At 72.3% G+C, this 56,352-nt stretch carries 53 protein-coding genes and 3 pseudogenes (2 of these 56 running past the window's edge); 28 read left to right on the forward strand and 28 right to left on the reverse strand.

Going from position 1 to position 56,352, the window contains the following annotated elements; translation table 11 throughout:
- Together ACIQZO_RS28415 and ACIQZO_RS28420 are read right to left on the reverse strand one after the other, a co-directional pair.
- Positions 1-750, reverse strand: partial view of an amidohydrolase gene (locus tag ACIQZO_RS28415; protein WP_403631445.1) — the 5' portion only. Its footprint begins 828 nt before the window's first position; 750 of the gene's 1,578 nt are visible here — the first part of the coding sequence; its start codon is at positions 748-750; its stop codon lies beyond the left edge, outside the window.
- Positions 751-762: 12 nt separating this feature from the next.
- Positions 763-2,097, reverse strand: a complete 1,335-nt coding sequence (locus ACIQZO_RS28420; protein WP_403631446.1) for a lysine N(6)-hydroxylase/L-ornithine N(5)-oxygenase family protein — start codon at positions 2,095-2,097, stop codon at positions 763-765.
- A gap of 253 nt (positions 2,098-2,350) precedes the next feature.
- Between ACIQZO_RS28420 and ACIQZO_RS28425 the strand changes: the two genes are divergently transcribed.
- The 3 genes from ACIQZO_RS28425 (at position 2,351) to ACIQZO_RS28435 (ending at position 4,225) form a co-directional block, all read left to right on the forward strand.
- The gene (locus tag ACIQZO_RS28425; RefSeq protein ID WP_403631447.1) at positions 2,351-3,307 is read left to right on the forward strand and encodes a methionyl-tRNA formyltransferase; all 957 of its coding nucleotides are present in this window, start codon (positions 2,351-2,353) and stop codon (positions 3,305-3,307) included.
- Positions 3,308-3,468: 161 nt separating this feature from the next.
- Positions 3,469-3,615, forward strand: a complete 147-nt coding sequence (locus ACIQZO_RS28430; RefSeq protein ID WP_403631448.1) for a hypothetical protein — start codon at positions 3,469-3,471, stop codon at positions 3,613-3,615.
- 97 nt (positions 3,616-3,712) lie between these two features.
- On the forward strand, positions 3,713-4,225 hold the full coding sequence (locus tag ACIQZO_RS28435; RefSeq protein WP_403631449.1) for a hypothetical protein: 513 nt from the start codon (positions 3,713-3,715) through the stop codon (positions 4,223-4,225).
- Here ACIQZO_RS28435 and ACIQZO_RS28440 read toward each other — a convergent pair.
- Positions 4,222-4,416 carry a hypothetical protein gene (locus ACIQZO_RS28440; RefSeq protein WP_403631450.1) on the reverse strand — a complete coding sequence of 65 codons (195 nt, stop codon included), beginning with the start codon at positions 4,414-4,416 and terminating at the stop codon, positions 4,222-4,224. The genes ACIQZO_RS28435 and ACIQZO_RS28440 overlap by 4 nt on opposite strands.
- Before the next feature lie 235 nt (positions 4,417-4,651).
- On the opposite strand from ACIQZO_RS28440, the gene ACIQZO_RS28445 reads away from it, so the two are divergent.
- Positions 4,652-5,188 carry a hypothetical protein gene (locus ACIQZO_RS28445; RefSeq protein WP_403631451.1) on the forward strand — a complete coding sequence of 179 codons (537 nt, stop codon included), beginning with the start codon at positions 4,652-4,654 and terminating at the stop codon, positions 5,186-5,188.
- A 49-nt stretch (positions 5,189-5,237) separates the two neighbouring features.
- Here ACIQZO_RS28445 and ACIQZO_RS28450 read toward each other — a convergent pair whose 3' ends face one another.
- Positions 5,238-5,654: a DUF5959 family protein gene (locus ACIQZO_RS28450; protein WP_403631452.1), complete on the reverse strand. Its 417-nt coding sequence runs from the start codon at positions 5,652-5,654 to the stop codon at positions 5,238-5,240.
- Positions 5,655-6,007: 353 nt separating this feature from the next.
- Between ACIQZO_RS28450 and ACIQZO_RS28455 the strand changes: the two genes are divergently transcribed.
- Positions 6,008-6,691 (forward strand): hypothetical protein, encoded by a 684-nt coding sequence (locus tag ACIQZO_RS28455; RefSeq protein WP_403631453.1) that lies wholly within the window; start codon positions 6,008-6,010, stop codon positions 6,689-6,691.
- 88 nt (positions 6,692-6,779) lie between these two features.
- Here ACIQZO_RS28455 and ACIQZO_RS28460 read toward each other — a convergent pair whose 3' ends face one another.
- The 5 genes from ACIQZO_RS28460 to nadE form a co-directional block, all read right to left on the reverse strand.
- Positions 6,780-6,929: a hypothetical protein gene (locus ACIQZO_RS28460; RefSeq protein WP_403631454.1), complete on the reverse strand. Its 150-nt coding sequence runs from the start codon at positions 6,927-6,929 to the stop codon at positions 6,780-6,782.
- 87 nt (positions 6,930-7,016) lie between these two features.
- Positions 7,017-8,285, reverse strand: coding sequence for a YhgE/Pip domain-containing protein (locus tag ACIQZO_RS28465; RefSeq protein ID WP_403631455.1), 1,269 nt, complete (start codon positions 8,283-8,285; stop codon positions 7,017-7,019).
- Positions 8,286-8,480: 195 nt separating this feature from the next.
- Positions 8,481-9,242, reverse strand: coding sequence for a GNAT family N-acetyltransferase (locus tag ACIQZO_RS28470; RefSeq protein WP_403631456.1), 762 nt, complete (start codon positions 9,240-9,242; stop codon positions 8,481-8,483).
- A 59-nt stretch (positions 9,243-9,301) separates the two neighbouring features.
- Positions 9,302-10,531 (reverse strand): PP2C family protein-serine/threonine phosphatase, encoded by a 1,230-nt coding sequence (locus ACIQZO_RS28475; protein ID WP_403631545.1) that lies wholly within the window; start codon positions 10,529-10,531, stop codon positions 9,302-9,304.
- Between the two features lie 198 nt (positions 10,532-10,729).
- Entirely contained in the window at positions 10,730-11,560 is an 831-nt protein-coding gene (nadE, locus tag ACIQZO_RS28480) for an ammonia-dependent NAD(+) synthetase (protein WP_403631457.1), read from the reverse strand.
- A 192-nt stretch (positions 11,561-11,752) separates the two neighbouring features.
- On the opposite strand from nadE, the gene ACIQZO_RS28485 reads away from it, so the two are divergent.
- Entirely contained in the window at positions 11,753-16,549 is a 4,797-nt protein-coding gene (locus ACIQZO_RS28485; RefSeq protein WP_403631458.1) for a hypothetical protein, read from the forward strand.
- Positions 16,550-16,782: 233 nt separating this feature from the next.
- On the opposite strand, the gene ACIQZO_RS28490 is transcribed toward ACIQZO_RS28485, so the two are convergent.
- Complete coding sequence (locus tag ACIQZO_RS28490; RefSeq protein WP_403631459.1) at positions 16,783-17,346, reverse strand: hypothetical protein; 564 nt, start codon at positions 17,344-17,346, stop codon at positions 16,783-16,785.
- Positions 17,347-17,687: 341 nt separating this feature from the next.
- A complete protein-coding gene (locus tag ACIQZO_RS28495) occupies positions 17,688-18,284 on the reverse strand; it encodes a hypothetical protein (protein WP_403631460.1) in 597 nt (198 codons plus the stop codon).
- Between the two features lie 191 nt (positions 18,285-18,475).
- On the opposite strand from ACIQZO_RS28495, the gene ACIQZO_RS28500 reads away from it, so the two are divergent.
- Positions 18,476-18,754, forward strand: a complete 279-nt coding sequence (locus ACIQZO_RS28500) for a DUF6959 family protein (protein ID WP_403631461.1) — start codon at positions 18,476-18,478, stop codon at positions 18,752-18,754.
- Positions 18,755-19,294: 540 nt separating this feature from the next.
- On the opposite strand, the gene ACIQZO_RS28505 is transcribed toward ACIQZO_RS28500, so the two are convergent.
- Positions 19,295-19,939: an NADPH-dependent F420 reductase gene (locus ACIQZO_RS28505; RefSeq protein ID WP_403631462.1), complete on the reverse strand. Its 645-nt coding sequence runs from the start codon at positions 19,937-19,939 to the stop codon at positions 19,295-19,297.
- A 50-nt stretch (positions 19,940-19,989) separates the two neighbouring features.
- Positions 19,990-20,802: an inositol monophosphatase family protein gene (locus ACIQZO_RS28510; protein WP_403631463.1), complete on the reverse strand. Its 813-nt coding sequence runs from the start codon at positions 20,800-20,802 to the stop codon at positions 19,990-19,992.
- Between the two features lie 125 nt (positions 20,803-20,927).
- Between ACIQZO_RS28510 and ACIQZO_RS28515 the strand changes: the two genes are divergently transcribed.
- Positions 20,928-21,881, forward strand: coding sequence for a LysR family transcriptional regulator (locus ACIQZO_RS28515; protein WP_403631464.1), 954 nt, complete (start codon positions 20,928-20,930; stop codon positions 21,879-21,881).
- A gap of 106 nt (positions 21,882-21,987) precedes the next feature.
- Complete coding sequence (locus tag ACIQZO_RS28520) at positions 21,988-22,725, forward strand: SAM-dependent methyltransferase (RefSeq protein WP_403631465.1); 738 nt, start codon at positions 21,988-21,990, stop codon at positions 22,723-22,725.
- 60 nt (positions 22,726-22,785) lie between these two features.
- On the opposite strand, the gene ACIQZO_RS28525 is transcribed toward ACIQZO_RS28520, so the two are convergent.
- The 8 genes from ACIQZO_RS28525 to ACIQZO_RS28560 all read right to left on the reverse strand — a co-directional run bounded on the left by ACIQZO_RS28525 (position 22,786) and on the right by ACIQZO_RS28560 (position 29,826).
- On the reverse strand, positions 22,786-24,198 hold the full coding sequence (locus tag ACIQZO_RS28525; RefSeq protein WP_403631466.1) for a sensor histidine kinase: 1,413 nt from the start codon (positions 24,196-24,198) through the stop codon (positions 22,786-22,788).
- Positions 24,195-24,929 carry a response regulator transcription factor gene (locus tag ACIQZO_RS28530; protein WP_403631467.1) on the reverse strand — a complete coding sequence of 245 codons (735 nt, stop codon included), beginning with the start codon at positions 24,927-24,929 and terminating at the stop codon, positions 24,195-24,197. The genes ACIQZO_RS28525 and ACIQZO_RS28530 overlap by 4 nt, the downstream gene beginning before the upstream one ends.
- A gap of 34 nt (positions 24,930-24,963) precedes the next feature.
- Positions 24,964-25,524 carry a hypothetical protein gene (locus ACIQZO_RS28535; protein WP_403631468.1) on the reverse strand — a complete coding sequence of 187 codons (561 nt, stop codon included), beginning with the start codon at positions 25,522-25,524 and terminating at the stop codon, positions 24,964-24,966.
- 100 nt (positions 25,525-25,624) lie between these two features.
- Complete coding sequence (locus ACIQZO_RS28540) at positions 25,625-26,401, reverse strand: cytochrome c biogenesis CcdA family protein (RefSeq protein WP_403631469.1); 777 nt, start codon at positions 26,399-26,401, stop codon at positions 25,625-25,627.
- Positions 26,398-27,033, reverse strand: a complete 636-nt coding sequence (locus tag ACIQZO_RS28545; protein ID WP_403631470.1) for a TlpA family protein disulfide reductase — start codon at positions 27,031-27,033, stop codon at positions 26,398-26,400. Before ACIQZO_RS28545 ends, ACIQZO_RS28540 begins: the two co-directional genes overlap by 4 nt.
- A complete protein-coding gene (locus ACIQZO_RS28550) occupies positions 27,030-27,785 on the reverse strand; it encodes a thioredoxin family protein (protein ID WP_403631471.1) in 756 nt (251 codons plus the stop codon). Before ACIQZO_RS28550 ends, ACIQZO_RS28545 begins: the two co-directional genes overlap by 4 nt.
- Positions 27,786-28,126: 341 nt before the next feature.
- Positions 28,127-28,693, reverse strand: coding sequence for a hypothetical protein (locus ACIQZO_RS28555; protein ID WP_403631472.1), 567 nt, complete (start codon positions 28,691-28,693; stop codon positions 28,127-28,129).
- Positions 28,694-28,947: 254 nt separating this feature from the next.
- Positions 28,948-29,826, reverse strand: a complete 879-nt coding sequence (locus ACIQZO_RS28560; RefSeq protein ID WP_403631473.1) for a CAP domain-containing protein — start codon at positions 29,824-29,826, stop codon at positions 28,948-28,950.
- A gap of 425 nt (positions 29,827-30,251) precedes the next feature.
- On the opposite strand from ACIQZO_RS28560, the gene ACIQZO_RS28565 reads away from it, so the two are divergent.
- Entirely contained in the window at positions 30,252-30,974 is a 723-nt protein-coding gene (locus ACIQZO_RS28565) for a hypothetical protein (protein ID WP_403631474.1), read from the forward strand.
- Positions 30,975-31,018: 44 nt separating this feature from the next.
- On the opposite strand, the gene ACIQZO_RS28570 is transcribed toward ACIQZO_RS28565, so the two are convergent.
- Positions 31,019-31,714, reverse strand: a complete 696-nt coding sequence (locus ACIQZO_RS28570; RefSeq protein ID WP_403631475.1) for a GNAT family N-acetyltransferase — start codon at positions 31,712-31,714, stop codon at positions 31,019-31,021.
- Positions 31,715-31,933: 219 nt separating this feature from the next.
- Between ACIQZO_RS28570 and ACIQZO_RS28575 the strand changes: the two are divergent.
- From ACIQZO_RS28575 to ACIQZO_RS28585, 3 genes and pseudogenes are all read left to right on the forward strand, one after another.
- A pseudogene (locus ACIQZO_RS28575) lies at positions 31,934-32,002 on the forward strand (NADP oxidoreductase); the annotation flags it as partial.
- Between the two features lie 75 nt (positions 32,003-32,077).
- Positions 32,078-32,416 carry a PadR family transcriptional regulator gene (locus ACIQZO_RS28580; protein ID WP_189969875.1) on the forward strand — a complete coding sequence of 113 codons (339 nt, stop codon included), beginning with the start codon at positions 32,078-32,080 and terminating at the stop codon, positions 32,414-32,416.
- A complete protein-coding gene (locus tag ACIQZO_RS28585) occupies positions 32,413-33,306 on the forward strand; it encodes a hypothetical protein (RefSeq protein WP_403631476.1) in 894 nt (297 codons plus the stop codon). Before ACIQZO_RS28580 ends, ACIQZO_RS28585 begins: the two co-directional genes overlap by 4 nt.
- Positions 33,307-33,324: 18 nt before the next feature.
- Here ACIQZO_RS28585 and ACIQZO_RS28590 read toward each other — a convergent pair whose 3' ends face one another.
- Together ACIQZO_RS28590 and ACIQZO_RS28595 are read right to left on the reverse strand one after the other, a co-directional pair.
- Positions 33,325-34,119 carry a class I SAM-dependent methyltransferase gene (locus ACIQZO_RS28590; RefSeq protein WP_403631477.1) on the reverse strand — a complete coding sequence of 265 codons (795 nt, stop codon included), beginning with the start codon at positions 34,117-34,119 and terminating at the stop codon, positions 33,325-33,327.
- Positions 34,120-34,443: 324 nt separating this feature from the next.
- Positions 34,444-35,283: a dienelactone hydrolase family protein gene (locus tag ACIQZO_RS28595; RefSeq protein WP_403631478.1), complete on the reverse strand. Its 840-nt coding sequence runs from the start codon at positions 35,281-35,283 to the stop codon at positions 34,444-34,446.
- A 259-nt stretch (positions 35,284-35,542) separates the two neighbouring features.
- Here ACIQZO_RS28595 and ACIQZO_RS28600 point away from each other — a divergent pair, with 259 nt between their 5' ends.
- Complete coding sequence (locus ACIQZO_RS28600) at positions 35,543-37,444, forward strand: alkyl/aryl-sulfatase (protein ID WP_403631479.1); 1,902 nt, start codon at positions 35,543-35,545, stop codon at positions 37,442-37,444.
- A 52-nt stretch (positions 37,445-37,496) separates the two neighbouring features.
- Positions 37,497-38,156 carry an HAD family hydrolase gene (locus ACIQZO_RS28605; RefSeq protein WP_403631480.1) on the forward strand — a complete coding sequence of 220 codons (660 nt, stop codon included), beginning with the start codon at positions 37,497-37,499 and terminating at the stop codon, positions 38,154-38,156.
- A gap of 111 nt (positions 38,157-38,267) precedes the next feature.
- Here the strand turns inward: ACIQZO_RS28605 and ACIQZO_RS28610 are convergent, their stop codons facing one another.
- On the reverse strand, positions 38,268-39,098 hold the full coding sequence (locus ACIQZO_RS28610; RefSeq protein ID WP_403631546.1) for an IclR family transcriptional regulator C-terminal domain-containing protein: 831 nt from the start codon (positions 39,096-39,098) through the stop codon (positions 38,268-38,270).
- Between the two features lie 878 nt (positions 39,099-39,976).
- A complete protein-coding gene (locus tag ACIQZO_RS28615; protein WP_403631481.1) occupies positions 39,977-40,555 on the reverse strand; it encodes an RNA polymerase sigma factor in 579 nt (192 codons plus the stop codon).
- A 681-nt stretch (positions 40,556-41,236) separates the two neighbouring features.
- Here ACIQZO_RS28615 and ACIQZO_RS28620 point away from each other — a divergent pair.
- Positions 41,237-43,162 carry a hypothetical protein gene (locus tag ACIQZO_RS28620; protein WP_403631482.1) on the forward strand — a complete coding sequence of 642 codons (1,926 nt, stop codon included), beginning with the start codon at positions 41,237-41,239 and terminating at the stop codon, positions 43,160-43,162.
- Positions 43,163-43,180: 18 nt separating this feature from the next.
- Here ACIQZO_RS28620 and ACIQZO_RS28625 read toward each other — a convergent pair whose 3' ends face one another.
- Positions 43,181-43,831, reverse strand: a complete 651-nt coding sequence (locus ACIQZO_RS28625) for a hypothetical protein (protein ID WP_403631483.1) — start codon at positions 43,829-43,831, stop codon at positions 43,181-43,183.
- Between the two features lie 135 nt (positions 43,832-43,966).
- Here ACIQZO_RS28625 and ACIQZO_RS28630 point away from each other — a divergent pair, with 135 nt between their 5' ends.
- From ACIQZO_RS28630 to ACIQZO_RS28685, 12 genes and pseudogenes are all read left to right on the forward strand, one after another.
- Positions 43,967-44,644, forward strand: a complete 678-nt coding sequence (locus ACIQZO_RS28630) for a response regulator transcription factor (RefSeq protein ID WP_403631484.1) — start codon at positions 43,967-43,969, stop codon at positions 44,642-44,644.
- 85 nt (positions 44,645-44,729) lie between these two features.
- Entirely contained in the window at positions 44,730-46,115 is a 1,386-nt protein-coding gene (locus tag ACIQZO_RS28635) for a sensor histidine kinase (RefSeq protein ID WP_403631547.1), read from the forward strand.
- Positions 46,116-46,562: 447 nt separating this feature from the next.
- Positions 46,563-48,638: an elongation factor G gene (fusA, locus tag ACIQZO_RS28640; protein WP_403631485.1), complete on the forward strand. Its 2,076-nt coding sequence runs from the start codon at positions 46,563-46,565 to the stop codon at positions 48,636-48,638.
- Positions 48,639-49,062: 424 nt separating this feature from the next.
- Positions 49,063-49,620 carry a DUF3291 domain-containing protein gene (locus ACIQZO_RS28645; RefSeq protein WP_403631486.1) on the forward strand — a complete coding sequence of 186 codons (558 nt, stop codon included), beginning with the start codon at positions 49,063-49,065 and terminating at the stop codon, positions 49,618-49,620.
- 143 nt (positions 49,621-49,763) lie between these two features.
- Positions 49,764-50,306, forward strand: a complete 543-nt coding sequence (locus ACIQZO_RS28650; protein ID WP_403631487.1) for an FABP family protein — start codon at positions 49,764-49,766, stop codon at positions 50,304-50,306.
- A 150-nt stretch (positions 50,307-50,456) separates the two neighbouring features.
- Positions 50,457-51,266, forward strand: coding sequence for a polysaccharide deacetylase family protein (locus ACIQZO_RS28655; RefSeq protein ID WP_403631488.1), 810 nt, complete (start codon positions 50,457-50,459; stop codon positions 51,264-51,266).
- A gap of 103 nt (positions 51,267-51,369) precedes the next feature.
- Positions 51,370-52,077, forward strand: a complete 708-nt coding sequence (locus tag ACIQZO_RS28660; RefSeq protein ID WP_403631489.1) for a DsbA family protein — start codon at positions 51,370-51,372, stop codon at positions 52,075-52,077.
- A 144-nt stretch (positions 52,078-52,221) separates the two neighbouring features.
- Positions 52,222-52,472 (forward strand): annotated as a pseudogene (locus ACIQZO_RS28665) (sigma factor); the annotation flags it as partial.
- 31 nt (positions 52,473-52,503) lie between these two features.
- Positions 52,504-52,731, forward strand: coding sequence for a hypothetical protein (locus ACIQZO_RS28670; RefSeq protein WP_403631556.1), 228 nt, complete (start codon positions 52,504-52,506; stop codon positions 52,729-52,731).
- A gap of 114 nt (positions 52,732-52,845) precedes the next feature.
- A pseudogene (locus ACIQZO_RS28675) lies at positions 52,846-53,192 on the forward strand (hypothetical protein); the annotation flags it as partial.
- 289 nt (positions 53,193-53,481) lie between these two features.
- A complete protein-coding gene (locus ACIQZO_RS28680; RefSeq protein ID WP_403631490.1) occupies positions 53,482-55,539 on the forward strand; it encodes an RICIN domain-containing protein in 2,058 nt (685 codons plus the stop codon).
- 116 nt (positions 55,540-55,655) lie between these two features.
- Positions 55,656-56,285: a hypothetical protein gene (locus ACIQZO_RS28685; RefSeq protein WP_403631491.1), complete on the forward strand. Its 630-nt coding sequence runs from the start codon at positions 55,656-55,658 to the stop codon at positions 56,283-56,285.
- Between the two features lie 55 nt (positions 56,286-56,340).
- On the opposite strand, the gene ACIQZO_RS28690 is transcribed toward ACIQZO_RS28685, so the two are convergent.
- Positions 56,341-56,352: the final stretch of a RimK family alpha-L-glutamate ligase gene (locus tag ACIQZO_RS28690; RefSeq protein ID WP_403631492.1), read on the reverse strand. 873 nt of this gene lie beyond the right edge of the window; 12 of the gene's 885 nt are visible here — the last part of the coding sequence; the start codon falls outside the window, past its right edge; it ends in the stop codon at positions 56,341-56,343.

Genomic DNA, 56,352 nt, shown 5'->3' on the forward strand with positions numbered 1-56,352 from the left:
GGCGTGGGCGGCCACGGGTCTCAGGGTGTCGGCGGCCGCCATGAGCTGGACCCGCAGCGGCAGGCGCCCCTGGTCGCGCAGGAGTTGGTAGGCGCCGAGCTCGACCGGGCTGTGGCCGAGCAGCCCGCCGCCGATGCCCGCCTCGGCGCAGGCGGTGACGCCCTCTGTGAGGCAGGCGCGGCCGGCGCGCTCGATCGCGTCGGCGATCTCCTCCTGTGCGTAGGGAAGGCGCAGTCGGCGGGCAGTGGTCATGGCGCTCTCCGCGAGGAAGCCCTCGCCGTGGGCGAGTTCGCCGGGGAGCAGGTCGAGGACGGCGCCGTTGACCACGCAGCCGTGTCCCGAGTCGTGCAGCATGAACACCTTGCGGCCGTCGCTGACCTTGTCCAGTTCGGCGGCGGTGAGGTGCCGGCCCAGGGCCCGCTGGTCGTAGCCCGCGATGTCCACCCATGCGCCCCGCGGCCTGCGGGCGACCGCCTCCGCGACGACGGCGAGTACGTCGTCGACGCGCTCGCAGGGCGCGACGCTGGGGGTGGCCGCCTTCAGCCCGGTCCAGGCCAGGTGCACATGGGAGTCGATGAACCCGGGCAGCACGGTGGCGCCCTGGAGGTCGACCACCTCGCGGGCCGGCAGCGAGGTGACGGCCTCGTCCAGGCCCACGATCCGGCCGCGCCAGATGCCCAGGTCGTGGGCGACGGGGTGGTCGGGGTCCATGGTGAGGAAGGTGGCGTTCGTCAGCCTGGTGCAGAGCATGGGGGCAGTTCCTCAGGGGGTGGGCGCCGCGCGCGAGGCCGGTACCGGTACGCGGCCGTGGGTGACGATGGACTGGAGGATCTCGCCGACCCTGACGGCGGTGTTCGACAGCAGGGAGGACGTGATGCCGTGCGTGTGCTCCGTTCCTCCCTGGAGGTAGACGCCGCAGCGCAGTTCGGGCTCGCTCCGCACACGGTAGTCGCGGGCGACGCGGACCCGGCCGAGGTCGTCGCGCAGGCAGTACTTCTCGACGTCCCCGAGCAGTCCGAGGCCGTCCGCCGAGCGGTATCCGGTCGCGTAGACCAGCGCGTCGGCCTCCAGGGCCTCCTTCTCCCCCGTGACCAGTGATTCGACGGTGACGAGGACGTTGCCCGGGGTCTCGGTGACGTCCGCGAGCCGCGACACCTTCAGGAAGCGCAGCCGCTCGGTACCGAGGACCTTCTCCTGGTACTCCTGCCGGTAGAGGTCGTCGATCAGGTCGATGTCCACCACGGAGTAGTTGGTGTTGGCGTGGTAGTCGATCAGTTTGCGCTTGATCTCCTCGGGCGCGGTGAAGTAGTCGTCGACGGCGGCGGGGTCGAAGATGCGGTTGGCGAAGCCGCTGTCGTCGGCGGGGCTGTAGCCGTAGCGGGAGAAGACGGCGCACACCTCGGCCCGGGGGAAGGTGCGGTGGAGAAAGGCCACGTTCTCGGCAGCGCTCTGGCCGGCTCCGACGACGATGAAGCGCGAGGGGTCCGCGCCGCCCAGCTCCGCGACGCGCATGAGGAGTTCCGAGGTGTGCCAGACCCGTTCGGTGCGGTCCACCCCCTCCGGCATCTGCGGTCGCAGGCCGGTGCCGATGACGAGGTTGCGGGCCCGGTGGACCACCAGTTCGGTGCCGGAACGGGCGGTCACGTCCAGGTACTCGATCACGCCGTCGCGCACGACGGGACGTACGGCGACGACCTCGCAGCCGTAGGAGACCATGTCGTCGACCTTGGCGGCGGCCCACTCGAAGTAGTCGTGGAACTCCACGCGCAGTGGGAAGAGGTTCTTGTGGTTGACGAAGTCGATCAGGCGGCCGCGGCTCTGGAGGTAGCAGAGGAAGCTGTATTCGCTCGCCGGGTTGCGCAGTGTCACCAGGTCCTTGAGGAAGGACACCTGCATCGTGGCGTCGTCGATCAGCATGCCGCGGTGCCAGCCGAAGCGCGGCTGCTGCTCGAAGAAGTGGGCGGTGACCGCCTCCTGAGGTCCGACACCGGCGTTGTGCTCGCTGAGTGCGATCGCCATGGCCACGTTGGAGGGGCCGAAGCCGATGCCGATGAGGTCGTGGATCAGTGGCGCATCATCGGGAAGATCCTGTGACATGTCACTCCCAGTCGTGCGGGGGCAGCCGATTGCTATGCGTGGGGGAACCGGGGGCAGGGCACGCCGAAGAAGCCGAGCCCGAGAGAAACTTAGGGAAGGCTAACCTGATGCACTGGAGCTGTCGATGGGCAAATCAGATCGAGTCACCATCGATTTGCAGCTGAACTCGCTTCAAAATAAGCGACGTTGCAGAGTTAGGTAAGGCTTGCTTTACTCATTCTGCAATCTGTCGCCGCTCCAAGGAGGAACCCCCATGCGGGTCGTCATGTTCGGCTATCAGACGTGGGGGCACCGCACCCTGCAGGCCCTGCTGGATTCCGAACACGATGTCGTTCTGGTCGTCACGCACCCCAAGAGCGAGCACGCGTACGAGAAGATCTGGAGCGACTCGGCCGCCGACCTCGCGGACGCCCACGGCGTCCCGGTGCTGATCCGCAACCGCCCCGACGACGAGGAGCTGTTCACCCGTCTGACGGAGGCGGAACCGGACATCATCGTGGCGAACAACTGGCGCACCTGGATCCCCCCGCACATCTTCAACCTCCCCCGCCACGGCACTCTCAACGTTCACGACTCCCTTCTGCCCAAGTACGCCGGCTTCTCTCCGCTCATCTGGGCGCTGATCAACGGCGAGCCCGAAGTGGGCGTCACCGCCCATCTGATGAACGACGAGCTCGACGCGGGCGACATCGTGGTCCAGCGCGCCGTAGCGGTCGGCCCGGCCGACACCGCAACCGATCTGTTCCACAAGACGGTCGACCTGATCGCGCCGGTCACGGTAGGCGCCCTGGACCGGATCGCGGCGGGCGAGACCGAATTCACCGTCCAGGACCGCTCGCAGGCCAGCTTCTTCCACAAGCGCTCGGCGGAGGACATCCGCATCGACTGGAACTGGCCGGCCGAGGACCTCCAGAGGCTGGTCCGCGCCCAATCGGCCCCTTACCCGGCCGCCTTCACCTTCCACCGCGGCAAGCGACTGGAGGTACTGGCCGCCGTCGTCTCCGAGGGCCGCTACGGCGGCACGCCCGGCCGGGTGTTCTACCGCGAGGGCGAGGGCGTCGTGATCGTGGCCGGTGCCGATGCCCGCACCGGACGCAACCACGGCCTCGCCATCACCCGGGTGCGCACCGGGGACGGCGAGGAGATGCCCGCCACCGACTACTTCACCACCATGGGCGGATACCTCACCAGCCGGCCGCCGAGCCGCTGAGCCGCGGCGTCGACCCTGGCGCCGGGGAAGCCCGGCGCCGGGGCGGCGACCTGCACACGAACTGGGACCTCGGCGGGGAGGACATCCTGCTGCTGACGTCCGCGGAATCCGACCTGAACAGCGACTGCCTCGCGGACGAACGGTCCTCGGACTACGGCACGTTGATCGAGGACGCGGAGTGGGGCGTCGACGACATGATCTGCGTCCGCGTCTCCACGGATCTGCTCCTCGTGCTGGAGGTCGCCACCATCGAGGACGGCCAGGACGACTATCTGGAGGCCGTCGCCAAGGTGTGGAAGGGCGAGTGAGCGGCCGAACGAACCAACGGCCGAGCGGCACCATGATCATCGCCGGTAGGGTGGGAGGGACCGCCCCTTACGCCTTCCGACGAAGCGATCCGTACCTGTGAATGACAGAGACCGAGCACCCATCGACGACACGCGCTTCGGCGCGATCACGGTCCGCCAGGACGGCCAGGACCGCATCGAGGTCCACGGCGAGGCGGTCCCCCGCGTGACCCTGGAACGCGACCCGGCGGCCGAGGCGGACCCCCAGATCGCCATCGGCACCCGCGACCGGTCGCACCTCACGATGCGGGTCGACGGCGCGGAGGTCGACCTGCTCCCCGCGAAGGGCCGGCTGGCCAGGCACTCGTACCGGGTGGACGTGGAGTACGACGGGGCGTCCTACCGCCTGGTCCCGGACTCCGTCCCCAGCAGCCGACTGACCCGCGACGGCACGCACCTCGGCGACTTCTCCTCCGACGGCGACGAGACGGTCATCGCCGAATGGCGGGAGGACCGCGAACTCCGCCCGGCGGACGCCGCGATCGGCTACGCCCTGGCCTCGGCCTTCGGTACGGGCGCCCAGCCCATGTGGATGATGATCGCCGACGGTGTGAGCAGCGCACTCCCTTAGGAGTCGGTCTCCCCCGGCCTGATCACGGGACCGGCGGGGTCCGGGACTGCGGCCCGGCCGAGGATTGCGTCCAGTTCGCCGGACCGATCCAGATGCCATCGCAGCGCCGCGGGCCCGCCGTCGTGGCGGCGGGTCAGACGGGCGTGGATGACGGGCAGTTCGGCGCGCCGTCGGCACACCGTGAGATCCACGCCGACGGTGCCGTTGATCAGGAGGGCGCGGCGCCCCGGATACTGTCCGCGGGCATCCCGGCATCGTACGTCGAGGCCCGCGGACCCCGGATGCGCGCCCTTGTCCGGACCGGCCGAAGGGAAGCCTCAGCCGTGCCGCGGCAGATCCCCCTCACGATTCGGCTGACCGCCCCGCCCTCGGATGGCTACTGTACGGATACGGAGTATTGCCCCCGGTCACCCGAGGAGGAATCCTGTGCCATCGCCCTGCGACTCCAAATACGCGCCCGCCGGCGATGTGGGCGCGGCACTCATGATGATCGACTCCCGGCTCAAGTCCATCTACTCGGGCAAGTCCGGGACCGACCCCGAACAGCAGCAGTTGACAGACCAGTTCACCGCGTCCCTGGGTCCCGAGGAGGCCAACGACCTGGTGGACGGCGCGTGCACACTCATCTACATGTACGTGCAGTGGCTACGGATGGCGCACGAGGACCAGGACACGGACGTCATCGAGTACGTGGTGCCGGGTTTCGTGGCGTCGATGCGACTGATGCGCAAGAGCGTACGGCCCGAGGTCATTCCCACCATGGTGGGGATGATCGTCGCGGCCGCCACCGGCCTGAGCCCCAACCTGTGGCGCAAGCAGTACGGGGATTGGACGGGGGACGAGATGAACTCCCTGGAAGCCACCGCCCTGTTGCTCGCGGAGCACATCAACCGGCTCACCGGCGACAACGACTTCGCCACCCGCATCATCACCGAAGCCCTGTACCGCTCGGACGAGGACTGACCCCCGGCACCCTCGCGCGAGCCCGCCCGGCGCGCGCGGGTGCGGACGCCTACTCGCCCAGGGCGCCGCGAACCCGCGCGAGGCACTGCCTGACCTCCGCGGTCCGTTCCTCCCGCATGTCGAGCGGCACGGAGACGACGATCTGCGTGCTCGGTCCGTCGTGCACCTCCACCACGTACGGGTCCTCTGCGATGAACCGCAGGTAGGCCGTGGGACCCCCGCGCGGCCGGCCGGCCGTGAAGAGTTCGCCGGGATCGACGCCCTGTTCCGCCCCCTCGACGGAGTCGAATCCGAGGCGGACCGATCCGTTCACGAAGTCGCTCGCGATGACGATGGGCGCGTCGTAGTACCGGGCTCCGGCCCTTTCCATGCTCGCCGTGGTCGAGAGCAGGCGAACACTGACGCTCTGGCAGGGGTCGGCCAGGTGGATCAGGTCCATCACATCAGGCCGGGTTTTCATGTCCATGGTCGGAAGCTACTTCAGGCCTCGGACATGGCTCTTGGGCGGGTTAAGAGCGGATCAACCAAACCTTAAGCCTGCCTTGGTCGGCTCCAGGCCGCGCCGGTGAGGCCCGTCGGTGCGCCCCACAGCACGCGCATCCGCTCTTCCGGGTCGGGGGCTGTGACCTGCAGCTTCGGGCGCGCTGCGGGAGCCACACGCTCGCGATGCACCGCTGCGCAGCCTCCCAAACCTCCTCCCGGGCTCTTTCGTAAAAAGGCAACAGGACTGCTTCTGCGCATGATCCCCGCCGTAAGCAGGAGGTCCGGGGGGACAGCGTCCATCGGATTGAGGAGTGCCAAGTGTCCAGAAAACGGACCATGAGTCTGAAGAAGAAGCTCATGCTCTTTGTCGTTACGGGAGCCCTGGTGACGGGAGGGGTCGCCGCCACCGTGGCGATCGGCAATGCCGCCGCGCCCGACGTGGTGTGTCAGGGGTCGACTGTGACCTTGTCCGGTGAGGCGGGTGCGCCGGCCGCCAGCAGCGGGACGTTCCCCGTGGGGACCAAGCTGAAGGTGACCAACCTCGACAACGCCAAGTCCACCACCGTCACCGTGACCGGCCCCTCCGGAAGCTGCGCCCTGCTCAACAACGCAGCCTTCGAAAACGTACGAGAACCCGGCAAGAACCTCATCCGCCGCGCACGCATCGAACGCGTAGCCGGCGGCAACGACGCAGCCGCACCGGGCCAGGCCGCAGGCACAGGCGCAGCCGCACCGGGCCAGTCAGCAGGCGCACAAGTACCGCCCGCCACCGCAGAAGTCGTCTGCCCCGGATCCACCGTCACCCTGTCCGGCGAAGCAGGCGCGCCGGCCGCCAGCAGCGGGACGTTCCCCGTGGGGACCAAGCTGAAGGTGACCAACCTCGACAACGCCAAGTCCACCACCGTCACCGTGACCGGCCCCTCCGGAAGCTGCGCCCTGCTCAACAACGCAGCCTTCGAAAACGTACGAGAACCCGGCAAGAACCTCATCCGCCGCGCACGCATCGAACGCGTGCCCTAAGCGTCGGGTCGACGCACGGCGGGGGCACGGGGTGTACCGGCCCCCGCCGCGGCGTCGTCTGTCACGGCGCGGTGACGCGCACGAGCCGTCAGCGGCGCCGCCCGCGCAGCCGGTTCAGCAGCTGGCCGGCCTGGGTGCGCCTGCGGGGGTCGGCGGCGGCCCGCCGGACCGATGCGACGGCCCGCTGGCCCTGCGGGCCGCGCGCGAACTGCTTGATTCGGGTCAACAACGCTGACATGTCGCCTCCTTGGGGTACTCACCGGCTCGTGTACCCCGAGGCGCGGCAGGTATGTCCCCGCCGAGGACCCCGCCCCCACGGCGGCCGTCAGGCGGGTTGCGGCGTGAGTCGCTTGTGGCCCTTGCGGTCGTAGTACAGGGTCATGGCGAAGCCGAAGATCAGGGCCAGTACGGTGCCGACCGCGATCATGATCCAGGAGCGGGTGAGCCCCGCGTCGCCGCGGGCGTCGAAGTAGAGGATCGCCCGTACCCCGTCGCTGAGCTGACGCATCGGTTCGAAGTGCGAGAGGAAACGGTAGAAGCCGGGTACCGCCTGGAGCGGGACCGTCGCGCCCGACGACGGCAGACCCAGCACGATGAACACGAACATCGACACGAGTTGGCCGATCCCGCCGAACGCGGCGTTGATGGCCTGCACCCCCAGCCCGACGGCGAGGGCCGCGCAGTAGGAGTAGATCCACAGGAGCGGCAGGTGGGTCGCGTCCATGCCCAGGATGGCGACGCAGGCCAGCATCACCAGGGAGACGCTGACGAGCGTGATGCCGGCGGTCATCACCATTTTCAGGATGAGCGTCTGCGTACGGTTGATGGGCACCGTCGGTCGGCGGGTGTGCCAGGGGCCGATCTCGTTGTCGGCGTATCCGAGGGCGGTGTCGACGCCGTTGCTGATGACGTTGCCGCCCATGAATCCGGCCAGGACCAGCAGCAGGGTGTAGTAGAACGCCGTCAGGCCGAGACCGCTGTGCGCGCCGATCGGGTGGCCGACCTGCGTGACGACCTCGACCGGGTCGGCGAGCAGCAGCTTGGCGGTGGGGCTCGCTTGGGCGCCGGCGGCCGCCGTGAGCTGTTCGCCGACGGCCCGGGACGCGCGGTGGGCGGCCTGCGTCGTGATCTGGCCGGCCAGTGAGGAGCCGAGGCTGCCCTTGCCGGGGTTGGTGAGGACGGTGATGGTCGGCAGTTCGGTGGCCGCGGACGTGGGGAGCGCCGTGACGGCGTCGGTGAAGCCGGCGGGGACCACCAGCGCGCCGTAGATCTTGCCGGAGTCGAGCTGGTCCTGGGCCTGGGCAAGGGTCAGCTCGCGCCAGTCGGCCTTGCCGCCGGCGGGGTCGGAGGCGATGGCGGCCGTGATCTGCGTGCCCAGGTTCTGCTGCTGTCCCGCTGGCGGCTTGCCCGTGTCCTCGTTGACCAGGGCGATCGGCAGGTCGCGCAGTTCCGCGTTGGGGTTGACGATGCCGCCCATGTAGAGCAGCGACAGCAGCAGGGCGAGGAGCCCCGTAAGGATCGTGGGAACCAACCACAGCTGGGGGCGGCGCACCAGGGCCGCTGCGGTGGCTTCGGGGGCGTCGGTCGGGGACATCGGTCTCCGTAGCTTCCCGGCGGGCCGGGATCGAAGGACGGTGGAAGCGGCCGGGCCGCACGGCACCCCCAGGATGGTCCCCGCACCCGGGTGGGCCACCGCATCCCTCGCACACCGCCCGCGATCCCGCGTACGGGACCACCGGAACAGCCCACCGCGAGCCGCGCCGAGCTGCCACCGGGCGCCGGAATCCGGTCAGGCGCGTTCGAAGGCGTGCGTGTGGCCGATGATCGAGAAGCCTCGGCGCTCGTACCAGTGGCGCGGCCAGTCGAGCGCGTCCGCGGTCAGGAAGCGGACGTCGCAGGCGTGGGAGGCGGCGCGGTGCAGGGCGGCGGCCAGGACGGCGTTCGCGTAGCCGTGGCCGAGCTGGTCCTGCGCGGTGATCAGGTCCTCGATCTGGGCCGTGCCCGTAGCCTTGTCCACGTAGAGGTCGGCCCACGAGGCGACCTCGCCCGCCTCGGTGCGGGCGCCGATGAACTGCACGATGTCGGCCCCGCGTCGGCGGGCCGCGCGCCGGTCGACGAGCTGGCGCACTACCTCGTCGTCGACGTCCGGGAGGAAGCCCCGCCAGCGCCGCGTCAGCGGAACGCGCAGCGCGTCGAGGTCCACCTCCTGTGCGGGGCCGCCGTCCGGCACGGGTCCCGTGTGCAGCATGACCAGATAGGTGGAGTGGGTGTAGCCGGCCCGGATCAGCGGTTCCGCGCACGCCCTGCCGGTCTCGTCGTCGATGACGGAGACCAGCCGGTGCGGCAGATGACCGAGAGCCTCGTCCGCGAGGGCCGGCAGCGCCTCGGGGTCGACGGCCGCGTCGATGACGACCTGGTTGTTCGACCGGGACTGCGCGTACGTGTCGTCGTACACGGCGAACCCTCCGGGAAGGGCTGTGGTGCGCGCGGCCTGGCGGCGGGCGAAGTCGGACAGGAAGGCATGGACGCGCTGCATCTCTGGGCTCGGCATGCGGGGAGCCTACGCGGCCGCGGCCCGTGCACGCCTTCGAATTCCGCGGCGGCCGGACCTCACAGGCACAGGACCACCAGCGCGGTGTCGTCGGTGATACCGGCCGCGGGCATGAGCTCGGCCAGCAGGGCGTCGGCGATGTCGTCGGCGGCGGCGGCGCGATGGCGTACGAGGGAGTTGGCGAGCCTGGCGAGTCCGACGTCGATGTCCTCGCGGCGGCGTTCGATGAGCCCGTCGGTGTAGAGGACGAGGACGGAACCCGCGGTGAAGCCGACCTGGGCCTCGGGGCGGGGGGCGTGCTCGGGCCGGGCGCCGAGCGGGGGGTCGGTGGCCCCGTCGAGGAAGGAGACCGTGCCGTCGGGGTGGCAGAGGACGGGCGGCGGGTGGCCGGCGCTGCTGTAGGTGAGGGTGCGGCCGGTCCAGTCGATGAAGACGGAGAAGGCGGTGGTGGACTCCGCGCCGTCGATGGAGCGGGCGTACAGGCCGAGGACCTCCAGGGCCTGGGCCGGGCCCTCGGCCACGTGGGAGGCGGCCGACAGGGCGCTGCGCAACTGGCCCATGACTCCGGCCGCCGCGAGTCCGTGGCCGACGACGTCGCCGACGGCGACGGCGGTGCGGCCGGGCCGTTCGACGAGGTCGTACCAGTCGCCGCACACGTTCAGGGCCTCGGTGGCGGGCCGGTAGCGCACGGCGACCTGGTGGTGGCCGAGCGGGCGCGGCGCCGGCAGCAGGGCCTCCTGGAGGTGGAGGGCCACGTCGCGCTCGTGGGCGTGGGACCGGCGCAGGCGTTCGTTGACCTCCTGGAGCTCCCGTCCGCGGGTGTAGATCTCGGCCTCAAGCACCTGGGCGTGTTCACGGCCGCTGGCGGCGCCGGCGCCCGCCCGGATGATTTCGGTGACCTCTTCCACCCTGTGCAGCAGGAGCGCCAGGGTGCCGTCGGGGGCGAGGACGGGGACGTTGACGGGGCTCCAGTAGCGCTCGTTCCACATCCCGGACCCGTCGGGGTACTCGACGTCGTAGCGCTGCACGGCCATGCTGTCGCGCTCCCCGGTGGCCTTGACCCGTTCCAGGGAGGCGCGCAGGTTGCGCATGCCGGTGGCCGCCGGATCGGCGGGGTTGTCGGGGAAGGCGTCGAAGAGGTAGCGGCCGACGAGTTGTTCCCGGGTGCGGCCGGACACCGACAGGAACGACGCGTTGACGTCCAGGTACACCAGATCAGGGGTGAGCAGCGCGACCGCGCCCGGCAGGGCTTGGAACACCGCCTGATAGTCGATCCCGGTTCCGTCCACGTCCACCTGTTCGCGCGCCACCGCCCGGTCATGGGGTCGTTCCCACGATAGGGGCGAGGGTGCGGGGCGGGCCCGCCCAGACTCCGGGATTGAGCCGTTCGGCTCAATCCCGGAGGTACGAGGGACCCCGCGGCACCGGCGCTCAGGGACTCAGGGACTCAGGGCCCCACGCGCTCAGGCGGTCAGGCGGTCAGGCGGTCAGGGAGCGATCGGCAGCTGGCGCTTGTGCTCGGTGAGCCGGTAGCGGCCGACGATGGCCCCGAAAGCCGCCCCGTCGACGGGCTTGCCCTCCAGGAAGTCGTCGATGTCGTCGTAGGTAACGCCGAGGGCGTCCTCGTCGGGCTTGCCCGGGTCCAGGGTCTCCAGGTCCGCGGTGGGGGTCTTGTGCACCAGCTCCGACGGCGCGCCCAGCTCGTCCGCGAGGGCCCGTACCCGCCGCTTGGTCAGACCGGTGAGCGGTACGACGTCCGCCGCGCCGTCGCCGAACTTGGTGAAGAAACCGGAGACGGCCTCGGCGGCGTGGTCGGTGCCGACCACCAGGCCCGCGTGCGCGCCCGCCACCGCGTACTGGGCGATCATGCGCTGCCGGGCCTTGATGTTGCCGTGCACGAAGTCCTGGTGGTGCGCGTCGCGGAAGGCGGTCCCGCCGGCCAGCGCGGCCTCCAGGGCGGCGTCGCTCGCGGTCTTCACGTCCACGGTCAGGACCCGGTCGGCCCGGATGAACTCCAGCGCCAGCTGCGCGTCCTTCTCGTCGGCCTGGGTCCCGTACGGCAGTCGCATCGCGAAGAACGCCGCCTCGTGCCCGGCTGCCCGGACCCGCTCGACGGCGAGCTGGCACAGCCGGCCGGCGGTGGTGGAGTCCACACCGCCGCTGATGCCCAGGACCAGTACCCGCAGGCCCGTGGAGGTCAGCCGGTCGGCGAGGAAGGCCACGCGGCGCTCGATCTCCTGCCGTGCGTCGAACGACGCGCTCACCTGGAGATCCCGGGCGATCTCCTGCTGCAGGGATATGGACGCCAGGTCGGTCACGATTGCTCCTCGCTCGGGCCCGTGCGCGGGTCGGCACGCGCCGCCCTGCCGGGGTCACAGTCACATGTACGGGACGGAAGCACTCTAGAGGAAGCCCGCGAGGCCCCGGCCCCGGTCGCGACGGCGGCCCTCATGGCGGTCGCCAGGAGCCGTCGTCACGGAGTGTCAGTGGCCCGTGCGACGATGCAAAGCATGATCGTCTCGCTCGACGCCCTGTTGCCCGTTTCCGGTCCGCACACCTCGACGACGTACGCCGACTGGGTCACCGCCCATGACCCGGGCGCGGCCTCCGTCGCGCGGGGCCTGATCGAGGACATGCGCACCGAGCTCGGCCGGTCCCGCGACAAACCGGGCCGGTTCGTCGACACGATGACGGTGCGGGCGCGGCGACTGCTGCCGGCGCACCTTCCCTGGTTCTGGGACACGGTCGGCCACCGGCTGATAGGCCACGGGAGCCGGCCCGGCGGGCGGGCCTACGCGGCCGCGCGCGCGGCCGAGGCCGAGCACGGGCTGTCGGTGGATCCCGGCTACCGCCTGGCCAACGCCCTGCTGTTCGCGGCGGGCGGGGCCATGCCGGCCAAGGAGTTCGGCGCCCATCAGCGCTTCCTCGCCGACACCCTGGACCCGGCGGCGGCGCACTCGGCCCTGGAGGTCTTCCTGACCGCGTGGGCGGGCTCGCGGGCGAACCTGCCGGCGGATCTGGTGCGGCGGGTGCGGGCCTCCGCCAAGGCGGCCGGGCACGGGGACGAGGAGGCCGCCCGGATGGTGGGCGCGATCCTGTCGGTCGCCCGCGAGAAATCGGTACCGGAGGCGCTGCTGACCGCCGCGGAGCCGGTCCTCACGGCCCATCCTCCGGCGGACGCCGTCCTGGCCGGGCTGGTGGAGGTCTTCCCCACCGGGGTCACCGACGGCGGGGCCTGGCTGCGCATGCTGATCGGCTGCGGCGCGGCGCGGGCGATGGAGTCCGGGCGGCTGGTGCCGACGGGCGGACTGTCCCACTGGGTCGGTCACTTCGTCCGCATGTACCAGTACGCCCTGCAGTCCGGCGGCGGGGTCGCACGGCAACCGCTGCCCGCGGAATTCCTCGCTCTGGTCGGCCGGTTGGGGCCGCGGCTGCGGTCGGTGGGCACCCCGGTCGCGGTGCACACCACCCGGTACCACTACCACGGCTTCGACGCGGACGTGCTGGACGCCTGCCTGGCGGCCGGGGCCCCGGTCGTCGACCCGGGCGCGGAGGTCCGGATGCGTTTTTGGGGTGAGCGCTCCCGCCGGGACCTCGTCGCACTGGCCGCGGACCCGGTGTTCGGCCCCCGGCTGGAGGGGACGGTCCATGCCGGCCTCCTCCCCGACCACTGGACCGTGCGCGAGCGCCGCCCGGGGTCCGCGGTGACACTGCTGCCGGGCAACGAGGGCATCGCCGGCGAGGTGGCCGCGCGCGTCGGCAAGCTCGTCGAAACGGTCGCGGAAGGCGGCACGGCCGGGGCCGAGGAGGCCGTGGTCGAACTGGAGACGCTGCTGGACCGGCCGACGGTGACGGCCCTCGGCGGGATCGCCGACGCCCTGGCGGCAGCGGACGCGGCGGGCACGCTGCGCCGCTCGCTCGCGGCGGGACTGCCGGAGGAACTGGCCTGGCCCGCCCTGGAGGCGGTGTACGCGGGATTCGCGGCAGCCGAGGCGGCCGATGCGAAGGACGGGACACACGACGGGAAGCAGGACGGAGCGCGGGACGGGACTCGGGACGGCGCGCCGGACCCCGCACTGCCGGGCGTGGCCGGGGTGACCTGCACCTGGCCGGTGCTGACGGTGTTCGGGCGGGACCGGGCGGTCGCCGTCGCCCCGGACGGGGAGCGCGGCTCCTGCCGGTTCACGGTTCCCGAGGGCGCGACCATGTTCGCCGTGCACTACGTGGGCGGCTCCTTCCTGGTGAGCTGGTCGCTCAAGAAGAGCCCCTACTTCTGCGACACCGCCGTCTGGGCCGACCGGCCCGAGGAGCCGTTCGAGCCCGCGCAGGTGAGCGGGCTGGTGCCCTTCGGCGGCAGCCTGGACGGGGCGTACGGCTTCCAGTTCGAGACCGCCGACGGGGGCGGCCGCCACGGCGGTCTGCGCGTCCTGCGTCCGGGCGGCACCGAGGGCATCGACGGCGACGAGCTGCTGCTCGGCGACGGATCACGGATCTGGACCAATGCCGTCTTCGGGAAGCGGCCGTGGGAGGTGGTGGACCGGGTCACCGGGGAGCGGCGGGGAGCCGAGCCGCTGCCGGACTTCCCCGGCCGCCCCGCGAGCGACGATCCGGGGGCGCGGCCGTCCGGGGTGGGGATGAGCCTCGCCACGGAGGCGCTCCAGCTGGCGCCGTTGCCCGCCGGGTTGTCCGACTCCCCGCTGGGCAGCCGGAACGGGCTGGTCGGAACGCGCGTGCTGTTCCGTACCCGGCACCGTGACCACGCTCCCGACCACTACCTGGTGGAGAGCGTGGACGGGCGCACGGCCCGGTTCGATATCGACCGGCCGGGTCAGGAGCCGTGGGGGCTGTGGGCCGCACCGGAGGGCGCGGTGGAGGACGTGGTCCTCGCCGAGGCTCGGACCCGTACGGGCGTGCGCGCGTACACCGCCGACGGGGTCCTGCTGTGGGAGCTGGACGGGCACCAGTCGCCCCGGCACCCGCGGGTGCGGCCGTCCCGGCGGGTCACCGTGTCGCAGGGCGTGGCCCTGCCGCCGGCCTTCTGGTACCTGCTGCGCACGCGCGACGCGGTCGGGTCGCGGGCGCTGCGCACCGTGGGACGGCAGCGGGCGCAGGCTCTGCTGGCGGCCGCCCTCACCGGTGAGCAGGCGCTGCGCGCCGCCGTGGCCCGGGAGTTGCCCGAGGTCACCGACCCGGTACTGGTGGAGGCGGTCGTGACGGTGGCCGGGCGGACCGCCCGCGTGGAGGAGCGACGGCGGGCCCTGCACCGGCGGGTGTCCCTGCTCGCCGAGGCCCCGCCCGTCGTGCTGCGCCGCTCCGCGCGGGACACCGAGCTGCTGCCCGCACTGTTCGGGCTGCTCCCGGTCGAGGAGGGCGAGGCGCATCGCCGGGTCCGGGACGCGGCCCTGCCGGCGACGCTGAGCGCGCTCGCCTCCGACGGCGCCTGCCTGGCGGGGACGATCGCGGAGGAGGTGCGGCGGCTGTCGCCGCCGGCTCCGCCGCGCGACTGGTCGCAGCTGCTCGGTGCGATCGACGCCGCGGCGTGGCGGGCCGCGGTGGCACCGACCCCGGACGCGGAGCGGGCCGCGCTGCTCGCGCTGCTCGACACCTGGGCCGACCAGCCGTTCGCCGTTGCGGGCAGCCGGTGGTGGGTGGGCCGGACGTCCGACTCCGGGGCCCTGGACGGACTGCGGGCGGGCGGGACGGCCGTGGCGTCCGCCACGGTGCGCGGTGGGGGCTCGCTCACCTGGTTCGTGGCGCCCGCCACCGGAGATCCGGACTCCGACCCGGTGCCTGCGGCGGTCGCGCAGGCACGGCCGGTCCGGGTGCGGCGCGACGACGCCGCCCGGCTGCGGGCCCTGGTGGCGGCGGTCGCGGAGCACGGGCCGGTCCCGGTGCCGGAGTCGGCGGCCACGCGGTTCGCGGAACTGACCGGTGTGCGCAGGGCCGTGGCACGGCTGGTGGTCGCCGGTCTGGTCGGCCGCGCCCACCGCGACGAGGACCGCGACCTGGCGCGCAAGGCCCCGTACCGGGCGAGCGCGATGACGTCCGAGGCGTACGAGGCGCTGCGCGCGCGGCTCGGCGGCGCCGGACGCCGGGCCGTCCTGGCGGCCGCCCTGCCCGAGGAACCGGCCGAGCTGTGGCGGCCTGGCGGGGTCGACGCGGCCGTGGAGCGGATGGCTGGGCTGTGGCGGGAGCTGCTCGGGGCGCTGCCCGCCGTGGACGACGAGGCGGCGGATGCCCTGGAGGCGGAGCTGGGGCTTTCGCAGGTGTGGGCCCGGCGGCTGGCGGGCGGCTACGGGGCGGCGGCGGACGCGACCGTGGAGGCGGCCGGCTGGGAGCTGGCCGCGACCCGGTACGGCGTGGGGGTGGAGGTGCGGGCCGTGCCCCCGGCCGGGCCGGAGCTGCCGTACCGCACGCCGGTGGGTCTGGACGTGCGGCGGATCGCGAGCGCGCTGGTGTGGGCCTGGACGGACCGGCCCGTCGGCGATGCCGCGGTGGCCGGTGCGATGGACGTGTACGAGCGCCTGCGGGCCGAACTGGCGCGGCCGGAGCTGCTGCTGGCGCTGCCCGGCGGGCGCGTCCAGGACACCTCGGAGCGGATCGCTGAGCGGTTCGGGCCCGGCCGGCTGCCGGTGGCGATGGACAACCGCAAGGAGGAGGGACCGGTTCCCGTGACCGCGCACGACGGGGGACCGCTGGTGGTGTGCTCGCCGGGCGGCGCCTCTTTCCTGCGGCCCGCGGCGGTCGCCGACCCCGAGGTGTGGCGGCGGGTCCGCGAGGTCACCGACCTCGCGGAGGAGTTGGACCGGGTGGCGCCGCTGCTGGCCGGTGGCGGGCTGGAGCGGATGATGCTCCGGGCCCGCTCCACACCGCTGCCGCCCGGTGCGTACGAGGCGGATCCGCGCCGGTCCTGCCCGGAGCTGGTCGCGCGGGTGGCGGAGCAGCTCGGCGCGGGCCCGGACGCGGCGGCGCTGTACCTCCAGGTGGCGACGCTGGCCGCCCCCACCGACCGCAACGTGCGCCGGTGGAACGGCTGGTCCGCGAAGCGCCACAAGGAGGTCAGGGCGGAACTCCTGTCCACCGGCGCGGTCGTCGAGGCCAAGCGGGCGCGGGCGGGCCGGACCGTGTTCCTGCCCGGGGAGTGGACCGAGCTGAAGGCCCCGAACCTGCCGCTGGAGACTGTGAAGCTGGCGAGTCACCTGGTGCGCCCGCTGTGGGGCAACTCGATTCACGCGCCCTTCGGCCGGGTGCTGCCGACGGCGCCCCTGCACGAGATGTTCACGCAGGCCTGGGAGCGGAGGCCGTAGCGAGCGACTTTCCGTTCATCGGATCGTTGGTCCGGTCGTGAGGGAATCCGAGTTGTCTGATGCCGCGTGGGCGGCGATCGCGCCTGGAGGAGATCAACGGCGACCTCGCCGGCAGGCTGCCGTTCGCCTCTCACGTCTCGTCGGTTGAACTCATGGTGCGCGACGCTGTTCCTCTCCCCTCGCTCGGAAAGCAGGTCGGAGAGACAACCCCTGCCGCCCGGCTCCGGAGGCGGTCAGTCGCAAGAGGTATCGAGCCAGCGGCGCACCGTCGTGCTCAGCGGCGGCTCGTTCGGCTTGTCCATCGCCCCCTGGGCCACCCATTCGGCGAACCGGCGCAGGACCCGCGAACGATTCGGCGCGGTCAGCACCGAGGTACTGATCGAATGCTGCCACGTCGTGGCAAAACACAGCACGTTCCCGTCGAGCGAGAGCATGCGGAACTCAGGGCGCAGCGGCGCGCTGCCGAGAGGCCCGGCCGCGCCCTTGCCCATGATGTCCCAGTCGTCCTGCAACTCGACGCAGAGCCACCCACCGGGCCTGCCCTCCACGGGACTGTGGGGAAGCAGGAATCTGCGGTCGGCCTCAGAGAAGAGCCCCCCTTCGACCGCCAGTCGGTACCAATCGGCGTTCGCCCTCTCGTGCAGGAGAGGGTCGATGACATCCAGCACCGATTCGACGCGGCCTTCTTCAGGTGGACAGCTCGGTGCCTGGCCGGTGATGAACGACGGTATGAGTCCCACGGGCTCGACCCACCCGTCCACTACCTGAAGACCCGCTGCGGCAAGAGATTTCATCATCCCCCACCTTGCCTTAGGCGCTGATCGGCGCACGGAGGAGGGTGAGGGTGACGCTTCGTCTCGACAACGCCCGGGCGCGGCCCCGACCGACGGTGCCGGCCACTCACGCGGTCGGGATGACGAGTGCCTCGCCCTCCGGATCCGACGTGTGCGCCGGTCGTGGCCGCTAAGCACCAGCCGGCGAGGCTCTCTCCGCCCCGTGTCCTGCGAAACGACCGCGCGGTTCGACGCTCTCGAACGCGGTGTTCCAGCCCAGCCCGAGGCGACGGCGGGCCCCGCAGGAGCCCTGGAGGAAGTCCTGGTCGAAGTCGGCTATGGCCGGGGCGGCGTGGCTGAGTGCCTCAGCACGGCTCGAAGCTCGGCTGGACGGGGCCGATCTCTCCGGCGGCAACCAGTTCCTCGAGGTCCTCCGGCTCCAAAAACTCCAGGGCTTCGGGTTCGATGCCGTGGTACCGGTCCACGTCGAGCAGCCGACGCACGAACGCGAGGGCGAAGCCCGAGAACGGGCCGTCGAAGGTCTGACACCCTTCTTCGTGGGCCATCGTGACGATCTTCCACCGGTCCGGATCCGGGTCGCAGGGCAGGAAGAGGTGCTCGTCGCCGCTGTAGTCGTATCCCCACGAAATCAGCCCACCGGGCTCGGGGTGGAAGGGGTACGGGATGTGTTCGGAGTCGTCGCGGCTGAGGGCCCTGTCCCGGCGCTCGGCGAAGACCCCGTGGTTCTTGCGCATGCGCTCCAGCAGCGGGCGCCTTCCACGGGGGTGGAACACAACAAGCTCGCCGGAGATGACCCCGGTGCCGTAGGCGTCGAGAAATGCCTTGAAGTCACTGGGCAGAGCGGAACCCACGTGTTCCTCGACCTCGGTCCAGTCATCCGGGTTGGACTGCCGGTCGGCCGGCTCGCCCAGCAAGGCCCGCAACTCATCGAACGAGGACACGCACCGCTCCGAACTCCAGTCGCCCAACCTTCGGTGGCACGAACCTAGTGGCCATCAACCTTCGGTGACAACGCCCAGCCTGCGCTGTCACAGGACAACCAGCTGTGAGTGAGCGGCGCAATTGGTTCTGATCCGCTCATCCGCGATGGCTACCGTTGGAGCAGAGGGCAGGTCTGCGGTTGGATGACCGGATGGAACGTATGGAGGTTGAGCTGTTCACGGACCCGGGGAACGACGCGGTCGTCCGTCTGCCCCCGCGCAATTTCCCCGGCGTGCTGATCCAGGGAGACTCCCTGTCGATCATCCGCGCAGACGTCGCCGAGATCGTAGAAGCATGCGACCAGGGCGATGTCGGGGAAGCCCGCGAGGCTGCGGCCATCCTCCTCGCCAACCTTGACGAGCTGCTGGCTCGCTACACGGAAGCGTTGAAGGCTCACGACATACCCATCCCCTTCTACCAGGCTCCCTGATCGCCCACTTGCAGCACGTCGCACCTGCCAGCATGCGCTGAGGAGCGGAGACTGCAGGACGACCGGTCCGCCAGGGGATACCGTCATGAAGGGTTGCCCAGTCCAGCGTGAGGGGCTCGCCGGGTGGTCCCAGTCGAGTGAGGACTGGTACAGCTCGGCGAGCCTGGTGAGCTACCACGTGTGCAGCAGATGCTGAACAGGCCACGTCGCATCAGCCCTGTGGGACATGGGCGGAATGGTGAGACCCACGTTTTCGTGCCGGCACAGCTGAGGCCCTGGAAGGACAACGGCTCCACCGCTCGCCATGGTGCCGCCTGCCTCAACCGCATGGGCTCGGCCGTACATCCAGCGCTTCCTCGGATCCAGGCCGCACTCCCACCGCCCCACCGCGGCGGACACCCCTGGGGATGGGGAGTCGACGCCGACCTGGAATTCCAGCCCGCCTGCCGGAGCATCCTGACGCGCCTGGCAGCCTCCCCGGCCGTCGACTGGCGGGGAAGAAGCAGACGCTCACACCTCCGTTCGGTCCGGGAAGTGGGGTCAGCGGGCGAGGGAGACGGCGAAGGGTTTGAAGCCGTGTCGGCGCAGGATGTGGGGCACGACAAGGATCATGGCCTCGGTGGCGCGCGCTGTGGTGATGTCGCCGAGGTCCTCGATGCGTTCGGGCTGCCAGCCCAGGTCGCCGAGCAGGCCGGTGACGGTCTTCTTCGCGTTCTCGTCGTCGCCCGATACGTAGACGGTTGGTGGGGTGGCCAGGGTCTGGGGGGCGGTCATGACCATGAACAGCATCGTGTTCAGGGTCTTGACCACGTGGGTGTCGGGAAGTGCGGCCTGGAGCCTTTCGGCGAGGCTGCTGCCGGGGTAGCACAGGTCGCCCGGCAGGCCGTCGGCGCTGTCGCGGGTGGCGTTGGAGACGTCGATGAGGATCTTGCCGGCGAGTTCGGCGCGCAGGCCGGTGAGGCGGTCGAGGGAGCTGTCACCGGGCGTCGCGTTGATCACGATGTCCGTGGTGCGGGCGGTGGTGCGCTGGTCGGCGAAGGTGATCTGCGGGGCGAGCCCGGGGGTGCGGGCGCCGGTGTCTTCCGGGTGCCGGCCACCGAGGGTGACGTGGTGTCCGGCTGCGGAGAGGGCGCTGGCGAGGTTGGTTCCGACGCGGCCGGCGCCCAGGATGCCGATGTTGGACATGCGGTGATGCTCCTTGCGGGTATGGGTGGGGAAGGGCGGGAACCGTCCGGTCAGACGATCGGCGCGAGGACCTTGAGGGCGCCGGTGTGGATGCCGGGGGCGGCGGCCAGGAAGTCGCGGCTGCCCGTGTTCCAGGGTTCGCCCGCCAGGTCGGTGACGGTGCCTCCGGCCTCGGAGACCAGCAGGGCCCCGGCGACCAGGCCGGAGCGGACGTCGGAGAACTGCCAGAAGGCGTCCATGCGTCCGGCGGCGACGTGGATGAGCTGCATCGTGGCGGGAACGGACACGCGCACGACCAGGCCGCCTACGAGCATGGCGGTGACGGAGTCACCGATCCGCCGGAAGGTGCGCTCGTCCTCACCGGGCTTGGCCTGACCGGTGCCGATGAGCGCGGCGCCCAGGTCGGTCTTGGCGGACACCTTCAGGGGGCGGTCGTTGAGGCGGGCACCGCCGCCGACGACCGCGGTGTAGGTGTCGCCGGTCAGCGGCAGGTGGACGACGGTGAGGACCGGCAGGTTGTCGCTGACCAGGGTGGCGGTGACGGCCCAGTCATCCATGCCGTGGACGTGGTTGATGTTGCCCTCGGCGGGGTCGACGACCCACCACTCGCCGGGCGGGAGCGCGCCGCCGGCCAGCTCGTCCTCGGCCCACTGCGCACCCGGCCGGGCCTGCAACAGGGGCTCCCGCAGCACGTCCAGCACCGCGTCGTCGTTGGCGTGGATCTCGCCGACGACCTCGTCCAGACTCACGCCCCGGGCGTGGGAGGTGTAGCGGTCGCGCAAGGTGACGCCCGCGGCCTTCACTGCGGCGGTCACGTCGGACAGGAGGATCGCGTCGGCGTCGAACGGCATGACTGTGCTCATGGCGGGCTCCCTGAGGTGGGGGTCGGTAGAAGCGGGGCGAGCGGTTGTCTCGCCCCCGCACTTCGAAGGTAGGCCGCCCGACCATTAACAACAAGTGCATGCTTGTCACTTGTAGAGTTACTGTCATGCAACTGGATCTGAACCTGCTCACCGCCCTGGACGCCCTGCTGGAAGAGGGGAGCGTCGCAGGCGCGGCAGCACGACTCCACGTCACCGCACCGGCGATGAGCCGCTCCCTGGGCCGGATCCGCAAGGCCACCGGTGACCAGATCCTGGTCCGCACCGGCCGCGGCATGACCCCCACACCCCGCGCCCTGGCCATACGCGCCGAGGTCCACGGCCTCGTGCAGCAGGCTCACCAACTTCTTTCCGCGCAGCGGGAACTCGACCTTGCGGCTCTCGACCGGGTGTTCACCGTGCGCTGGCACGACGCTCTGGCCGCAGCCTCCGGCGCCGCCCTGATCTCCGCCGTCCACCACCAGGCACCCGGCGTCCGGCTGCGCCTGTCCGCCGAAGCCGGGTCGGACGACTCCGAGCTGCGCCGGGGAGAGGTCGACCTCGAATCCAGCTCCAGTGCCCCGACGCTCCCCGACATCCGTCACCGCCTCGTCGGCAGGGACCGGCTGGTCGTCGCCGTCCGACCGGGCCACCCGCTCACCGAAGGCCCGCTGAGCCTCGAGCGCTACGCAGCCGCCGAACACCTCACCGTCTCGCGGCGCGGAAACCTGCACGATCCGATCGATGAAGCCCTGACCGCACACGGGCACGAACGACGCGTCGTCGCCTCCGGGCCCACCGCCGCCTTCGCACTTCAGCTCGCCCTCGACACGGACCTGGTCGTCACCCTCCCCGACGTGGTCACCCGCGCGGCCCGGAGCCAAATCGGCCTGGTCACACTCCCGCTGCCGCTCTCGTTGCCCGACATCTCGTTGTACCTGCTGTGGCACCGGCGCTACGACGACGACCGCGCCCACAGCTGGCTCCGCAACCTGGCCGCCGAAACCGTCCAGGCACTTTTCGCGCCGTCCAACGACCTCGGTAGCCGAACGGAGGCAGTCGACGTCGCCGGCCGACCGTGATCGGCCGGACAAGTTCTGGTCGCCGGGCCGGCGCAGCGCCGGGGCATGTTGGTAGTCGGCCGGAAATGGGGTGCGCGCGGCCTCCGGTGTTGAAACGCTGCCCCCGATGAACCGCGAACAGATCTCAGGGATCGCCCATGCCGACCACCCCATCAAGGCCCCGCTCGACGACGACTCGGTACGCCGGCTGCTCGAGCGCGGCGCCCCGCGCGGCGACGAGCGGGTGCTCGACCTCGGCTGCGGCACCGCGGAGTGGCTGCTGCGCGCCCTGGTCGCGCAGCCGGGCCTGTACGCCGAGGGTGTCGACGTCTCCGAGCAGGCCCTGGAGCAGGCCCGCCGGTCGGCGGGCCGGCTCGGCGTCCAGGAGCGCCTGGTCCTGCACCACGCGGAGGCCGCGGACTTCGTCCCCGCGCAGGCCTTCGACCTGGTGCTGAGCGTCGGGGCCACCCACGCCTTCGGCGGGCTGCTGCCGACCCTGGCGGCGGCCCGCAAGCACCTGGCTCCCGGTGGCCGCGTGCTGATCGGTGAGGGGTTCTGGGACCGCACGCCCTCCCCCGAGGCGTTCGAGCTGTTCGGCGAGCTCGACGACCTCGCGACCACCGTGGACCGCGTGGTCGCCGACGGCTGGACCCCCGTCCTCGCGCATGTCAGCACCCGCCGCGAGCTGGACGACTACGAGTGGGCCTGCTGGGGCTCTCTCGCCTCGTGGGCGCTGGACCGCCCCGGCGATCCGGACGGCGCCGAGGCGCTCGCGACGGCCACCGCCCGGCGTACCGAGTGGCTGCACTCCTACCGGGACAGCTTCGGCTTCGTCACGCTGGTCCTGCGTCCCACCTCCGGCTGACCGCACCGCCGGCGGTGGCACCGGCGGCCGGAGCACCGGCGGCCGCCGCCCTCGCGGGGTTCACCGCTTGCGCGGCGGCCACCATCCGCTCCGCCGCCGCGAACCGCGCGGCCCGCGCCCGGACAGCTGGGACGGCGCCAGCGCGAACACCACGGTGATGTGCGCGCCGCCGCGCGGCCCGTGTGCGATGCGCATCGAGCCGCCGGTGACGGCCGCCGCCCTGCGGGCGATGTCGAGGCCGAGACCCGAGGAACCGGTGCTGCTCCCGCGGGACAGCGCCCGGTCCGGTTCCGGAATGCCCGGCCCGGAGTCCTCCACGATCAGCTCCACGGCCTGCGCGGTACGCACGACGCGGACCCCGAACGCGGTGCCGGGCGGGGTGTGGCTGAAGACATTGCCGATGAGCGCGTCCACCACCGCGGCGATGTCGTCGTCGCTGAGGCTGACGGCCGTGGGCTCCTGAGTGATCTCCAGGGCGCAGGGCCGGTCCTGCTGCTCGGCCAGGACCGCCCAGAAGGCGGTCCGGCGCCGGACGACGTCGGCGGCCTCGGACCGGCAGCCCTCGGACGACTCCGCCCCGGTCGCCTTCCGGGGCACACTCGTTTCCGCACTGCGCATGCCGTGGCCCATGGGGCCCACGGCGAGCGGTGTCCGGGCCGCCGCGATGATGGCCTGGAGTTCCGACTCCAGTGCGTGCACCGCCGCCTCGACCCTGGCCGACTCCGGCGTCCCGGCCATCCGCTCCGATGCCAGGTGCAGGGCGGTCAGCGGGGTGCGCAGCCGGTGGGACAGGTCGGCGACCAGTTCGCGCTCGATGGCGAGGAGTTCCGTCATCCGGTGGGCCATGGCGTTGAAGGCGACGCCGGCGTCGCGCAGTTCCTTGGGGCCCATGGGTTCCACCCGGGTGTCCAGATTGCCCTGCCCCAGGGTGTGCGATGCCTGCGCGAGCTTCTTGGAGGAATCGACGACCTTCGCGCCGAGCCGGTCGGCGACCAGTACGGAGCCGCCGACGAGGCCGACCGCGAGCAGCAGCATGACCGCCCAGGAAGCCCTGACCCCGCGGGTCAGTTCCTCGTCGGGGACGAAGTTCTCGATGACGGCGACCCGGTCGCCGGGGAGCACCACCGGTTGCAGGCAGATCCATCCGCCGGGGGTCTTCTGGGAGATGGACTCGCGTCCCTGCTGGGCCCGTTCGAGGAGTTTCGCGGGGGCCTGGGTGTCGCCGAGGGTCTGGGCGTCCGGCAGATGGACGACCAGGTGCTCGGAGGCGTCCAGGCCGGCGGCGGATTCCCGTAGCGCGGAGGGATCCGTGGTGAGCGTGAGGACCGGGGCCAGGGCTGCGGCGCGCTGCTCGGCCGCGGTGACGCTCTGCTCCTTGACCAGCGACATCACCAGTGCGCCCAGCGGTATGAGGAAGGAGAGGGCGACCATGGAGGTCACGGCGAGCGCCACTCCGGCCAGGGAGCGTCTCACCGGGGAGCCACCAGCTTGATGCCGACGCCGCGCACGGTCAGCAGGTAGCGCGGGGCTGCCGCGCGTTCGCCGAGCTTGCGGCGCAGCGACGAGAGGTGCACGTCGACGGTCTGGTCGTCCACGTACGGCTCGCGCCAGACCTCGGTCAGCAGGCGGCGTTTGGAGACGACCTGGCCGGTGTGGTGGGCGAGGAAGGCCAGGAGGTCGAACTCCCGCCGGGTGAGGTGGAGCTCCCGGCCGGCCAGGTACGCGGTGCGCGCGCCGGGATCCACCGCGAGCTCGCCGACGGTGGTGGCGCGCAGCGGTTCGGCGCTCGGCGCCGGCCGCGCCCCCTGGGCGCCGTGGGCGGCGCCGGCGGGTGACGGCCTATGGCTGGTGCGCCGCAGGACGGCGGACAGACGTGCGATGAGCTGTCCCCCGGAGAACGGTTTGACCAGGTAGTCATCGGCGCCCGCGTTGAGGAGCTTGATGATTTCGGCCTCGTCGTCGCGGGCGGTGGCCACGAGTACGGGAACGGAGGATATGCCCCGGATCATGCGCAGTGCGTCTCCCCCGTCCAGATCGGGCAGTCCAAGGTCGAGGACCACGGCGTCGACGGGTGTCTGGGTGACCTCGCGCAGGGCGCCGAAGCCGTCGCCCACGCTGCGGACGGCATACCCGTGCTCCGCCAGGACCTCGATCAGTGACTGGCGGATGCTGGGGTCGTCTTCCACGACGAGGACGCTTGGCATGGGCACACCTTAGGGCTTCGGTCCGGACGCCCTTCTAGCGGGCGGTGAACGTCGGACCGTCGTCGCTGATCCGCAGGTGTACGGGGCGGTCGGCGACCGGGATGGTGCAGCCCTCCTGCGTGCTGCAGCTCGCGTACCCGAGCAGGACGGTCGCGTCCCCGTTGCGTTCGGCGCGGATGGGCAGGGTGGTGGTGACGGGGCCGTCGGGGTAGACGGGGACCGGGGCGTCGACCCCGGGCACGCTGATGGTGCGTACGTCGGCGGCCGCGGTCAGCTTCCCGCCGGACTTGAGGGCGCCGGTGACGGCCACCGCGGTCGGTCGGCCCACGCCTTCTATGCCGGTGAGCGGCAGTTCGGTGCTGTAGAGGTGGAAGCCCTTCCCCTCGGGGGTGAAGACCGCGGTCAGCGTGCCGTTCGGGGCGTGCCAGTCGGACACGGAGAGCGTGACGGTGACCCCGTTCTCGCTGAACTCGCTCGTGGGCGGCGGCGCGGCGGCGGAACCCTTGGCGGACTGCCCTCCGCAGGCGGTGAGGGCGGCCAGGCAGAGGAGAGCGACTGCCGTCCGGACCGTCCGTGCCTTCCGGGAACGCGTCATACGCGGGGAATCGTTCATGTGCGTGTCTGTGCCTCTTGTGTCAGGAATCAGGAAGGGGATCGAGCAATTTCTCGGACTCCGGGCCCGGGCCCGGGCCCGCTCATACGGCGGTGGTGAAGTCCGCGCTCCACAACTGCAGCCGGTACACCAGGTCGTTCCACACGCCGGTGGCCAGCAGCACGCCGACGAGCACGAGCATGCCGCCGCCGATCCGCAGGACCCACGGGTAGTGGCGCTTGACCAGGCCGAAGGCGCCCAGGGCCCGTCGGAAGGCCAGCGCAGCCAGCACGAACGGCAGGCCCAGGCCGAGACAGTACGCGGCCATCAGCAGGGCCCCGCGGGCCGCGCTGGCCTCGCTCCAGGCCAGCGCCTGTACGGCGGCCAGCGTCGGACCGATGCACGGCGTCCAGCCGACCGCGAACACCGCGCCCAGCAGGGGGGCTCCGGCCAGTCCGAGCGCGGGGCGGTGGTGGCTGCGGAACTCCCGTTGTGTGAATCCCGGCAGGAACCCCATGAAGGAGAGCCCCATCAGCGTGGTGAAGACACCGAGCACCCGGGTGATCACGTCCTGGTGGGCCAGCAGGGACCGGCCGAAGTACCCGAACAGGGCGCCCCCGGAGACGAGGACCGCCGTGAAGCCGAGGACGAACAGCAGCGCGCCGACCGCCATCCGGCTGCGGCGCCCGCCGTCGGCCTGCGCGAGGTCGGAGACCGACAGGCTGGTCACGTAGCTGAGGTAGCCCGGTACGAGCGGCAGGACGCACGGCGACAGGAAGGAGACGAGTCCCGCGAGGAACGCCACCGGAGCGGCGACGGCCAGCGCCCCGTGCAGGAGGGCCGGGGTGTCCGCGACGGCGAGCGCCGCGCCCGTCGTCACGGCGCCTCCTCCCTCACGCGGGTGAGCAAGGGCCTCAGTTCGTCCTCGGTGACCGCGCCGCCGATGCTGACGGCGATGCGGCCGCGGCGGTCGATCACGAGGGTCGAGGGGATGGCCTGCGGGTTGAGCAGTGCGGGCGGGAAGCGGAGGAGGAGCGCGCCGGTGGGATCGTGGAGGCTGGGGAAGCCGAGGCCGTGGGCGCGGACGAAGGACCGCGCCGCGGCGCGGTCCGGATCGCGGGTGTTGATCCCGAGGAACCGGACCCCGTGCTCCCGGGTCTCCCGCTCGAGGCGGTCGAGGTCGTCGGCCTCCGCCCGGCAGGGGGCGCACCAGGACCCCCACACGTTGAGGACGACCACCTGCCCGCGGAAGCCGGCGAGTGCGAGCGGCTTCCCGTCCAGGTCGTCGCCGGACAGTTCGGGCGCGGCCGGCCGGGCGGCGGGGTCGATGACCGCGGCCCGGTCCGCGGCCCGGATCGCGGTCGCCGGGCCGGCCGCGGCCTCGGCCCGGCTGCCGTCGGCGGCGACCGTGCCCACGGCGGCGAAGACGCAGCCGGCCACCGCCGCGGCGAGGCCGGTTGCGGCCAGGGCCGCGGTACGCACCCCGGACCGGCGCGGGCCCGCTGCTCTCACGACGCCCACTTGCGCAGGAAGGCGTTGATCCCCTCCGCGGTCAGGGAGGGGTTGCCCGTGGTGTGGGTGTCGGTGCGGACCTTGCCGGACGGGTCGACGACGATCAGGACCGGCATCTTGTAGCTGCCGCCCGACGGGCTGTACTTGCGCAGGAGCGCGGAGTTGGCGGAGCTGTTGCCGCCGATGTCGATCTTGACGAGGTGGTACGAGGCTCCGAGGACGGCCGCCGTCCCCGGCTGGGCGAACACCTTGTCGGCGGCCTTGCAGTTGCCGCACCAGTTGGCCCCGAAGTCGAGCAGCACCATCCTGCCGTCGGCCTTGGCCGCGCGCAGTGCCGCGTCGATCAGCTTCTGCCCGTCGGCCGAACTGTCGTAGCCGGGCCCGGGGATCCGGGCGGGCGCGGCCGACGTACGGGCGGGCTTGGGGGCGGCCGAGCCGGTACGGGCCCTGGAGGGGGTCGGCGAGGAGCTGGGCGCCGCGCTCGCGGACGCCGACGGCGAGGCCGACGCGCTCGGGGAGGCCTCGGTGGACGCTGAGGTCGAGGGCGCCGCCGCGTCGAGGGCCTGCGTGGACTGCCCCGGGGAGGCGGGAGAGGCGGAGCCGACGCTCTGGGTGGACGACCCACAGGCGGCGCACAGGCCCGCGGCGACCACGGCCGCGGTGACGAGAGGCAGTCGCGCCTTCAGGAACGACGCGGAGCGGGGCTGCGCGTGGCGGCCGGCACGGGCGGGTCGGAGTATGCGAGAAGTCATGGCGAGGACACCCCAAGGCGCGGAGAGAACTACGGGAAGGGCGAGAGGCCCCCCGATTCGGTGAAGCCGACGGTCCTGCGGTTCGCCGGGGCTCAGTGCCCGGGCGCCGAAGGCCGCTCGGCTGAGGTGAGCATAGGACCGCGCCGGGCCGTGCGAACCGCCTGAGCTCGATCTTGAGGTTCCCCTAAGGAACAGCTCACCTTCCGCTTCGCCGGGACCCCTGCGATGAACGCGCGCAGGGAGGCAAACCACCTGAAGGGGAACGGGTGGTACCGAGTACTACCGACCGGTGCGGACCGGTACGGATCGGCCGAAGCGGGCACGCCTCGGCGGTCCGGTTGTCAGAACGAGGTCTCGCGCACGCTGGCCTTCGCCATCGGTTCGATCGTCGCGGTGATGACCGAACGGTGGTTCTCGCCGGTGAAGGTGACCGTCAGGGTGTCGTCGTCGGTCTGTGACGTGGTGGCCTTGAAGCCGCGGCTGGGGACCGCGGAGATCAGGCACACGCCGCGGCTCCCGTACCGCACCGTGGCCTTGCCGCCCTGCGAGGGGACGGTGTGCAGACCGGGCCCGCCGTTCTCGCAGTCGACACCGGGCTTGGGGGCGGTGGTGCGGGCGGCTCCCGAGGGCTTCGCGGGCGGGGAGGAGGAGGCCGGGGGTGTCGGGGACCCGGTCACGGTGGGCGAGGCGCTCGGGGACGCGGAGGCCGTCGGGGACGGCGGGCCGGGCGAGGGGTCCTGCACCGCCAGCCAGGCCGGCGGGGAGTCGAAGACCATCGGGGCGGACCGGGCCACCGGGGGCGTATGACTGGTGGAACCGACCACGAACTGGACCGTGGCGAGCACGGCGGTCACGCTGGTGGCCGTGCACGACAGCCATATGAACAGGTAGCGCGGAAATCGAGGCACGGCCCCATAGTGTCCGACGGACCTGTCCCCGCGTCACCGCATCCCCCGCACAGTGGCGCCTCCACAGTGCCGGGGGTGCGCACACGGGCACAAACACGGACGTCCTCCTGACCCGGGGAGGGGTCAGGAGGACGGGTGCGGCCGCGGCAGGGCTCGGCGGCCGGCGCCGGTGCCGGCGCCCGGTCCGGAGGGGGTACCGCGTACCGGGTACCGGGTGGGGGGAGTACCGGGTGGGGGGTACCGGGTGGGGCTTCCTACCTCGACGCCCCGAAGTTCTGCGTCCACCACGGACCGCCGTCGCCCTTGTGGACGCCTATGCCGATCTCCCGGAAGTCGCAGTTGAGGATGTTGGCCCGGTGGCCGGAGCTGTTCATCCACGCCTTCATGACGGCGTTGGCGTCCGACTGACCGCGGGCTATGTTCTCGCCCAGGCGCGACCACGCGTATCCGGCGGCCTCCACGCGGGTGGTCATGGTGGACCCGTCGGGTCCGGTGTGGGACATGACCCCGCTGCGGGCCATGGTGTCGCTGTACCCGCGTGCCGCGGCGCTCAGCTTGGCGTTCATGGTCACGGGACCGCAGCCGGCCGCGGACCGCTCCTTGTTGACCAGGGCGAGGACCGCGGACTCGGAGTCGCCGGAGGCGCTGCCGGAACCGCCGGACGAGCCGGAACCGCCCCCGGTGGACCCGCCGGACGAGCCGGAACCGCCCGAGGAGCCCGAACCGCCGCCGGTGGACCCGCCGGACGTACGCGCGGGCTTGCTCGCCGGGGCCGACTTGGCCGGGGTGCTCTCCTGCGCCTCGCTCTTCGTGGGAGCGGCGGACTCCGTGGCGGCGGGGGACTCGGGCGGCAGGGAGCCCGTCGCGGCCGCGGCATCGGCGGTGATCTCAGGGCCCGGAGTGGTGGGGCTCGCCGTCCCGGCCGTGCCCCCGGAGGTCGTCGTCCCGGACTTCGACCCGGTGGCACCGTCGGCCCGCTGGTCCACCTGCGTACCGCCGTCGGAATCGGCCACGGCCACGCCGACCGCCACCGCCGCGGCGGCTGCGGTGAGGGACAGCACGATGCGGGTACGGACCGTCTTCTTCCGTCGCGCCTCGACGCGGGACGGCGTTGCGGGAGTTCGGCTGCTCATGCCTGTAGCACCTCACAGAGGGGAAGGGGGGTGGTGCGACCGAGCCTAGGGCGGTGATCAGTAAAAACAGCGCGCGGGAGGGGTTCTTCAGGTTCCCTTAAGGAAGCCCGCAGGGTCGGCGCAGGGACGACCCGTCCGATACCGCGCCTTTCGGTCGAAACACGCCAGGCGAACCGGCAGCACGTGCGTTTGCGCAGGGTTCTCCCCACGTCACAGCCGGTGCAACTCGCCATCCCCATCAACACACTTGCGGGCCGCGGCCACCGACAGTCCGCCGACCGCCCCTCCCCCATCGAGCGGTGGTCGTCGCAGGCGGCGCTCGACGCCGAACCTCCGGCCGCCGGGTCGTCCGGGTGGGCGGCCGGCCGCGCACCGGCGGCCGTGTGATCATGTGCCTCGACAGATCCGCACCTCATGGGGGGACCATGCGCACCCGCACCACCACCGCCACGACCGGTCTCGTGACCGCGCTCGCGGCGCTGCTCGTCCTCGCCGGCTGCAGCGCGCCGGGAGAGGACCGGCCCGCGGCGGCGAGTTCCGCGGCTTCCGCTGCCGTGCCCGCGCCCCCGCAGAACGGTGGCGGGTCCGCCTTCGAGGGGCCCCGGCCGCAGGATCAGAACCTGTTGGCGTGGACCGGGGACCCCAATGACGCGGGGCACGTCACCGCCCAGTCGACGGCGGGGGTCGGCGGCCGCGTCACCCTGGTACGGATCGTCCTGCGCGAGCAGATCACCTGGTCGAACGTCTGGCTGGGCCTGGCCGGCATCGACCCGAACGCCCAGCTCGCCAACTGCTACCTCGGCGTGTACGACGCCAAGGGCGCCCTCGTCGCGACGACCCCGGACATCTCGCCCCAGCTGATGACCGACGCGATCGCCAAGCCGTTCGCCCTCGGCAAGCCGTTCACCGCCGCCCCCGGGACCTATTTCATCGCGCTGCTGCTCAATGGCACATGGGCCACCAACGGCCTCACGCTGAAGTCCACGGGCGCCGGCATCTCGGTCAACGCCGGTCTGACGCCGCCGAACCTCCGGTACAGCACCCTGCTGACCGGTCAGACCTCGCTGCCGCCCAGCGTGAACCTCGCCGAGCAGTCCACGAGCACCATCAACACCGGCTGGGCCAGCCAGTGGTACGCGGTTTCCTGACCCTCGGGGCTCCCGCGCTCACCCCCGGGTGACCGACCGCATCCTCACACCCGGGTGACCGCGTCCTGCGCGCGTGCGGCGCAGCGGGCGGTATCGGCCGCGTCGTGGCGGTACCAGGCGGACTCGACGACCCTCCCGTCGGGAAGCGTGTGCAGGGCAGGACCGGCGCCCGGTACGAAGCCCGCGGCGCTCAGCGCCCCCCGGCACCGGTGGTTGGAGGTCTCGGTGCCGGCCCGCACCGACTCCAGGCCGAGGTGCTGGTGGCCGAACCGGGCGGTCGCCGCGACGAGTTCGGCACCCAGACCCTGGCCGCGGAAGGCCGGGGCGAGCCAGAAGCCGATGGCTCCGCCGTCGTCCGGGTTGAGCGAACTCATCCCGGCCACGAGACCCGTGGCCGGGATGACGGCGAGCAGCCTCTGCTCCCCGGCCGGGCCGGGGAGCAGTGCGGGCTGTATCAGCTCCCGCCGGACGGCCTTGGGGAAGGCCCGCAGCCGCTCGGCGCGGTTCCGGTCGTCGGTGCCGAGGAGATGCGCGGCGGTCTCGGGGGTGACGAGCGAGGCGGGGATCCACCCGAACCAGCGCTGCGCGTCGGCGTCGGCACCCGCCGCGGCGCCGATCTCCACGTCCAGGAAATCGCGCGGGGTGTACAGCACCATGCGCGCGGTCCGCATCGCGTGGCGGCCGTCGCCGCACCGGTCGGGCACGGGCTGCGGGCCGCGCGGTCCCCTGCGCCAGATCATCTGTGTCTCCTCACGCGGGAACTGTATGCGTCCCCCGCGGGCCCGCGGCGGCCGGCCTGTCGGCCTCGTACGGCGGCCCGATCGCATCGTCCATCCGTCCGTCCATCCGTCCCCCGGCCGTCCGGCCGGCCGGGGGACGGTGGCCGCGGGGCTGAATGCCGTGGCCCGGGCGGGGGTTGGTGCCTGCACGACACCGAACCCGGATGCACTGGAGAGCTCATGAAGATCGGCATCATCGGCGCGGGCAACATCGGCGGCAACCTCACCCGCCGGCTCACGGCTCTCGGGCCGGTGGTCAAGGCCTTCACCGGCTGACTCGCCGAGCCCGGCGTCATATGCCGGTGGGTGACCTACCATGCAGGCATGAGTGATCGTGCGATGCAGGAACCGACCCTCCTCCTCCTGACCGCGCTGGCGGACGAGCCCCGCCACGGGTACGCGATCGCCCGCGAGGTGGAGCTGATCTCGGGCGGACGGGTCAAGATGCGCACCGGCACCCTGTACGGAGCCCTGGAGCGGCTACTGGGCCAGGGGCTGATCGAGGTCCACGAGGAGCAGATCGTGGACAGCCGGCTGCGCCGCACCTACAGCCTCACCGCCGAGGGCCGGCAGAGCCTGGCCGCCGAGGCGCAGCGGATCGCCGCCACCGCGCGGGAGGCCGCGCGCCGCCTGGGCGTATCCGGAGAGACGGCCTCGGCGTGAACCCTCGCCTGCTGCGCCTGTACCCCGCCGGTTTCCGCCGCGCCTTCGGCGACGAGATAGCCGAGGCCTACCGGGAGGCCACCGAGGACGCCGGCCCGGTCACCCGGCTGTGGGAGGCCGGGGACATCGTGGCGCACGCGCTGCGCCTTCGCCTGGGTGTCGGGTCCGCGCACCGCGGCGGCCGCCTCTTCGCGGTCACGGCGCCGTTCGCGCTCGCCGCGACGGGCGCGCACGCCGCCTTCCTGCTCGCCTCGGCCCTCAACCGCGCGTACGTCACCGGTCGCCCCGCCTTCGAGAGTCCGCTCGGGTACGCGATCCACGGCTTCTGCCTCCTGACCTTCCTCGGCACCGTGGTGGCGCTGAGCGGACGCTTCGCCGTCGGCGCGCGGACCGCCTTCGCCGCAGCCGCGGGGACCGCCGTCTGCCTCGTCATCTCGGTGCTGCCGGGCGCGCTGGACACGCCGCTTGAGCACGTGGCCTACCTGGCGCCGCCGCTCGTGATCGCCGCCCTCCCGCTGCTCTGCCCTGCGGACCTGCGCCCGCCCGGCCGGATCAGGACCACCACGGGACTGGTGGCGCTGATGCTCTGGGCCCCGCTGACCGTGGTGCTCCTCGGGCTGATCGATGCGAGCGGGCTGGGCATGATGCCGATGTGGCGCTGCGCGGTGACCGTGGCCGCCGCCCTCGCGCTGGCGGGCCGCCCGGCCCTGTCCGGTATCCGCACCGCCGGGCAGTTCGCCCTGGCAGCGGCCCCGTTCCTGGTCCTGGGCCACTTCGCGGGGGTGGTGGGCGAGGACACCGCGCTCCCGTGCCTGGCCCTGCTCGCGTCCACGGCGTCGGCCGTGCGCCTGTGGTGTCGCAGGCGCTCGGACACGGCCGGCCACGCCTGAACCGGGACCGGACGAAGGTCAGACCTCGACTCCGGCCCCGGCGGCCGTGACGCGGATCTTGGACTGGCCGTGCCCGAGCTCCTCCCAGTCGTCCATGAAGCGTGCGGACAGCCCGCGTGCGGCGGCGAGGTCGACGAGGGTCTGGGTGCGGTAGTAGAAGTCCTCGCGCAGCACCTGGTGTTCGGTGCCGGTGGTGCGGTCGAAGGTGAAGTCGAAGTGGCCGCCGGGCGCGAGCACGCGGCCCACGTGGGCGAAGCACTCGTCGATGACGTCGATCGGTGAGTGCGAGAAGACGCTGTGGGCGTGGACGACGTCGAAGTAGCCGTCCGGGAGGAAGTCCAGCGTCAGGTTCTTCGTGATCGTCAGGTGCGGGACCTTGGCCTGGAGCCCGTGCTCGGTCAGGGTCCGCTTGGCGGCGATGAGGATGTCGGGCGAGATGTCGATGCCGTAGTAGTGGCCCTCGTCGAGGTAGTCGATGAAGCGCCAGCCTGCGCGGAGGTTGCCGCAGCCGATGTCCAGCATGCGCGCCCCGGGCTTCATACCGTGCCCGAGCAGGTAGTCGAACTGCATCTGCCCGAGGGCGAGCCACCGTTCGTGGGTCTGGCTGCCGACCGCGGCCTCGGGGTTGCGCCGGGTGTCCGATGCCATCACGGCCCGGTAGTAGCTGACGTGGTCGGGGTGCTTGAAGGCCAGCCACCGGTCACGGGCCGCCCGCTTGAGGTAGGGGGCGATGCGGTGGGGGCGGCTCGCGGCGTAGCGGACCTTGTGGACGAGGGATTCCCGGTTCGCGGTGAGGTTCTTCCTGGTGGCCATGAGCACTCCGTCTCCATCGCAGCAATCCCCGACGGCGGGCAGCAGCGACTGCCGCCGGGAAGGATCTTCAGACCCCACCATACGTCGGTAACCGACATATACAAACCACTGGAGTGTTCTGGGAAGCAGAAGGCGCCACGCGGCGTACGGAGAGTTCGCGGGTATGGAAGTTGTGGTGATATCGCCCAGATTGCCACCGAGTGACCCATTGGTCCACGCAACGCGCCCGGGGCGTGACCTGTCGTCAGTGGCCCCACCCGGTAGGACGACCGGCAGCAAGGACGGCGCCCGGGACGGGACCGTAACCGCCGTCGGGCGTCGCCCTCACACGGCCGGGGCGGACCGTTCCCCGAGCAGCCGGGTGCGGAACAGGTCGAGGACCGTGTCCAGCGCCTGCCGTGTGGGCTGCCCGGGTGCGTCGATGAGGTGTTCCGTCAGGACGGAGTGCGGCGCGAGGGCGCCCTGCGGGTTCGCGGCGCTGTCGTCCAGCTCCACGGCCACGAACGCGTCACCGAGTTCGCGCCGGAGGAAGGCGAAGCGGTCGCCGGGTACGAGCCGGTCGCCGCGGAAGCGCAGCCCGAGCACCTGGAGCCCGTCGCGCTCGCAGCGTCCGCGGACCACCGCCAGATCCTCGGCGCTGATGTCGATGCCCCCGGCGCGGCCGGGCGTACAGGCCAGCGGCAGCGACGGTTGGGACAGCACCGGGGCGACCAGGCGCGCGTCCGTGGCCATGGCCAGGGCGAATCCGCCGGTCAGGCACATGCCGACCGCGCCGACCCCGGGCCCGCCGCAGCGCTCGTGCTCGGCGGCGGCCAAGGCGCGCAGCCACCGTACGACGCGCGAACTGCGCCCCGTGGCCAGCACCGTGAACTCGCGACTGACGCAGACCCGCCACATCGACGACGCCATGTAGCGGCCGGCGCTCGGCCATCCGACGGCGCCGGGGTTCGGGTCGCGGCCGGGTTCACCGAAGAGCACGGGGAGTACGGCGGTGCAGCCGGACGCGGCGACGCGCTCGGCGAACTCGATCACCTTGGGGGTGATGCCCGGGATCTCGGCCATGACGATCACCGCGGGACCCGTGCCCCGGCGCAGGATCCGGCGGGTGGCGCCGTCATGGGTGAACGTGCTCTTCTCGAACCCGCTCAGGTCGTGGTCTGCCACGCGCCCAGCTCCTTCCGGCGGCCCTCCCGGGCGACATCAAGTTACCGATAAGTAGCGCCTCCGGAGCCTCGCGGTCAAGGGAACGGAACCTATCCGACCCCGACCCCGGTTCACCCGTTCGGCGGCGTGGGCCGGGCGGCGCCGGTGCGGCGGGGTGAGGCTGGGGCGCAGCAGCGGTGCCCGCCGCGGGCCCTGGATCCGCAGGAGACGGCCCGGTCCGGCCGGGGCCGGCCAGGGATCGCCCGAGGAGGCGCACGCGATGACGAACGGCCCCGGAAACGACGCCTGCGCATCGATCGGCAGCGCTCACCGCGAGGCGGCCGGCAGCGGAGCCTTCGCGAACCGCGCCGACTTCGACGACGCCACCCGCGGGTTCGTCGCCGCCCTGGAGCCCTGCGTGATCCGGGCCGAGGACGGCAGCGTCGTCTGGGACGGCGACGGCTACGCCTTCCTCAACGGGGACCGCCCCGACACCGTCCATCCGAGCCTGTGGCGCCAGAGCCGGCTCTGCGCCCTCCAGGGCCTCTTCCACGTCGTGGACGGCGTGTACCAGGTGCGCGGGCTGGACCTGTCGAACATGACGCTCGTCGAGGGCGACCGCGGGGTCGTCGTGATCGACCCGCTGATCAGCGAGGAGACGGCGGCCGCGGCCCTGGCCCTGTACCGGGCCCACCGAGGGGACCGGCCGGTGACGGGCGTCCTCTACACCCACAGCCACGCCGACCACTTCGGCGGCGTCAAGGGGGTCACCTCCCAGGCCGAGGTCGACGCGGGCCGGGTCCCGGTGCTGGCGCCGCAGGGCTGCGTCGAGCACGCGGTCAGCGAGAACGTCTACGCCGGCACCGCGATGGCCCGCCGCGCCGGCTACATGTACGGGGCCGGCCTGCCCAAGGGTCCGCGCGGCCAGGTCGGCGCGGGCCTGGGCCAGACCACCTCCACCGGCCGGGTGACGCTGATCCCGCCGACCGTCGACATCACCCGTACCGGCCAGGAGGAGACCGTCGACGGCGTGCGCATGGTCTTCCAGCTCACCCCGGGCACCGAGGCGCCGGCGGAGTTCAACCTGCTGCTGCCCGACCACCGGGCACTGTGCGTGGCGGAGAACGCCACGCACACCCTCCACAACCTCCTGACGCTGCGCGGCGCCGTCGTGCGCGACCCGCGCGCCTGGGCCGCGTACCTCACCGAGTCCATCGCCCTGTTCGGCGACAAGTGCGACGTGGTCTTCGCCTCCCACCACTGGCCCACCTGGGGCCGCGAGCGGGCCGTGTCGTACCTGGCGGAGCAGCGCGACCTGTACGCCTACCTGCACGACCAGACCCTGCGGCTGCTCAACCAGGGGTACACCGGGACCGAGATCGCCGAGACGCTGCGGATGCCGCCGGCGCTGGAGGCCGCCTGGCACACGCACGGCTACTACGGATCGGTCAGCCACAACGTCAAGGCCGTCTACCAGCGGTACATGGGCTGGTTCGAAGGGAATCCGGCCCTCCTGTGGCAGCACCCGCCGGAGGAATCCGCCCGCCGCTACGTCGAGTTCATGGGCGGCGCCGATCAGGTCCTGCGCCGCGCCCGCACCTCCTTCGAGCAGGGCGACTACCGCTGGGTGGCCCAGGTGGTCGACCACGTCGTCTTCGCCGAACCGTCCAACGCGCAGGCGCGAGAGCTCCAGGCCGACGCCCTGGAACAGCTCGGCTACGGGGCCGAGAATGGCACCTGGCGGAACTTCTACCTCACCGGTGCCCAGGAACTGCGCGGCGAGCACGTCGGGACGCCGACCACCGCCGCGTCCCCGGACGTCATCGCCGCCCTGAGTCTGGACCAGTTGGTGGACTCCCTCGCCGTGCGGATCGACGGGCCCCGGGCCTGGGACGCGAACGCGGTCGTACGGTTCGTGCTGCCCGGCCCGGACCTGCTGACGCTGCGCCTGGGCAACGGCGTACTGACCGGCGTACGGGGGGACAACCCCGCGGCCGGCCACCCGCACGCCGTCGTCGCGCTCGACGAACCGCTCCTGCGCGCACTGCTGCTCGGCGCCGTGACCGCGGAGGACCTCGTGCGGCACGAGGGCGTGGCCGTCGACGGGGATCCCGCGGTCCTCACCGAACTCTTCGCGTACCTCGACTCCCCCGACCCGGACTTCCCCATCGTGACCCCATGACGGAGGGGCCACCGCATGTCCACGGGCTGTGACCGGCCTCTATGCTGCGGGAATGATCAAGCCGATTGAACTCGTGATATTCGACTGCGACGGGGTGCTGGTCGACAGCGAACGCATCGCAGTGCCCATCCAGGTCGCGCTGGGAGCCGAGCTGGGCTGGCCGCTCACCGAGGGCGAGGTCATGGACCGCTTCATCGGGCGGTCCACCGCCTCCATCCGCGAGGACATCGTGGCGCGGGTCGGCAAGGAGGCGGCCGACATCTGGCACCGGCGCTTCGAGGAACGCCACCGCGAGGCGGTGGACACCGGGTTGTCGGCCGTCGAGGGACTGCCCGAGGCGCTCGACGCGATCACCCTGCCGACCTGCGTCGCCTCCAGCGGCTCGCACGAGAAGATGCGCCACACCCTCGGCCGCACCGGCCTCTACGAGCACTTCGCGGGGCGCATCTACAGCGCCACCGAGGTCCGGCGCGGCAAGCCGGCCCCGGACCTGTTCCTGTACGCCGCGCAGCGGATGGGCGTCGACCCGGCGGCCTGCGCGGTGATCGAGGACAGCCGTCCCGGAGTCGAGGCCGCCCGCGCCGCCGGCATGCGCGCCTTCGGCTACGCGGGGGGACTGACCGCGGCCGACCGACTCCAAGGCACCGACACGGTCGTCTTCCACGACATGCGCGAACTGCCCCGCCTCATCGCCGGGGACGACGGGTTCTGACGACGCCCGCAGGACGGGCACGCCGCACCCGGGGTGAGGCGGACCCGTCCTGCGTGTAACCGTCCTGCGTGGTGACCGGGCTACGGGTGACCGGGCCATGCGGTGGGCGGGCTACGCGGTGGGCGAAAGGATGGGGTCCTCCGGTCGGCGGGCCGTGGACGGGGTGCTGCCGGCGACGATCAGGGCGAGCAGGACTGCGGCCGCTTCGCTCTGCAGGATCCGGGCGGCCTGCTTCAGCCGGCCGGGGTCGGGGACGGGGATGGACAGGGCCACGCATTCCGCGTTCGGGCCCGCGGTGATCGGCACCGCCGCGCACACCGTGCCGATCGCGTACTCCTGGAGGTCGAGGAGCGGCGCGTTCGGCGGGCGGTTGTCGAGCTGGTGGAAGAGGCCCTGCTGGCCGGTGAGGGTGTGGGGGGTGAAGCGGGTGAGCCGGTGGCGCGCGAGGTGGTCCTTGCGGTCGTCGTAGTCGAGTTGGGTCAGCAGCGCCTTGCCCACCGCGGAGGCGTGGGCGGCGACGCGGAAGTCCACCCACTCCTCGACCACGGGTGTGGCCGGGCCGTCGGCGTACTGGGTGATGGAGACCTCGCCGTCCGTGTAGCGGGCGACGTAGACGGCGGCGGCGACGGCGTCCCGCACCCAGGCGAGGGTCTCGTGCAGGTGCCCGCGGCCTTCTCCGCTGGTCGAGTCGGCCAGCTGGAGGGCGTTGCCGGCCACGTACGCGTCCGCCCCTGTCGGTGTGGCGAGGTTCGCGCGGAGCAGCTGCTCCATGGCCCGGGCGAGGACCAGTTGGGGCAGTGCGGTTTCACGGGCGATCTGTGTCAGGTTCACACCGCCCGAGTAGCGGTTGACGACCTCCAGGACCCGCAGTGCCTGGTGGACGGATTCCAGTGGGGCGGGCGCCGGACGCCCTTCGGGGGTCTTGCGGGCCGCGTGGGTCAGATGCGGCTGTTTCAGTGCTTCGAACGCCCACCCGTTCGCCTGGTCCGTCAGGTGCAACGGGTTGAGCCGGGCGTGCTGGGCGACGGCGACCGCCACCTGCGGGCCGGGGGTATGGACCTCCCCCAGCTCGGGGTGCTCCTTGTGCGTTCGCGCCATGAGCGCCTGGCGCAGTCGTACGGGGAGCCGGCACGGGGACCGTCCGGCCCGTCCGGGGCCGTCGGTGAGAGTGGTGAGGTCCTGGGTGGTGATGGGCGGGGAGGTCCAGATGACCGAGGCGCCGAGGGCCTCTTCGAGGTGTGCGGGCGGCTGCGGCATGAGCGGCAGGTGCTCCTCCGCGGGCAGGGCCCGCGCCTGGTGCTTCCAGTGGCGGGCCGTGGCCACCTCGGCGCGGGCGAGGTGGAGGAGGTGGAGGCAGCGGGCGGCGGTCTGCGAACCCGCCCCGGCCGCGTACTGGAACCAGAACTGCGCGCCCTCCATCCGGTCGGCCAGGTGCAGCAGGCAGCCGAACAGCAGGGCGGAATCCACTCCGTGGGGCCAGGAGTCGGCATCGAGGGCGAGTTCGGCGAAGGCCCGGCTCTCCACGAGGCACCAGGCGAGGTCGTCCAGGGCACGGGCGGCGCGCACGTGGCAGGCGGCGTCCAGCACGAGGTCGTCGGCGGTGCCGGAGTCGGCGGGCCCGCGCGCCGGCGGGACGGCGGGACCGGGGGGGCCGGTCGTGCCGGTGGCCGAACGGGTGCGGTCGGCGACGATCCGGCAGGCGATGCGGCGGCGAGCCGCCCCCTCGTCGTATCCGGCGTACTCCTCCGCGAGTACTGTCGCGTCCTCCAGGGCCGCGTCCAGTTCGCACAGCGGCATGTCGCGGTGGCGGGGCATGTCGCTCACTGATCCTTCTCCTCTCCGGGGATCCAGTCCACCCCGAGCTTGCGGGACAGGGTTCGGCGTGCCCCGCGGATGTGCGAGCGGACCGTCGCGGGGGTGATCCCCATCATCCGGGCGACCGTGTCGGAGTCGTTGCCGAGCAGGAACGCCAGCAGCACCACGTCGTACTGCCGCTCGGACAGCCCCGCGATCGCCGCGTACAGGCCGAGCTTCGACTCCAGCAGTTCCAGCCGCTCTCTGGAGGAGCGGCGCAGCGCGGCGAACCACGCCGTCTCCACCATGGCGACCTGGCGGCACAGCGCCGCCAGCCGCCGCTCCACGTGCTCACGCAGCACGGCCCACGCGAAGCCGTGCAGACTCGCCTCCTTCAGGGCCTGGCGCCACACCTTCAGCAGGAAGGTGAACACGTCGTCGACGACTTCCTCGGCGTCCTTGGGATTTCCCAGCTGCAGGTGGGCGTAGCGCAGATAGGCGCGGTGCTGCTGGGAGTGGAAAGCGGTGAAGTCCACCGGCAGTACACCGGCCAGTTCGCTGGAGACCGCCTGGTCCCCCGACGGATCGAATTCGCCTTCACTCATACGCTCCCCCACAGCTGTTCTTCGCCGCACACCGGGGCGGCGGGGACCTCATGGCGGCGGGCGCGGAGAGCGGCACGGCCGAGGCCGACAGTTGGTCCGCCGGTGCCGGTCCGTACTCCTGCGCCCGGCAGGCGCATGGGCGCCCTGAACACATCGATGACAAGACAACGGGCAGTGGTGACTAACAGCGCGAGGGCGGCCGTTTCGGCAACATTCACGTCGGCGCGGAACCTTCCAAGTGGGTCATGCGTATCCGGCCTGCCTGCCCCCGGACCGGCAGCCGTGGAGCACTGTGCGCTCCCATTCACCACCCCATCGGAAAACGAGCCCGATCGTGCAAGCCGGTCCCCGGAATTCCTCCGAAGGAAGCGCATCCGCCACTCCGCGCGCCCCGGTTCGCCCGCGCGCGCCCTCGCGTGCCCGGCGAGCGCCGCCTCCGCCTGCGTGCGCCGCACGGCCCTCCCCGTGCCCTCCCCGTGCCCTCCCCGTGCCGTTCCCGTGCCCTCGCCGTGCCTTCCCGTGCCGTCCCCGTCACACGATCGGATGTTGTCGCCGCCCCATCCGGTGAGACACCTCCCGACTGCCCTCCCCTCGATGCCCGCTGCCCGCATGGTGGGTCCAGCCCCCGGTGCCCCGGCCCCTCCGCCCCGCGCGCCGGTCGACCAGGAAGGGTGTGTCCCGATGACGTTCGCGAGGACCCTGCTGCCCGCCGTACTCTCCCTGGCCCTGGCCGGGGTCCCTGCCGCGCTCCCGGACACGGCCGGGCATACGGCTGCCGCGGCCGACCTTCCGTACGACGGCCAGGCCCGCCACGAGACCGCCCTGTTCAGCGTGAAGGCCACGAACAACGCGGCGGCGCAGGAGTTCACCGTGGACGGCACCCGGATCTCCCGGGTGAGCGTCTGGCTGGGCAGCGGGGCGGCGACGGGCACCGTGACCGCCGAGGTGCGCCGGGACCGCACGGACCCGGGGTCGGCGGTCGCCTCCGCGACCCTGGACCTCGCGGCGCTCGGCGGCGCCGGAGCCGGCTGGGTCGAGTTCCCGCTCGACGCCGCCGTCACCGCCGGCGCCACGTACTACCTGTTCCTCCAGGCGCGCACCGCGGAGAGCGGGCCGATCGCCTGGTACGGCACCGTCCGGTCCGTGCCCGGCTCGCTCACCGGCTGGAACTACGACCAGGCGTACTGGGGCGGCTGGCACGCCGCCGCCTCCCGGCCCGCCTTCCACGTCGATCCGGCCGACAGCGAGCGCTGCGGGGAGACCGAGCCCTGCTACGTACCCGCCTCCGCGCTCGCCGCCCGCACCTCGGGCCTGTTGGCCAACGGGGTCGTCACCGAGGCTGTCCTGCCCTCCTTCGCCGTGGGCGCCTCCTACGTCGACGGGAGCAACGTGCTGCGGCTGCCCTCCGGCCGGTGGCGGTACCTGCCCGCGGGGGCCTCGGCATCGACGGTGGTCCCGGCGGACGACCCGGGCGCCCTGGCGCAGGTCGAGGAGAGCCGCGCGTGGCTGGCGGCGGGCCTGGTACCGGGCGCCACGGCCGCGCAACGGACGGCGTCGGAGCGCGCCCTGCTGTCGATGCGGGCGCTGCTGAAGCCCAACGGGGCGTTCGCCGCGGCGTGGGCGCCGCCGTGGGAGTACTCGTGGCCCCGCGACGGGGCCTTCGCCGCGGTCGCGTTCGCCGCCAGCGGGCACGACGAGGAGGCGTACCGAATCCTGCGCCACGACGCCCACACCCAGCGGGCCGACGGGACCTGGGAGGCCCGTACCCTGCTGGACGGCAGCGGTCCGCCGGACGCGCGGAAGTGGCAGCTGGACGGCAACGGCTGGGTTCCGTGGGCGACTTGGCAGTGGTATCTGGCGGCGCCGCCCGACGGGCGCGACGACCGGCTGCGCGCGCTGTACCCGATGGTGCGCGAGGCTGCCGACTTCGCCGCGCGGTCGCTGGGGCCGGACGGGCTGCCTCCGGCGTCCCCGGACTACTGGGAGCTGGACACGGCGACCACCAACATCGGTACCGCCGCTCCGCTGCTGGCCGGGCTCAACTCCGCGGCCGACCTGGCCGCCCGGTCGGGCATGGGCGCGGACGCGGAGCGCTGGGGTGACGCGGCCCGGCGGCTGTCCGCCGGGATCGCCGCGTCCTTCGCGCCGCTGGGCTACCCGCGGACCGTCGACGGCGAGCACGGCCGGGACAGCGCGGTGGCCTTCATGGCGCCCCCGTTCAACTCCGCCCCGGCCGGCCTCGGCGAGGCGCTGGACTCCACCTACCGGGCGCTGCTGCTGCCGGGCGGCGGGGTGTCGCCCGGCAACGACCCCTCCTTCAGCTGGGGTACGTACGCCTGGACGGCCAGCACCTCCTTCTTCGCCCTCGCCTGGGCCGGTACGGGTGAGCAGGCGAGGGCGAGCAGGGTGCTCGACTGGGTGCTGTCCAAACGGAACGGGCTGGGCGAGCTGCCCGAAACCGTGAACGGGGCCGGGCTGCCCTCCGCCGTGGCGCCCTTGGGGTGGACGGACTCGCTGGTGGTACTCACCGCGCTCGCCCTCCAGGGTTCCGCTCGGCCGACTCCACCGACCTGGCGGACCCCGCCGACCCCCGGTACGGCCCCGTAGTACGCGGGCCCCGTCGGCTCAGCGGTCCCTGGTGGTGTTGCTGGTGGTGTTGCTGGTGGTGTTGCTGGTGATCGAGCCGTCGGTGCCGGAGACGGTGACCGTGTGGCGGACCCCGTCGGAGCCGATGACCACGGCCAGCCAGGCGCTGCCGCCGCCGTCCTGGGCGACCGCGCGCAGCCCCGCCACCTTTCCGCCCGGCACCGCCGCGGCGGCCTTCTCGGCCGCCTCGCCGATGGCCAGGGAGGGGATGGGTGCGGGCGCCGGGGCTTCCTTGCCGCCCGCGTGGCGGCCCGGCTGCCCGGGCGCGTCGGGTCCCGCCGGACGGCCGGGCACGCCCCGGCCGTCCTCGTGGCCCGGTTCGGCGTCCTGCGGGCCGCGTCGGAAGCCGCCCTCGGGGCCGGGTCCGGCCCAGGTGATGCGCGGGCCCCGCTCGACGCGACCGTGGTGGTCGTGGTGCTCGGCCACGGCCACCGCGGTCACCACGCCGACGACCACCACGGCCGCCGCGCCCGCCGCCACCCAGCGGGCGCTCCGGCCACGGGGCACGAGGCGGCCCAGGGCGGCGGACTTGCGGGGTCCGCCCTCGGGGGCAGCCTCAATGGCGGCAGCAGCGACGGTGGTGGTGGTGGTGGTCTCGGCCTGCTCGGGCGGCGGGACAGAATCAGACATAAGGGAACTCCTCAGAACAACCGGGCGTGGTGCGCGGCTCGTTCCAGAGCATGCTGAGCGGAACCTGAAGCCCCGCTGAAGCCACCTGAAGACCTCTTCAGCCGACGGCGGGACGGTACTGAGATCCTGTCCGGCATGCGCGTACTGGTGGTGGAGGACGAACGGCGGCTCGCCGTGGCCCTGCAGCGTGGGCTGCAGTCGGAGGGGTTCTCGGTCGATGTGGCCCACGACGGGTCCCAGGGGCTGTGGATGGCCACGGAGCACGACTACGACCTGATCGTGCTCGACATCATGCTGCCCGGCCTGAACGGCTACCGGGTGTGCGCGAAGCTGCGCGCGGCCGGCAACGAGTCGGGGATCCTGATGCTCACGGCGAAGGACGGCGAGTACGACGAGGCCGAGGCCCTGGACACCGGCGCCGACGACTTCCTGTCCAAGCCGTTCTCCTACCTCGTGCTGGTCGCCCGGCTGCGCGCGCTCGGCCGGCGCACGGGCCGCAGGCAGCCCCAGGTGATGCGGTTCGGCGACCTGGTACTCGATCCCGCCCGGCACTCCTGCTCCCGGAGCGGGACGGAGATACGGCTGACCGCGCGCGAGTTCGCGGTCCTGGAGTACCTGGCCCGGCGCTCCGGCGAGGTGGTGCCCAAACGGGACATCCTGGAACAGGTGTGGGACAGCGCCTTCGACGGCGATCCCAATGTGGTCGAGGTCCATGTCAGCGCCGTGCGCCGCAAGATCGACGCGCCGTTCGGGCGCGCCGCGCTGGAGACCGTGCGGGGCGCCGGGTACCGGCTGGCGGCCGACGGTGGCTGAGGGTTCCCGACTCCGTGAGCGCCTGCGCGCCGCCCTCGGCACGGTCGTGAGGAGCGCCGCGGGCGCGGTGCTCCGCCGGTGGCCGGTGCTCCGCCGGTGGTGGCCCACCACCGTACGGGCGCGGGCCACCGTGGGGGCCAGCGTGGTGGTGGCCGCCGCGCTGGCGCTCGCCTCGTTCGCCCTGCTCGGGCTGCTGGAGGCGAACCTGCTCCGCAACGCCGAGAACGATGCCCGGCGGCAGGCCGAGAGCGTGGCGCAGCTCGCCGCCACCGGCAGGCTGGGCCGCGTACGCCCGCAGACCCGGGGCATCGACTTCGTCCAGGTGGTGGGCGCCGACGGCCGCATCCTGTTCGCCAGCCCGAACCTGGCCGGTGTGCCCGCCTTCCCCCCGCCGGTCCCCGGCGTCCCGGGACCCCGGTTCCACACGTGGCGGGTCCCCCCGGTCGACGGCGAGGGCCGGCAGCGGGTCGTCCAGGTCGTCACGGAGACCCCGGACGGCACGGCCATCGTGTACGCCGGCGCCTCCCTGCGGGACGTGGACGCGGCCGACGACACCACCACCGCCGCCCTCGTCATCGGCATGCCCCTGCTGCTGGCCACCGTCGCCCTCGTGACCTGGCGGGTCACGGGGCACGCGCTCAGGCCGGTGGAGGAGATCCGGGCCGAGGTCGCCGGGATCACCGACCGGGACCTGCACCGCCGGGTGCCGGTGCCGGCCACCCGCGACGAGGTCGCCCGGCTGGCCGAGACCATGAACGCCACCCTGGACCGGCTGGAAGCCTCCGGGATCCGGCAGCGGCAGTTCATCGCCGACGCCTCGCACGAGCTGCGCAGCCCCATCACCGTGCTGCGCACCCAGCTGGAAGTGGCGCTGGCCGTCCAGGACCCGGAGCTGTGGCCCGAGCTGATCGGCGGGGCGCTGGAGGACATCGAACGGCTCCAGCACCTCACGGCCGATCTGCTGCTGCTCGCCCGCATCGACGCGGCCCAGCCCCTGGTCGCCGCCCCGCTGGACCTGACCGGCCTGGTGCGCGAGGCGGTGGAGGGCCGGCTCGGCGACCGGGTGCCCGTACGGCTGCGGCTGGAAGCGGATGTCGAGGTCACGGCGGGCGCGTTGTGGCTCGGCCGGGTCGTCACCAACCTGGTCGACAACGCCCAGCGCTACGCGGGCACGCGCGTGGACGTCACCCTGCGTACGACGAGGGGCGCGGGACCGGGCACGGCCGTACTGGAGGTCGTCGACGACGGCCCCGGCATCCCGGCGGCGGACCGGGAGCGGGTCTTCGAACGCTTCACGCGCCTCGACGACTCGCGCAGCCGCGACCACGGCGGAGCGGGGCTGGGCCTGGCCATCGCCCGCGACCTGAGCACCCACCACGGCGGCACCCTGACGGCCGAGAGCTCCGCAGGACACGGCCCGGACACCGGCTCCCGCCTGGTGCTGCGCCTCCCGACCACGCACCGCCCGTGACATCCCCTGACCGATGATGCTTTGGTGACGTGACGTCAATGCCCGCTCCGTGGAGGGCGCGGGAAAATCCGGTGCCTCACGGCGGCCCGGTCACTAGACTCGCCGTGCGCGCTGCCGACAGGGGCACCGCGCCATGCCGAGTGAAGAGAAGGGGAGCCGCGCCATGTGCACGTACCGCACTGCCGCCTTCGCTCCCCCGTCCCGGTACGACGTGATCCCGGTGTCTCGCGGCGCGCGGTGCCCGCTGCGCGGCCGGCACCGTACGCCCGTGACCCACTTCTAGGGTTTCCCCTCCCTCCCGCTCCCCCGTACATCCGTACGTCCCTCATGCCCGGACCCGTCCGGACCGGACGGCGGTGCTACGGCTGCCCGGAGGCGGGAGCCGGCGTCCCGGGTCGGGGAATCGCGCTGCCCCTCTTCCTCCGCACACCCGAAAGGCCTCCGGCCATGCGCGCCAACAGGCAGCTCCACAGCACCACTTCCCCCGCCGCCGTCCGCAATCTGGGCATCCTCGCCCACGTCGACGCCGGTAAGACCACCATCACCGAACGGATCCTGTTCGCGACCGGCGCCATCCACAAGCGCGGCGAGGTCCATCACGGCACGACCGTCACCGACTACGACGCCCAGGAACGCGATCGCGGCATCACCATCTTCGCCGCGGCCGTCAGCTGTGCCTGGGACGGTCATCGCGTCAACCTGATCGACACCCCGGGACACGTCGACTTCTCCGACGAGGTCGAGCGTTCCCTGCGGGTGCTGGACGGGGCCGTCGCGGTGTTCGACGCCGTCGCCGGTGTCGAGCCGCAGAGCGAGACGGTGTGGCGGCAGGCCGACCGGCACGGTGTGCCGCGGATCGCGTTCGTCAACAAGCTGGACCGGGCGGGCGCCGACCTCGACACGGCCGTCGCGTCCATCCGCGGGCGGCTGGGCGTCGTACCCCTGGTGGTGCAACTGCCCATCGGCGCCGAGGACTCGTTCACCGGCGTCGTCGACCTGCTGGGGATGCGTGCGCTGACCTGGCGGGCCGGCTCCGACCACTACACGCAGGGCCCGGTCCCCGAGCCGCTGCGCGAGGAAGCGGCCCGTCGGCGCCGTCTGCTGGAGGAGACGGTGGCCGAACTGCACGCCGACGCCCTGGAGGAGTTCTGCTCGGCCTCGGCCCTGACGGAACGCACCCTCGTGCGCGCCCTGCGGGAGCTGACGCTGCGCGGGGACGGTGTCGTGGTGCTGAGCGGCTCGGCGTACCGCAACCGCGGTATCGAGCCGCTGCTGGACGCGGTCCTCGCGTACCTGCCGTCGCCCTGCGACATGCCTCCGGTACGGGGCCCGGGCCGGGGCGGCGTGGAGCAGGAACGCGCGCCCGACCCGGCGGAGCCGTTCGCGGCGCTCGCCTTCAAGGTGACGGCGACGGCGACCGGGCGGCTCACGTACCTACGGGTCTACGCGGGCACCCTGCGCAAGGGCGCGACCGTACTGGACGCGGCCACGGGTCGTACGGAGCGGGTCGGCCGGATCCTTCGGGTCCAGGCCGACCGGCACGAGGAACGGGAGGAGGCGGTGGCCGGTGACATCATCGCGGTGATCGGGCTGAAGGCCGCCCGGGCGGGCACGACCCTGTGCGCGCCGGGCGCGCCGCTGGTCCTCGAACCGCCGTCGGTGGCCGAGCCGGTGGTGTCGGTCGCGGTCGAGGCCCTGCGCACCATCGACACGGGCCGGCTCTCGGCGGCCTTGGCACGGCTCGCCGAGGAGGACCCCTCGCTGGTGGTGCGGTCCGACGCGGAGAGCGGCCAGACCGTGCTGTCGGGGATGGGAGAGCTGCATCTCGAGGTCGCGGTGGAGAAGATCCGCAGTGGCCACGGGGTGGAGGTCGTCGTCGGCCGGCCGGAGGTTTCCTACCGGGAGACCGTCGTGCGCGGAGTCAGCGGTCTGGTCCACCGGCACGTCAAACAGGACGGTGGCGCGGGACAGTTCGCGCACATCGTCCTCGACGTGGAGCCGCTGGAGGAGCCGTCCTTCGAGTTCCGCTCGACGGTCGTCGGCGGACGCGTACCACAGGAGTACGCGCGCGCCGTGGAGGCCGGCTGCCGGGACGCGCTCACCGAGGGCCCGCTCGGCGGGTTCCCGGTGACGGGGCTGCGGGTCACGCTCACCGACGGGGCGACCCACTCCAAGGACTCCTCGGAGATGGCGTTCCGGGCGGCGGGCCGGTTCGGGCTGCGCGAGGCCCTGCGCCGGAGCACGATGGAGCTCCTGGAGCCCCTCGTCGAGGTGACGGTGACGGTTGCGGAGGACGGTGTCGGCGGTGTCCTGGGTGATCTCGCGGCCCGCCGCGGCCGGGTCTCCGCTTCCACGGCCGAGGCCGGGACCTCGGTGATCACCGCATCCGTGCCGCTGGCCGAGCTCTTCGGCTACGCGTCCCGGCTGCGCGGCCGCACCCAGGGCCGCGGCACCTTCACCACCCGGCCGGCCGGTCTCGCACCGGTCCCGGCCTCGATCGCGGGGGCCCTGCCGGCCCGGTGACCATCGCCGGGTTCACCACCGGGGTGCCGCCCTGTTGCCGCCCCGCCCCGCTCCCGTTCGTCGGAGGCGGGGCGGGCTCACCCCTGCCGCTCAGTGATCGGCGCCGTAGAACCTTCGGGGGTGTTCACCCTGCCGGTACGAGACAGAGGTACCGCCCCGGCCGCGGGCCCAGCCCCAGCCCCAGCCCCAGCCCCAGCAATGACCGGCGCAAGAGGCCACTTGGGCTGGGAAAACGCAACTTCGACATGGCCCGCGGAGGCAGCTACCTTCACCTGGTCCTCGGCGATCGCCCACGTTCGCACAGCAGTTCCTTCCGGCTGAGCCACCCGCGACCGGGATGCGTGGGTCGCCCCACGCATCCTCGCCCCCCTGCGTAAGCCACCGATCCGGGTCCGCACCGGGCACCCCCACCAAGGAGAGACACATGGCCCATCTTGCGCTGTACACATTCGGCGTCCTGAAGTCACCTCTCGCCGATCCCGCCCCACTCACGCGCGAATTACACGACAGCGGCGAGGCCGTCTACCGGAAGATCAGCCAGCATCCCGGCTACCTCGCTCGTGCTGAAGCGGCGGACGGCGACCGGGGCACACTCTTCGACTTGGACTGGGGTGCATGGGGAGAGTTCGCCGTACCGACCTGGTACGGCAAGGGCCATACGGTGGAAACCACCGCCCTGGCCGCGACCCTCTCACTCTGGACCGACCTGCGCCCCGCCTTCGACGCCATCTACACCGGTCTGCACCGTGAGGCGCTGAACAGGCGTGACGACTGGTTCGAGAGGACAGAACACCCGCTCTACGTGTTCTGGTGGGTCCCCGAAGGCGTCATACCCACCTGGCAGGACGGGGTTTCCAGGCTGGAGCACCTCCATGACCGCGGCGCCACGCCGCACGCCTTCACCTTCCCCCACCCGTTCGCCCCGGAAGGAACTCCGACCAGGATCAAAGGCATCGGGCCGAAGAGCGACCAGGTTCGCTGACAAGGAAGCCCGAACGACTGGGTTCGCTGCCGAACACCTCCATCGAATGACGGCGAACAGCTGCGTCTGCGCTACGGCGGATCCGCCCGTACCTGGGGCTAAGCTGCGGGGTTCGGGGGTCCCGGCAGACAGGCAAGGTGAGCATGTTCGAGTCGGTGCAGGAAAATCCCTACCCTGACAGCCACGTCCTCGGCGAGGGCCCCGAACCGCACCCGATGCTGGCGCCCGTACTGCCGCTGCTGGGTCGCTGGCACGGCCGGGGGCAGGGCCAGTACCCCACGCTGGAGAAGGACTTCGCCTACGAGCAGGAGATCGCCTTCAGCCACGACGGCCGTCCCTTCCTCCGCTACGAGGCCCGCGCATGGCTGATCGACGCGAGCGGCACCCCGGTCCGGCCGGCGGGACGGGAGGCCGGGTGGTGGCGGGTGACTCCGGACGCCTCCCTGGAGGTCGTGCTCGCCCACCCCACCGGCATCGTCGAGACGTACGTCGGACGGGTGTCCGGCGCGGAGATCGAGATCGAGACCAAGGACGTGGCGCTGACCCCGCTGGCCAAGGAGGTCACCGGCACGCGCCGCCACTACACGGTCAGGGCCGACGAACTGACGGTCGTGCATGACATGGCCGCGGTGGGACAGCCCTTGCAGCACCACCTCACGACGCACCTGCGCAAGCGCCCCTCGTAGAGGGCGTCGGGACCGGGCCGCCGGCTTCCTGGGGATCACCCGGGTGCCCCGGCACGGCTGCGGGCGCTGCGGCCGGCTGCGCCCGCATAGTCGGTGGCAGGCCCGTACCGGAGGCCGTGACCGTGACTGTGGGGAGTGACCGTGGTGGTTGTGGGACGACGCGCCGCCCTGGCGGCCCTGGTGGGTGCGGGGTTCGCCGGGCACGCGGCCGGCGTCGGCGCCACGGCATCGGTCGCGGCCGCGGCCGCCGCAGGCCCAGTCATCGCGGGCACCGCAGCCACCGCCACCGGCGCCGGTCCGCGCCCGCCGGCCTCGCTCCTCGGCGATGAGATCCGCCGGCTGCCCACATCCCGCAAGGCCCTGGCCCTCACCTTCAACGCCGCCTGGGACGACACGGGGGTCGACACGGTGCTGGCCGAGCTGCGCCGGCGAAAGATGCCCGCCACCTTCTTCCCGACCGGCGAGTTCGCCGAGGCCGAGCCGGCGGCGGTGCGCGCCATGGCGGACGCCGGGCACGGGCTGGGCAACCACTCGCACAGCCACCCCTACTTCGACGACCTGAGCACGGCGGAGCGGGCCGACGAAGTGCGCGCCGCCGATGCGGCCATCCGGAAGGCGTCCGGGACCGAGCCGCTGCCGTTCTTCCGGTTCCCGTACAGTTCCACCACCCCGGATTCCATCGCCGACGTCAACGCGCTCGGCTACGCGGCGATCGAGTTCAGCGCCGACACCAACGGCTACCTCGGCCCGGAGGGCGGCATGAGCGTGGACCGGGCCGTCGAACGGGCCGTCGACGCCTTCGCCCCGGGGGCGATCATCCAGATGCACGTCGGCAGCCGTGCGGGCGGGGCCGTCCTGGACGCCGAAGCCCTCCCGCTGATCATCGACGCCGCCCTCACCGACGGCTACGAGGTCATCGACCTGCGCCAATTCCTCGAGGCTGCGGCGGGGATCCGCTGACGCCACCGTCTCGGGGGCGGCTGGGTGGGTGCGGAAATACCGTTGCGTGCTGAGTCGACTGACCGCGTACTGTCACCCTGTTGATCCCGGGGAGAGGACATTCATGCAGGTCAGATCCAGACGCGGCTTCCTTGTCGCGGCCGCCGCCATCACTGCGTCGGCGTCCGTCGGCGCGTGCCGCCGCCGGGACGGCGCGAGTGATGACCCGCTCGACGTGTCGGCGAGTGCGGATCTGCCCGTGGCCCCGGAATCCGTGGCCGCCGACGGCACCACGATCGTGCTCGGCGACCCGGCCGCCCCACTCACCGTCCGGCTGTACGAGGACATGAGCTGCCCGGCCTGCGCCGACTTCGAGGCGGAGGGCACCGCCCCGTACCTGAAGCGGGCGGCCCGCAACGGCGCGCTGCAGTTGCAATTCACGCTGGGTTCCTTCCTCGGTCCTGGATCGAAGTTCGCCGCGAACGCGCTGCGCGCCGCGGTGGATCAGAACAAGTTCGCCGAGTACCACGAGCTGCTGTACCGCCACCAGGCCGCGGTCCGGAAGTCCGGGGGCTTCACTCGGGACCGGCTGCTGGGGCTGGCGATCATGATCGAGGGGCTGCGCGGCCCGGAGTTCGACGCGGCCGTGCTGGACACGAAGTACCGGGACTTCGTCGAGGCCGCCGACGACGCCATGAGCAGGTCGCCCGCCGACGCGACCCCCGCGATGGAGATCAACGGAACCCTGGTGCCGACGGGCAGCCGCCCGTACTACACCGATCGCAGCAGTCTCTACCGGCACCTCAAGAAGGTGGCTCGCGCCAAGGAGTAGGCACAAGGCCGCGACGGCGGCGGTGGCCGCCACCTTCGGGAGCGGCGCTTCCGGCTCCTCCACTCATATGTTCGCGGCGCTTGTTGAACGAGTCGAATATCGTCCGTCTCGGCACTGGCGGATCGGGACACGGGGATGTGACGGGTGAGCGAGAAGGAAGTTCTGGCGCAGCGGTTCGAAGAGCACCGCCCCCATCTGCGGTCGGTGGCCTACCGGATGCTGGGCTCGCTCAGCGAGGCCGAGGACGCCGTGCAGGAGGCCTGGTTCAAGATGAACCGCTCCGACGCGCCACCGCGGTGGAGAACCTCGGCAGCTGGCTGACCACCGTGGTCGGCCGGGTGTGTCTGGACATGCTGCGCTCGCGCGGCAGTCGGCACGAGGATCCGCTGCACGACCGGCCACCCGGGTGCGAAGGTCAAGGAGATCGTGTGCAGCGGCACCGTCAAGCACCTGGCCGACGAGGCGCGCAAGCCCGTTTCGTACGGCCGGCACCGCATCTCGGGCGGGGGCGTCCGCGGGCAGTTGCTGCAGGCGGAGCGTGACGAGGTGCAGCCCGGCAAGGCGGAGCGTGACGAGGTGCAGCCCGGCAAGGCAGAGCGCGACGAGGTGCAGCGCGGCGAAGCGGCGCCCACCGCCGCCGGCCGGACGGCCTGACCCCGCACGCCCGTCCCTGATCGGCACCGCACGGTCGCGAAGGCGCACGGGAGAGGTATCCGCACATGAGCGACCGGGACACCCGCACGGCGACCGAGACCTTCGTCGCCCACCGCGACCGTCCGTCAGATCGCGCACCGCGCCCGCCGGCACGTCGATGCCAGCCGTCCGCGCGAGGTGGTCTCGCCGGGCCGGACCCGGGCGGCCCTGGAGCGTTCCGGCGCGCTCTCGAAACCGGGGATCTGCACGGGCTGCTCGTCGAACTCGCCGTCCACCTGGACGGCGAGTTCGACGGTGTGATGGCGATCCGTCCGGAGGACGCCCGCATCGCCGGCATCTACTGCGTCCGCAACCCGGCGAAAGTGACCCGCGTCGGAACCGAGACCTCGCTGACCGTGCGGTGGACCCCTTCCGACCCCGGTCGGGGGGGATACGTGGCCTGCGCACCTCACCGGTCGTGACGGAGGGAATTCGGCAGGTAGCAATTAGGTGAATTACTGACTGAATTCCCGTCAATAAGCCTCCACTTCGTATCTCGATTTGATAACAACCCACCCGGGAAGGACTGGACCATTGGAGGGCGACGCGCGTAACTCGTCTTTATTTATTGATAATTGAGTGTTCGTCAAATCAAGCCGACAGGTAACGGAATGATTTCTCGGGGCGCGCCCCCGTTTGTCCGAATTCTCCTAAGCATTCGTCTGGCAGGCTTCCGCGCACCCAGTCTTCCGACAACGATTTGAGGTGCCCATGACAGGACGTCGCAGACGGCCTGCCGCCGCCGCCGACCACCGCCGCAAACCCCGGCGGTTGATACTCGTCACCGCCGCCACCGCGGCGGCGGGTCTGATAGCCGCAGGCATCGCGTACTCCGGAATAGGTGACGGCGCCCAGGCGGCGGCGCCCGTGCAGGCCGCCGCCGAGGCACCGGCCGCCGCACCCGCGCGCGACCAGGAGCCCGAGCCGATCGCGGCCGCGCCCTCCAACGAGACCGCGCGCGGCATGATCTACGACGGCCTCGCGGCCGCGCCGAAGGGCGACCGGTGCGTGGGTGTCTACCGCACCGACGCCGGGCTGTGCACCCACGGCCCCGACGCCCCGCCCAAGGGCGTCGACATCACCAAGGACATCGAACCCGCCGTCAAGGAGAGCGCTCCGGCGGCCGATCCGGCCAGCCCCGCGGCCGCCGACCCGGCCAGCAAGGAAGGCGGCGGGCGTCCTCAGGACGCGCCCGCGGCCGACGCCCAGTCCGCCAAGGCCGCCGCGCCCGCACCGGCGGCCGCGGCCGGCAGCCAGAACGTCGCAGCCGGCCCCGCGGGCCAGACCGTCCAGTGCGAAGGTGACGGCAGCACCGGCAACCGCGTACAGGTCGTCTACGTCCACGCGCCCGGCAAGGACCGCTACTCCGAGTACGTCGCCTCGTTCCGCAAGTGGGCGGCCGACGCCGACCTCATCTACTCGGCGAGCGCCAAGGAGACCGGCGGAGTACGTCACATCCGCTATGTGACGGCCGCCGACTGCACCCCCACCGTGCTCAACATCGAGCTCCCGGCCTCGGCACTGGCCGAGTTCAGCGCGACCAACAACGCGCTCGCCGGCAAGGGCCTCGACCGTCGCGACCGCAAGTACATGATCTTCGCCGACACCCAGGTCTACTGCGGCATCGGCACCTTCGCGGGCGACGAACGGCCCGGCCAGGCCAACCAGAGCAACTTCGGTCCCTCCTACGGGCGTACCGACTCCGGCTGCTGGGGCGGTCACACCGCCGCGCACGAACTCGGCCACAACCTGGGCGCGGTCAACAACAGCGCCCCGAACACCAGCCGTGGCGCGCACTGCACGGACGAGTACGACGTCATGTGCTACTCGGACACGCCGTACTACCCGCAGATGCGCAACATCTGCACCAACCAGGCGGCCGAGAACATCCTGGACTGCAACCACGACGACTACTTCCACACCAGTCCCAAGGCCGGCAGCTACCTGGCCACGCACTGGAACATCGCCGACAACCAGTTCCTGATGAAGAGCAACGGCGGCGGCACGGACCCGGGTCCGAACCCCGGCCCGACGCCCACCAAGAAGCCCACGCCGACGCCGACGAAGAAGCCCACCGGCGGACCGACCGTGACGGCGGCCCAGATCCAGTCCGACTCCGTGGTCGTGAGCTGGCCCAAGGTCGACGGCGCCGCCTGGTACGCGGTGCAGCTGAACGGCAAGCACCTGACGTGGGTCCAGTCCCAGGTGCTCCGCATCTACAACCTGCAGCCCAACACCGCGTACAAGGTCACCGTCTCGGTCCGCGACAGCGCCGGCCGTGACAGCGGAGCCGGCAAGGCCGCGTCCTTCCGTACGACGGGTGCGGGCGGCGGCGCGACCACCCCGGGCACCCGCTACGTGCTCGGCAACGGCAGCACCGGCATGGCCGCGGAGGTCTGGGGCGGCCGCACCGCCGACGGGACGGTCCTCGTCGGTGGCCGCACCAACGGCTACGCCCAGCAGCAGTGGTACTTCGACGACGCGGGCAGCGGCCAGGTGCGCATCAAGTCCGCGGCCTCCGGCAAGTGCCTCCAGCCGGGCGGCACCCCCGCCGCGGGGATGTGGGTCTCCCAGCAGCCCTGCGGCAACGGCAACAAGGCGCAGGCCTGGAAGCTGACCTCGCGCGGTGGCGCGGTGACCGTGACGGACGCGAGCGGCGGCTTCGCCCTCACCGTCAGCAGCCGCCCCTACTACGGGTACTGGCTGCTGGACCTCCAGCGTGCCGACGGCCGTGCGACGCAGGCCTGGACCCTGCAGAAGTCCGGCTGATCACTGCCATGGCGCAGCACACCCTGACGCCCTGACGGCGTGAAACCACCCCGGCGGACGGCCGCACCGCGCGGCCGTCCGCCGGCACCCCTCATCTTGACCGGAGCACCCCGACGATGCGCATACGAATCGTTTTCTCGGCCGCCCTGGCCGCACTCGGCCTCATGTTCGCGCTCCCCGCCGCGGCCCACGCCCACGGAGACACCGTGAAGGTGGTGGTGACCGGGCAACGGGAGGGCCATGTCACCGCCGACGTCACCTGGGAGAACGACGGGGACGCCATCGACGAGAACGTCGCCGCGACCGTGAACGCGGCCAGTGTCGACGGCACCCGCACCATGGGGCCCTGGCGCCTGGTCCGCGATCCCGCCGCGGCGCCCGCGGGCTGGACCACGGCCGAGGCACTGCCGCCGGGTTCGTGGAAGGTCAGTGTCGACGTGGGCTTCCCGGCCCTGGGGCACGGCGACCTCGAGGTGGCCGTACCCGTGGTGGACCCGGCTCCGGTCGCCTCCGCGACGTCCCCCGTCACGCCGTCCGCCGCGCCGTCGTCGGCTGTGTCTGCCTCGGCCTCCCCCGCTTCGGCCCCGGCCGCGTCCTCCGCGCAGGCACCGGACCCGGCCTCCGACTCCGAGGGGTACGCCCTGTGGTGGACGACCGCGGGTGTCGCGGTGACGGCCGTGGCCGGTGCGGCCGTGGGTCTTCTGCTCCGCCGCCGCCGGCGCGTCCGGCTGGACCGGCTCGGCTGAGGTCCGAAAGAGACGGCCCCGTGCCCGCTGCCGGGCCGGAGCGCCGCGCCGTGAGCTACCGGGGCGA

The sequence above is a fragment of the Streptomyces sp. NPDC097617 genome, assembly GCF_044761485.1.
GTDB lineage: Bacteria > Actinomycetota > Actinomycetes > Streptomycetales > Streptomycetaceae > Streptomyces.

Coding starts and splice junctions, on each gene's coding strand:
- ACIQZO_RS28615 (WP_403631481.1), bottom strand. CDS start 40,555: ATGAGTGAAGGCGAATTCGATCCGTCGGGGGACCAGGCGGTCTCCAGC.
- fusA (WP_403631485.1), top strand. CDS start 46,563: ATGCGCGCCAACAGGCAGCTCCACAGCACCACTTCCCCCGCCGCCGTC.
- ACIQZO_RS28510 (WP_403631463.1), bottom strand. CDS start 20,802: ATGAGCACAGTCATGCCGTTCGACGCCGACGCGATCCTCCTGTCCGAC.
- ACIQZO_RS28565 (WP_403631474.1), top strand. CDS start 30,252: ATGCGCACCCGCACCACCACCGCCACGACCGGTCTCGTGACCGCGCTC.
- ACIQZO_RS28600 (WP_403631479.1), top strand. CDS start 35,543: ATGACGAACGGCCCCGGAAACGACGCCTGCGCATCGATCGGCAGCGCT.
- ACIQZO_RS28450 (WP_403631452.1), bottom strand. CDS start 5,654: ATGGACATGAAAACCCGGCCTGATGTGATGGACCTGATCCACCTGGCC.
- ACIQZO_RS28550 (WP_403631471.1), bottom strand. CDS start 27,785: ATGACTTCTCGCATACTCCGACCCGCCCGTGCCGGCCGCCACGCGCAG.
- ACIQZO_RS28570 (WP_403631475.1), bottom strand. CDS start 31,714: ATGATCTGGCGCAGGGGACCGCGCGGCCCGCAGCCCGTGCCCGACCGG.
- ACIQZO_RS28645 (WP_403631486.1), top strand. CDS start 49,063: ATGGCCCATCTTGCGCTGTACACATTCGGCGTCCTGAAGTCACCTCTC.
- ACIQZO_RS28455 (WP_403631453.1), top strand. CDS start 6,008: ATGAGTCTGAAGAAGAAGCTCATGCTCTTTGTCGTTACGGGAGCCCTG.
- ACIQZO_RS28605 (WP_403631480.1), top strand. CDS start 37,497: ATGATCAAGCCGATTGAACTCGTGATATTCGACTGCGACGGGGTGCTG.
- ACIQZO_RS28490 (WP_403631459.1), bottom strand. CDS start 17,346: ATGATGAAATCTCTTGCCGCAGCGGGTCTTCAGGTAGTGGACGGGTGG.
- ACIQZO_RS28590 (WP_403631477.1), bottom strand. CDS start 34,119: ATGGCCACCAGGAAGAACCTCACCGCGAACCGGGAATCCCTCGTCCAC.
- ACIQZO_RS28460 (WP_403631454.1), bottom strand. CDS start 6,929: ATGTCAGCGTTGTTGACCCGAATCAAGCAGTTCGCGCGCGGCCCGCAG.
- ACIQZO_RS28535 (WP_403631468.1), bottom strand. CDS start 25,524: ATGACGCGTTCCCGGAAGGCACGGACGGTCCGGACGGCAGTCGCTCTC.
- ACIQZO_RS28560 (WP_403631473.1), bottom strand. CDS start 29,826: ATGAGCAGCCGAACTCCCGCAACGCCGTCCCGCGTCGAGGCGCGACGG.
- ACIQZO_RS28485 (WP_403631458.1), top strand. CDS start 11,753: ATGATCGTCTCGCTCGACGCCCTGTTGCCCGTTTCCGGTCCGCACACC.
- ACIQZO_RS28650 (WP_403631487.1), top strand. CDS start 49,764: ATGTTCGAGTCGGTGCAGGAAAATCCCTACCCTGACAGCCACGTCCTC.
- ACIQZO_RS28425 (WP_403631447.1), top strand. CDS start 2,351: ATGCGGGTCGTCATGTTCGGCTATCAGACGTGGGGGCACCGCACCCTG.
- ACIQZO_RS28620 (WP_403631482.1), top strand. CDS start 41,237: ATGACGTTCGCGAGGACCCTGCTGCCCGCCGTACTCTCCCTGGCCCTG.
- ACIQZO_RS28630 (WP_403631484.1), top strand. CDS start 43,967: ATGCGCGTACTGGTGGTGGAGGACGAACGGCGGCTCGCCGTGGCCCTG.
- ACIQZO_RS28680 (WP_403631490.1), top strand. CDS start 53,482: ATGACAGGACGTCGCAGACGGCCTGCCGCCGCCGCCGACCACCGCCGC.
- ACIQZO_RS28500 (WP_403631461.1), top strand. CDS start 18,476: ATGGAACGTATGGAGGTTGAGCTGTTCACGGACCCGGGGAACGACGCG.
- ACIQZO_RS28420 (WP_403631446.1), bottom strand. CDS start 2,097: ATGTCACAGGATCTTCCCGATGATGCGCCACTGATCCACGACCTCATC.
- ACIQZO_RS28580 (WP_189969875.1), top strand. CDS start 32,078: ATGAGTGATCGTGCGATGCAGGAACCGACCCTCCTCCTCCTGACCGCG.
- ACIQZO_RS28470 (WP_403631456.1), bottom strand. CDS start 9,242: ATGCCGAGCCCAGAGATGCAGCGCGTCCATGCCTTCCTGTCCGACTTC.
- ACIQZO_RS28515 (WP_403631464.1), top strand. CDS start 20,928: ATGCAACTGGATCTGAACCTGCTCACCGCCCTGGACGCCCTGCTGGAA.
- ACIQZO_RS28530 (WP_403631467.1), bottom strand. CDS start 24,929: ATGCCAAGCGTCCTCGTCGTGGAAGACGACCCCAGCATCCGCCAGTCA.
- ACIQZO_RS28625 (WP_403631483.1), bottom strand. CDS start 43,831: ATGTCTGATTCTGTCCCGCCGCCCGAGCAGGCCGAGACCACCACCACC.
- ACIQZO_RS28685 (WP_403631491.1), top strand. CDS start 55,656: ATGCGCATACGAATCGTTTTCTCGGCCGCCCTGGCCGCACTCGGCCTC.
- ACIQZO_RS28520 (WP_403631465.1), top strand. CDS start 21,988: ATGAACCGCGAACAGATCTCAGGGATCGCCCATGCCGACCACCCCATC.
- ACIQZO_RS28660 (WP_403631489.1), top strand. CDS start 51,370: ATGCAGGTCAGATCCAGACGCGGCTTCCTTGTCGCGGCCGCCGCCATC.
- ACIQZO_RS28465 (WP_403631455.1), bottom strand. CDS start 8,285: ATGTCCCCGACCGACGCCCCCGAAGCCACCGCAGCGGCCCTGGTGCGC.
- ACIQZO_RS28505 (WP_403631462.1), bottom strand. CDS start 19,939: ATGTCCAACATCGGCATCCTGGGCGCCGGCCGCGTCGGAACCAACCTC.